This is a genomic window from Candidatus Neomarinimicrobiota bacterium (genome assembly GCA_017656425.1).
GTDB lineage: Bacteria > Fidelibacterota > UBA2242 > UBA2242 > B5-G15 > JACDNV01.
Genome location: JACDNV010000006.1, coordinates 115,344 through 173,014 on the forward strand (window position 1 = coordinate 115,344; position 57,671 = coordinate 173,014).

The 57,671-nt window shown below is 35.2% G+C and carries 33 protein-coding genes and 1 pseudogene (1 of these 34 only partly in view); 2 read left to right on the forward strand and 32 right to left on the reverse strand.

Going from position 1 to position 57,671, the window contains the following annotated elements:
* Positions 1-933: the 5' portion of a hypothetical protein gene (locus tag H0Z29_05800; GenBank protein MBO8131016.1), read on the reverse strand. The gene continues 654 nt to the left of window position 1, outside the view; the window shows 933 of its 1,587 coding nt (coding positions 1-933); it begins with the start codon at positions 931-933; its stop codon lies beyond the left edge, outside the window.
* Positions 934-1,092: 159 nt separating this feature from the next.
* Entirely contained in the window at positions 1,093-3,531 is a 2,439-nt protein-coding gene (locus H0Z29_05805) for a glycosyl transferase (protein ID MBO8131017.1), read from the reverse strand.
* A 245-nt stretch (positions 3,532-3,776) separates the two neighbouring features.
* Between H0Z29_05805 and H0Z29_05810 the strand changes: the two genes are divergently transcribed.
* Positions 3,777-6,107, forward strand: coding sequence for a substrate-binding domain-containing protein (locus H0Z29_05810; GenBank protein ID MBO8131018.1), 2,331 nt, complete (start codon positions 3,777-3,779; stop codon positions 6,105-6,107).
* A gap of 15 nt (positions 6,108-6,122) precedes the next feature.
* On the opposite strand, the gene H0Z29_05815 is transcribed toward H0Z29_05810, so the two are convergent.
* The 30 genes from H0Z29_05815 to H0Z29_05960 form a co-directional block, all read right to left on the reverse strand.
* Positions 6,123-7,913: a Na+:solute symporter gene (locus H0Z29_05815; protein ID MBO8131019.1), complete on the reverse strand. Its 1,791-nt coding sequence runs from the start codon at positions 7,911-7,913 to the stop codon at positions 6,123-6,125.
* A 660-nt stretch (positions 7,914-8,573) separates the two neighbouring features.
* Positions 8,574-8,792, reverse strand: a complete 219-nt coding sequence (locus H0Z29_05820; protein ID MBO8131020.1) for a hypothetical protein — start codon at positions 8,790-8,792, stop codon at positions 8,574-8,576.
* Between the two features lie 129 nt (positions 8,793-8,921).
* Entirely contained in the window at positions 8,922-10,949 is a 2,028-nt protein-coding gene (locus H0Z29_05825) for a hypothetical protein (GenBank protein ID MBO8131021.1), read from the reverse strand.
* Positions 10,950-10,975: 26 nt separating this feature from the next.
* A complete protein-coding gene (kduI, locus tag H0Z29_05830; protein ID MBO8131022.1) occupies positions 10,976-11,809 on the reverse strand; it encodes a 5-dehydro-4-deoxy-D-glucuronate isomerase in 834 nt (277 codons plus the stop codon).
* A 24-nt stretch (positions 11,810-11,833) separates the two neighbouring features.
* Positions 11,834-13,117, reverse strand: coding sequence for a DUF4861 family protein (locus H0Z29_05835; GenBank protein ID MBO8131023.1), 1,284 nt, complete (start codon positions 13,115-13,117; stop codon positions 11,834-11,836).
* Positions 13,118-13,155: 38 nt separating this feature from the next.
* Positions 13,156-14,076 (reverse strand): HAD family hydrolase, encoded by a 921-nt coding sequence (locus H0Z29_05840; GenBank protein MBO8131024.1) that lies wholly within the window; start codon positions 14,074-14,076, stop codon positions 13,156-13,158.
* Positions 14,077-14,174: 98 nt separating this feature from the next.
* Entirely contained in the window at positions 14,175-15,461 is a 1,287-nt protein-coding gene (locus H0Z29_05845; protein MBO8131025.1) for a diphosphate--fructose-6-phosphate 1-phosphotransferase, read from the reverse strand.
* Between the two features lie 23 nt (positions 15,462-15,484).
* On the reverse strand, positions 15,485-16,756 hold the full coding sequence (locus H0Z29_05850) for a DUF2088 domain-containing protein (protein MBO8131026.1): 1,272 nt from the start codon (positions 16,754-16,756) through the stop codon (positions 15,485-15,487).
* Positions 16,757-16,776: 20 nt separating this feature from the next.
* A complete protein-coding gene (locus H0Z29_05855; protein MBO8131027.1) occupies positions 16,777-17,553 on the reverse strand; it encodes an SDR family oxidoreductase in 777 nt (258 codons plus the stop codon).
* Between the two features lie 14 nt (positions 17,554-17,567).
* Positions 17,568-18,992: a decarboxylating NADP(+)-dependent phosphogluconate dehydrogenase gene (gene gnd / locus H0Z29_05860; GenBank protein ID MBO8131028.1), complete on the reverse strand. Its 1,425-nt coding sequence runs from the start codon at positions 18,990-18,992 to the stop codon at positions 17,568-17,570.
* Positions 18,993-19,007: 15 nt separating this feature from the next.
* A complete protein-coding gene (gene tkt / locus H0Z29_05865) occupies positions 19,008-21,023 on the reverse strand; it encodes a transketolase (protein MBO8131029.1) in 2,016 nt (671 codons plus the stop codon).
* Positions 21,024-21,046: 23 nt separating this feature from the next.
* Positions 21,047-21,880 (reverse strand): SDR family oxidoreductase, encoded by an 834-nt coding sequence (locus H0Z29_05870; protein MBO8131030.1) that lies wholly within the window; start codon positions 21,878-21,880, stop codon positions 21,047-21,049.
* A 1-nt stretch (position 21,881) separates the two neighbouring features.
* Positions 21,882-23,453: a hypothetical protein gene (locus H0Z29_05875; protein MBO8131031.1), complete on the reverse strand. Its 1,572-nt coding sequence runs from the start codon at positions 23,451-23,453 to the stop codon at positions 21,882-21,884.
* A 40-nt stretch (positions 23,454-23,493) separates the two neighbouring features.
* Complete coding sequence (locus H0Z29_05880; GenBank protein MBO8131032.1) at positions 23,494-24,792, reverse strand: TRAP transporter large permease; 1,299 nt, start codon at positions 24,790-24,792, stop codon at positions 23,494-23,496.
* Positions 24,779-25,303 carry a TRAP transporter small permease gene (locus tag H0Z29_05885; GenBank protein MBO8131033.1) on the reverse strand — a complete coding sequence of 175 codons (525 nt, stop codon included), beginning with the start codon at positions 25,301-25,303 and terminating at the stop codon, positions 24,779-24,781. Before H0Z29_05885 ends, H0Z29_05880 begins: the two co-directional genes overlap by 14 nt.
* Entirely contained in the window at positions 25,303-26,289 is a 987-nt protein-coding gene (locus H0Z29_05890) for a TRAP transporter substrate-binding protein (GenBank protein MBO8131034.1), read from the reverse strand. Before H0Z29_05890 ends, H0Z29_05885 begins: the two co-directional genes overlap by 1 nt.
* Positions 26,290-26,311: 22 nt before the next feature.
* On the reverse strand, positions 26,312-27,073 hold the full coding sequence (locus H0Z29_05895) for a 5-deoxy-glucuronate isomerase (protein ID MBO8131035.1): 762 nt from the start codon (positions 27,071-27,073) through the stop codon (positions 26,312-26,314).
* A 95-nt stretch (positions 27,074-27,168) separates the two neighbouring features.
* Positions 27,169-29,241 (reverse strand): glycoside hydrolase family 88 protein, encoded by a 2,073-nt coding sequence (locus H0Z29_05900; protein ID MBO8131036.1) that lies wholly within the window; start codon positions 29,239-29,241, stop codon positions 27,169-27,171.
* 1 nt (position 29,242) lies between these two features.
* The gene (locus H0Z29_05905) at positions 29,243-30,892 is read right to left on the reverse strand and encodes a glycoside hydrolase family 28 protein (protein MBO8131037.1); all 1,650 of its coding nucleotides are present in this window, start codon (positions 30,890-30,892) and stop codon (positions 29,243-29,245) included.
* An 8-nt stretch (positions 30,893-30,900) separates the two neighbouring features.
* Positions 30,901-32,112: a pectin esterase gene (locus H0Z29_05910; GenBank protein ID MBO8131038.1), complete on the reverse strand. Its 1,212-nt coding sequence runs from the start codon at positions 32,110-32,112 to the stop codon at positions 30,901-30,903.
* 32 nt (positions 32,113-32,144) lie between these two features.
* Positions 32,145-33,626, reverse strand: coding sequence for a glycoside hydrolase family 88 protein (locus H0Z29_05915; GenBank protein ID MBO8131039.1), 1,482 nt, complete (start codon positions 33,624-33,626; stop codon positions 32,145-32,147).
* Positions 33,623-35,233 carry a glycosyl hydrolase 43 family protein gene (locus H0Z29_05920; GenBank protein MBO8131040.1) on the reverse strand — a complete coding sequence of 537 codons (1,611 nt, stop codon included), beginning with the start codon at positions 35,231-35,233 and terminating at the stop codon, positions 33,623-33,625. Before H0Z29_05920 ends, H0Z29_05915 begins: the two co-directional genes overlap by 4 nt.
* A gap of 9 nt (positions 35,234-35,242) precedes the next feature.
* The gene (locus H0Z29_05925; protein ID MBO8131041.1) at positions 35,243-38,080 is read right to left on the reverse strand and encodes a T9SS type A sorting domain-containing protein; all 2,838 of its coding nucleotides are present in this window, start codon (positions 38,078-38,080) and stop codon (positions 35,243-35,245) included.
* 8 nt (positions 38,081-38,088) lie between these two features.
* Positions 38,089-40,998, reverse strand: coding sequence for a T9SS type A sorting domain-containing protein (locus tag H0Z29_05930; GenBank protein ID MBO8131042.1), 2,910 nt, complete (start codon positions 40,996-40,998; stop codon positions 38,089-38,091).
* A gap of 61 nt (positions 40,999-41,059) precedes the next feature.
* Positions 41,060-42,484 carry a glycoside hydrolase family 28 protein gene (locus H0Z29_05935; protein ID MBO8131043.1) on the reverse strand — a complete coding sequence of 475 codons (1,425 nt, stop codon included), beginning with the start codon at positions 42,482-42,484 and terminating at the stop codon, positions 41,060-41,062.
* 88 nt (positions 42,485-42,572) lie between these two features.
* The gene (locus tag H0Z29_05940; protein MBO8131044.1) at positions 42,573-43,556 is read right to left on the reverse strand and encodes a T9SS type A sorting domain-containing protein; all 984 of its coding nucleotides are present in this window, start codon (positions 43,554-43,556) and stop codon (positions 42,573-42,575) included.
* 20 nt (positions 43,557-43,576) lie between these two features.
* Positions 43,577-44,632, reverse strand: coding sequence for a PorV/PorQ family protein (locus H0Z29_05945; GenBank protein MBO8131045.1), 1,056 nt, complete (start codon positions 44,630-44,632; stop codon positions 43,577-43,579).
* A 16-nt stretch (positions 44,633-44,648) separates the two neighbouring features.
* A complete protein-coding gene (locus H0Z29_05950) occupies positions 44,649-46,829 on the reverse strand; it encodes a hypothetical protein (GenBank protein ID MBO8131046.1) in 2,181 nt (726 codons plus the stop codon).
* A gap of 14 nt (positions 46,830-46,843) precedes the next feature.
* Positions 46,844-50,158, reverse strand: coding sequence for a TonB-dependent receptor (locus H0Z29_05955; protein ID MBO8131047.1), 3,315 nt, complete (start codon positions 50,156-50,158; stop codon positions 46,844-46,846).
* 185 nt (positions 50,159-50,343) lie between these two features.
* Entirely contained in the window at positions 50,344-54,822 is a 4,479-nt protein-coding gene (locus tag H0Z29_05960) for a DUF5123 domain-containing protein (protein ID MBO8131048.1), read from the reverse strand.
* 177 nt (positions 54,823-54,999) lie between these two features.
* Here H0Z29_05960 and H0Z29_05965 point away from each other — a divergent pair.
* Positions 55,000-55,197, forward strand: a pseudogene (locus H0Z29_05965) (hypothetical protein).
* The last annotated feature ends 2,474 nt before the right edge of the window (positions 55,198-57,671 follow it).

Below are 57,671 nucleotides of genomic sequence, written 5' to 3' on the forward strand. Positions count from 1 at the left end.
TGGTTTTCCGCTTGAAGGCCAAACTAAAGCCCAATATAAATAAGCGGAAACACCTTTAATAGTCAGAGAGTTATGTATTAGCCATGCTGTATTAAACCATGATCCATAATCATATTCTGTCTGGAAAATTGGTTTATCATTATAACGTGAGGCAATTGATAACATATTACCATTAAAACTGTCAGGATTATCATTTCCATCACCACCATGATATAGATGGTGCGCATATCCATAAAAACGTTCTTTATTCATGTTGGAGACAAAATTTTGAAATAGATTGTAACCTATCCCCAGTACCTCTGGAGCCAGGATCTTCGGTGGATCATTCATTTCCTGAAGCTTTATATATATAGAATCAAGAGTTTTATTATAACCGGCTTTTAAATCAGTTTCATAGGGATCAAACAAACAGCAATCCCATGTAGCATTATAAGATGGTTCATTCTGAATACTTATGTATGTTGGGTTTATCCCATATTCACGAAACTTAACTACAGTTTCATACCACCAATTTGCAAACTTTCTATACATGTATTTACCATTTTCCTTCTTTAAAGTACCACCAACTGTACTACCACTGTTCTTTAAATAGGCAGGTGGTGTCCAGGAAGATATTAATATTTTTATAGGACTTCCTCTTCGCTCTTCTGCATTTTCAACAATATCGGCTAAATATGATATATCACTTGTATTTATATCATAAAGATTCCTAAATCTAATTATATCAATCTTTAAATCTTTAAAAATCTTATCATAAATCTCAATCTTTTTTGTATGATCAGATATTAAATGGTAATACCACGCAACAGCTGCCCCAAATCCTTCCATTTTCTGGAACTTAATATATGAATTAACCTTAACTTTTGCTGACAAGCATACTACAAATGTCAATGTTAATAGTAGAGACAGGATACTAGGTTTTTCAAAATTCATTAAATCTCCAGTTCTAGTAAATATCAAAATCTAAATTTACACAATCAATAAACAAGTTATATAATTTATAATCATTATATTTTTTATCAATGAAAAAGTATCCAGCACATAAAATTTTTAATTTCTATTTCAAGTATATTTTACCTTAGTATACTTTCACTATCCGAGTATGACATTTACTTTGTGAATATTGCCATCTGAGAACAATGGCAGCTTATTACACTTTATTTCTTTATCATCAATTATAATCCTGCCTATGCCTTTGTTAACACCAGCAGGATTTTCAATCGTTATGTCATAAGTGGCGTTTCTGAAAACTCTCTTTACTCTTACTAATTTCCAGCTTTTAGGTATACATGGATCAACTATAAGTCCATCAAAATCTGGCCTAATACCTAAAATATATTGAGATATAGCAACAAATGTCCATGCAGCTGTCCCTGTTAGCCATGAATTCTTTGCCTCGCCAAATGTTGGAGCATCTTTCCCAGCAATCATCTGGCTGTATACGTATGGCTCCGCACGATATATATCAATCTCCTTCGCTCTTTTCGGTGGACATACATTCATATAATATTCAAAAGCTCTATCCCCATTACCTAACATAGTCTCTGCTATCATTATCCACGGGTTTGTATGCACAAAAATACCAGCATTCTCTTTGTACCCAGGTGGATAAGAGCTTATTTCCCCAAGATTTATATGATAGGTTTTATATGCAGGTTGTTGTAACATAATACCCTTTGACGTCGCAAGATACTTTTTTACTGATTCAAGAGCTTTTTTAGCATACCCATTGTCAATTCCGACGCCTCCTAAAACGCACCATGCTTGACTTTCAATAAATATTTTGCCCTCATCACACTTAATTGAACCTATTTTTTCTCCATTTGCATCATATGCTCTTAGAAACCATTCATCGTCCCATCCATACTTCAGTATTGCTTCCCTCATTTCATCCGCTTCTTTATGTAAATAATCAACCTTTTCCATTTTGCCCAATACTTTGTATATTTCAGCAAGCCTATCACAGGCAACACAGAAAAGACCGGCTATCATCAGTGATTCAGCTGTTTTACCCTCGCTAATATCCCCAGCAAGTTGAAAACTTTCATCTGGATTTGTAGAAAAACAGTTTAAATTAAGACAATCATTCCAATCAGCGTGCCCTATGAAAGGCAACCCATGGGGACCTTTATTATTTAAAATGTAATTAATAGAAACATCCAAGTGATCAAGCAGTGTAGATTCCTTTGATATTTTATCAGCATATCCAACCTTCTCATTCAAAATTGAAAAATCACCAGTCTCCTTGATATATGCCGAAGTAGATAATATTAACCACAGTGGATCATCATTAAATCCTCCGCCAATTTCTTCATTCCCTTTTTTTGTTAGTGGTTGATACTGGTGAAAACAGGAACCATCTGACATCTGAGTGGATGCAAGGTCAAGTATTCTTTGCCTTGCACGTTCAGGTACCATATGTACAAACCCAAGTATATCCTGATTGCTATCTCTGAAACCAATACCACGTCCAATGCCTGATTCATACAATGAAGCAGATCTTGATAAATTAAAAGTTACCATACATTGATATTGGTTCCAGATATTCACCATTCTGTTTACAATCTCATCTTCAGTTTCAACGTAATATTTTGAAAGCAAAACGGACCAGTATTCTCTTAGTTTATCAAATTCCACATCAATATTTCCACTCTTAGAAAAATATTCTTTAACTTTATAGAAGTCTTCTTTATTTATTACATTTTGAGTTATATATTTTTTCTTCGGGTCATTTTCAGCATATCCAAGCAAGAAATAAAATCTTTTTTCTTCACCCGGTGAAAGCTCCAAGTCTATTTGATGCACGCCAATAGGAGCCCATCCATGAGCTACACTATTAGTACAATTTCCATCCCATATTGCCTGTGGACTTTCTAAACCATAATGCAATCCAACAAAAGAATCTCTGCTGGTATCAAAACCACTTATCGGAAGACTGGAATAAAAATATGCATAGTGATTCCTCCTTTCCCTGTACTCAGTGATATGAAATATAGTTGTATCTTCAATTTCTACTTCTCCTGTTGAAAAATTTCTCTGGAAATTTGTCATGTCATCATAAGCATCCCATAGGCACCACTCAATAAAACTCCACATTCTAATCCTTTTTATTACACCAGTATTATTTTTAATCGTCACATCCCATACTTCGTTTCTGAACCCAACCGGAATAAAAAATCTTATACCAACTGATAAACCTTTCTTCTCACCTTTAATTATGGTATAACCCAGCCCATGTCTGCACTCATAGTCATCAATAATAACTTTCATCGGTTTCCACATAGGATTCCACACATCATTGTTATCCTTTATATATATATATCTTCCATTTGAATCAAATGGAATATTATTGTATCTGTACCTTGTCAATCTTCTCAACCTGGCGTCCTTATAAAAACAATACCCACCTGCAGTATTAGAGATAATACCAAAAAATTCGTCACAACCAAGGTAATTAATCCATGGTAGTGGTGTATCAGGTTTTTTTATAACGAATTCTTTATTAAAGTCATCAAAATACCCATATTTCATTTTGCTCCTCCATATGTTATTTGTTTTTCTCTTACAAAAAACTCACTAAATCATTTTAGTAAGAATAATAATTTAACCTGAAATTTAAAAATAATAATCAGCAATTAAAGTAATTATTTTATGCCCCGATATATAATAGGGAGATTATTAAAACTTTATTGCAAAAATCCGATATTTGATTTATTTTAAAGATGCTCTTAAGAGTAAATTCATGTAATCAAATGAATATTATGGAGTAAAAAATAATGAATAATATTAAAAGGTTAGAAAACCCACTGCTTTATATCATAGTGGGTATATTAGTATCTTTAATCTTAATCAATTTAATATTGTTCTTTGTAACAAATTCAAATATAAATTTCTGGATTTCCTTTTCCTCATTGACAATAGTGTCTTTGAGCTTTGTTACTTTCATTGTTCTATATACAAAATATGCAAAAAAAAATAGGATTGAGGAATACATTAAAAACATATTAGAAGATAAAGAAGCATTGGATAATGATTTCCAGGCTATAAATACATCTATGACAGAATTAGCTAATGGAAATCTAACTTATAAAATGAGTTTACAATCAAAGCCAATACGATTAAATGGTAACGATTCAGAACAACTCTCTCAAATGACAGAGTTATTAAATTCAATCATCAACCATTTATATGAGTTTATGGATCAATTCAATGATGTTACATATGAACATTGCTTACGTTTATGTTATGTTGGTGCTGATTCCTTTAAAGAAGGCCAAAAATGTGCAGAAATAATGGCTGAATTGATAAATAAAACTGGTAAAGTAGCAATAATTACAGGTAGCTTTAATGCTACTGGACTTGAGTTAAGAAGAAGGGGCTTCCAGAGCTATATATATAATAACTTCAAAGATATAAAAATTATTGGTGCATTTGAGGAACATGAAAGCGATGAAATTGCTTATCAGGTTACCAGAGAAATTATACAGAAATATCCCGATATTAAAGGAATTTATGTTACCGAAGGTGCAACTCCTCCAGGCGTTGCTAAAGCAGTTGAAGAGTCAGGAAGAACTGATATAAAAATCGTTGGTCATGATTTAACGGATGAGACTATGCGATATTTGAAAAAAGGGATAATCAGTGTAACCATTGGACAGGGGCCTTTTGCCCAGGGTCACGACCCCGTGATACATCTTTTTAATCATTTAGTAGGAGGATGGAAACCAAATACCCCAAGACTACTAACAAACATGGATATCGTAACAAAGGAAAACTACAGAAATTATTGGAAAGAAGGTATCGGCATAATACAAACAAAAGAGTCATTGGAAAAACTTGCAAAACCATTTAATATAGTTCCCAAAAAAACTTTAAAAATAGCCGTTCTAGGTAGAGAGGATTCTGCATTCTGGATACCTGTTAAACAAGGTGTACATCATGCAGCAAAGGAACTCGAAAAATACAACACTATTGTTGATTGGATAATACCAAAAGAAGCAATTGAAAAAAGAGAAGTTTCTGCCAAAACCTATGGTCCAGAATTACAAAAGTTAATGAAAAGCTACGACGCAATAGCTATTACTAATGTTGACAAAGAACTAGTCCCATTGATAAATAAAGCTGTTAAGAGTGGTATCCCGGTAGCAACAGCCAACAGTGAACCCCTTAGCCTTAGAAGTCTTATAAGTACTATAAAGGATCAACTGGAAGACATTATAAATCAAAGCAATAGTTTAAGTGAGAGCGCTGATGCATCAAACCAGGCAATACACCAGATTAATGCAGCTGTCAGCCAGGTTGCTAAGGAAGCACAAAACCTGAATACGCTATTAACAAATACCCAACATTCACTTGAGTCATTGATCGACGATTTAAACAAAATAGATAGTCTTGCTCGAGAAAGTAACAATGTTGCAGAAGAGACAACAAAATCATTCAATATGGGAATTAAAGCGGTTGAAAACGCTATCAATAATATAAAGGATATTTCTACATCTGTTGAAAAAACAAAGGAAATTGTGAATATTCTTAATTCGCACTCAACTAAAATAAATGACATCATAATGCTTATCAATAGCATAACAAAACAAATTAATTTATTATCACTAAATGCATCAGTTGAGGCAGCCAGAGCCGGTGAAGCAGGAAGAGGTTTCATAGTAATAGCTGAAGAAATAAGAAATCTTGCACTGAACACAGATAAAGCAACAAAGGAAGTAGTCGGTGTTGTAGAATCAATCCTCGACGATATTAAAGAGGTTTATCAATTAACTGAAGAAGATGTAGCAAAGGTCACTGAATTAACAAAGCTTACAGACACGTTAAGAGAGACATTTAACGATATACAAAACTCTGTGGATAAGAATAAAATGCATGTAAATAATATAGCAGATTCCATAATCGAAATGAGCAAACTCTCTGGCGAAGTAAAAGACGCTATGAAAAAAGTTGCTGAGGTTAGTGAAAACAATGCGGCAGCTTCCGAAGAAGTATTTACTACTATTCAATCTTTAGCAACACAAATTTATAATACCACTGAGCTTGCCAATTCTTTTAAGACAATTGCCGAAGGACAGCAAACAATGCTCGCTAAATTTATAGTATAGAAAACAATAGCCTAATCAATCTTCGAGTTTATCTAACCAATTTTTCTTTAAGATCAAACTTGTTATAAATACTGATCCAGAAGCAATCAATACAGCATAAAATTGTTTTAAAACAAGGTACATTGATAACGCTATAATTGATATCTGCCAGACTAAACCTATACTAATATTAAAAATGTCTCTTTTAAAATTTGTATTCTTTTTAAAAGAAGGATTTTTTTCTTTGACTTTTCTATATATCGGTTCCCAGAATCCCCATGGTCTTGTAATAGAATAAAAGTTTTTCAAAATATTATCAGATTCGGGTTTAGACAGAAAAGTTCCCGATATACATCCGATGATAGATATTAGCAAAATAATAGGAAAACTATTAAGAGCAGAAAGAGAGGGAAAAATAGCTGGTATCACCATAGAGGCAAGTATTCCACTTATCATACCCCAAAAGTAACCATATCCATTAAATCGCCACCAGTACCATTTTAAGAAGTTCGGTGCCGCATACCCTCCCCATAATGCAGAAACTATCCAGAGAGTCACCTGATTGATAGATTCAGTCATAAAACCAAATAAAAACCCCAGCAACACCACAAGAATTGATGCCAAATAACTTAAAAACACCAATTTTTTATCACTGGCTTCTGGATTAACATATTTTCTATAGATATCATTGACTAAATATGCAGGTGCAGCATTTACAGTAGCGGCAAATGTAGACATAAAAGCAGAAATAAATCCGGCCAAAACAAACCCTTTAATTCCAATTGGAATAAAATTCCTCAGAGCATAGGGTAAAACCATCTCAAAATCAATATTATCACCCATAGCCCTCAATTCTGGCATAAAATAGACAAGAGCAAGAACTGTCAATCCAGTAACCATTAAATATCTCGGGAAATTCAATACAACATTAACAAAGCTACTCATCAAACTTGCCTCTTTTGGACTCCTAGTCGCAAGTATCCTCTGCATATCATAATTCGGAGCCGGTCCTGCCATGCTTATTATAATCCCCTTAAATAACATCATTATGAAAATAAAGCCAAAAATTTCATAACCATCTGCAGATATTTTATTATTAACTGCATCAAGTATACCCGACCAGTCAAGGTTAAGGTGCCAGCCAAAAAATATACTCTTCCATCCCTCAGGAACAATCTTATCAAGCATCCCCGGAGATACCTTAGCCATAGCAATTATACCAACAGCAATTGATGCGATTGTCATAATTAAAAACTGCAAAACCTCAGTAAATACAACAGAAAACATACCCCCAGCAACTACATAAATTGTTGTTATACTCATAATTATAACCGCATATGCCTTTGGTGATAAATCCCAAGGGAGAAAAGTGGCTGCAAACTTTCCGATTCCCTGAAATGCATATGCAAGAAAACCAATAACACTCACAAGTGCGTAAAAAACAACGCTGATATGAGCAAGCTTCGATCCTGTACCGTTACCAAAACGAAATGTTATCCACTCCGCTCCTGTCATAACGTTTGATCTTCTTAACCAAGATGAAAGATATATCATAAGGAAAATTTGATTAAATATAGGCCATAACCATGGTAGCCAGGCACTTTTCATTCCATAAACAAAACAGAGATACACAAGCCACATTGTACCTGTAATATCGAACATACCTGATGCATTGGAAATGCCAAGGATATACCAGGGCAAACTCTTTTCGCCTAAAAAATACGATTCAAGGTTCTTCGACGCCCTTTTAGAAATATAAATTCCAATAAAAATTGTTGCCAGAATGTAGGCAAATATTATCCCCACATCGATAAAATGTAGTTGCATATTTCCTCCAGAAGATTAACAACACAAATATGGCAATTTAAATTTTCTACAAAATATTTTTCGATTCGTCATATCAATGATTTATTAATTATAAAATATTCCTGTCAATTTTACAAACTAGTATTTCCATTGACACTGTATCTACACTTAATAATTTCAATGAAATACATGCTTGCATTCAATATTATTATATTATTATAAAATTTGAAAAGAAAAATACAATTAAGAACAGTCTATATATAAAGATTGAAATACTGACATTAAATATTTTATTACCCGTACAACTACGAATGACAAGTAAAATGATTAAATTATTCTACACATACATAAATCTATTTTTACACATCAATCTCAATCCACATATAATAGCAAACATTTAAGATATAATGATTCCTCAATACCAGGAATTACTGGACGATCTGAAGATTGATAACCTATTTTCATTATTTTTACTCTTTTTTTCGTTAGTTGAGAGCTTTTATCTATTATTTCAATAAACATATCTAAAGAAAGAATCTGACTGCAACAACAGGTAATCAAATAGCCACCTGGTCTAATAAGTCTAAGAGCCTTAGAATTTATTTATTCATATCCCTTAATACCATTTTCAATCTTCCTTCTATTCTGAATAAATGCTGGTGGATCAAGAATTATTATTTCTTATAATTCATTCTCGAATAATTTATCATTCAAGAAATTAAATACATTTCCTTTTACAATTTCATACATGCCTTCCGCAATAGAATTGAATTTTAAGTTCTTATTCAGAACTTCCAGAACACTTGCTGAACTTTCAACGAATGTAACATGATTCGCTCCAAACTGAATTCCACGTAATCTCAAACCCAGGGAATTATTCCTCGAATCATAAATTTTCACAACCTCACCAAGATCGTATAAATTTATTTCTGATAAAATGTGCTTTTTTTCAAGAAATGGTCGGAAATATGAAATATTTTAATAAAAATTGCTTTCTTCACTTTTAAAATAAATAGCTTTTAATAGTTATTAAAATGGCGTTGAAACAAAAGCCTGATAATTGGAATAATTATATAGCGGATTTCTTTTTGGACAATAAAGCTCCCCGCTTTTGGGATTGTCATCCTGAGTATATATCCATATTCTTTTTTCATCCCATACAACAATCTCATCTCTGCAGTCACCAACAATATCAAGAGCTGCCACACACATATCCGGATGTCCATCATCAGGAAATAGCAATACTTTCTGACTATATCCATTCCATGCTCCACCTTCATCAACATTCCCATTCAGAAGGATAAACTCTTCGCTAATTCCCGTCCAGTTCAATGGAAGACATAAAGCGCCATAATTAAACGGTTCAAATTGGTGGAAAATTCTTCCCTCAGAATCATAATAGGTAACAATCCCTTGATTACCCCAGTAATTTATCGTTACGACTTCCAGTCCAGGCAAATCATCTCGTAAGTTAAGTACTGCAGGACTCTGCACATGCCCTATATAATGATGTTGAAACATGTTTCCCACAATATCCATGAATATCATTCCTTCATCACTCGCTGCGCATATAACCTGCCATTTGCCATTATTTTCAAAAATTGCTACACCATCAGCATGATCCTTAAGACTATTTTCTAAGTTCCATAGAATTTTCCCATTATCATCAAAAAGTGTATAACCCATGAGTATTTCATCTTTTCCATCGCCATCCATATCTTCTGGATAGGGATAATGTCCGGTGTTGCAATTTGCTTCCCACAACAAATTTAAATTTGAATCATAAACCCAGAAACTCTTATATCTATCTTTTAGTATCATGTTTGAATCATATCCTTTGCCCTCAATATCACAAAAACAAATACAATCCCCAAGTATTCTTTCAAATCTATTGTATCCACCTACACTTCTTACAGCAGGGTTTACGTATGGGGTAAGTTCGCTTCTAATGAGCATCCCAGAATTTCCATCTGTAATATTAATAGTACCGTTCATGCAATAAATTACTTCAGTTTTTCCATCATTATTTATATCATATATTTGAAAAGCCACATCACTCGTTAGGATATGCTTCCATGGATCAGGAAATCCTTTCTGCCATAATATCTCACCATCTACAGTTATCGCAGTAAGGCAACTTAGTTCGCTATTTCTATCCTTTGGTCCATGATTCACAACTTGCCCTATTAGAATTTCAATAGTACCATCATTATTCAAATCACCGAATCTCAAATTTCTTCCCGTCCCAAATCCCGGGGTTTTTATTTTCCGATATAACACCATATTCGGAATGTTTTTTCTTAACTCATTTAATTTTTTCTTTTCTGCAATTCCCTTTCCTTTATATTTAAGCCAATTAAAATATGAGGTGGAAACTTTTATTTCCCCGAACCAGGCAGGTACATCAGAAAGAAAACCAATTTTACCATTTGAAAAAGCATTATCTATACCCTTTAATTTAACATTATTATTAAAGGAAACATGCAGTTTGTCCTTATTAACAATAATTTCAACCGAAATAGGTTTTTTTATTTTATCAATTGTACAACTATCAATAATTTTTTCTAACGGTTTTCTCAATCCGATACCATGATTTGCCTTTATTAATACAAATCTTCGCCTATAAATGCCTGCAAAATAATACTGTCTATCGTTTTGATATCTAAAAATAATTCCGCACCTACCTTTGATATCATATGGGTAAAATGATGTTATTAATCGATAGTCCTGCCATCCTTTATCCCCTGCCACAATGATCGGATGCCAGTGACTATCAGGATTAGAAGCTTCCTGAAAAAAGACCCTTTTATTATCTATCTCCCTAACTGACCACGATGGATGCAGGTTATACCTAAAAGTAGATACTGCCCATCCACCCTTTGGCCTCAGTACAGGTAGGTAATGATATTCAGCAAGTGCCCCAACATCTGTTAATAAAGGACCTCTATTAAGTGTAGTGTAATCATCGTATAGTAGTATTTTTGGGAAATTATAACAATTATGTAACAGAATAAACAATGAAAAGAATAATACAATTTTAAGTGTTCTAATGTTCAAGATACCAAACATACATGGAAAATAAATTAAAGAATATCATCAATAGTTATCCCATCCATATCATCAAATTCCTGATTCTCTCCTCCCATAGCCCATACAAATTTATATGCCTTTGTCCCACATCCTGAATGGATTGACCATATAGGAGAAATAACAGCCTGAAGGTTTCTTACTACTATATGTCTGGTTTCAGAAGGCTCACCCATATAATGAAATACTACAGAATCATCTTCGACGTCAAAATACATATATACTTCTGAACGTCTCTGATGTGTGTGTGGTGGCATTGTATTCCACACATTCCCCTTTTCCAAAATAGTAATCCCCATTACCAGTTGACAGCTTGTGATGCCATTTGGATGAATGTATTTATAAATTGTTCTCTTATTAGCCATTTCCTGACTTCCTAGTTCCGTTACCTCCGCATCATTGATTCCAATCTTTTTATCTGGATACTCGATATGAGCTGGATAACTCACAAAATAGAACTTTGCAAAATCATCCCTACTCAGACTTTTAAAAGATATTGTTTTATCCCCTTTACCTATATACAGGCATTCAAGTTTCTCCAATTCATATTCTTTATTATCGACAATAACTGAACCATTCCCTCCTACATTTATTATACCCAGTTCTCTCCTTGAATTAAAATAATCGGATCCTGTCTCTCTTTTACTCCCCCTCAATTGTAATTCAGCTGATTTTGGAAATGCTCCTCCAACAATTGCTCGATCAATCTCAGAATAATACAACCTGACTTCATCTGGAACAAACAACTCATCTAAAAGAAACTTTTCCCTTATCTTATGGGTAGTCATAGTTCTAAAATCAACTGGATCTACACTATATTTCAATATCATTTAAACCCCTCCTAATGAATTATTTTAATAATTGGCTTTTATCTCTTTATTTCCAATTCTTATTTTAATTGGGCTATTTAATTTCTCTAAAATATCTTCCAAATAAGATTCAAATTGCTTTATATTCTTAATACCATCGGGCTCCTGCTCCCAAGCTGCTAGAAAATAGAATCTCAATGACTTGTCTATAGTTTTTAATCTTACTATATGATTAAGATCATCTTCAGTAATATTAACCATATTTTTTTTGTTGTAGATAAGAGCAGTTCCGAGATTATCTCCAGCAAGACTCTGTTTGCCATATAGCGCTATATAATTCCAGCCGCCGTCACTGCTTGAAAGGAATACACAATTACTACATTTAGCCAATCCGGTACACAAGTTATCCACATCTCGATCTAATCTAATATCGTAGCGCGTCAATCTAGTTCCACCTGTTATACTCAGATCAGTTTCAACATCGTACTTATTATTCCCCACTTTCCATCCATAATACTTAATCTTTACCTGCGCCATGATTGGGCCATCACTTACAATCCAGCATAATACACTATCCGTATTAGAGACTTTGTGGACTTTATTCTGGTAATACATACCAAGAGTTCCAATACCCAGCGACTCGCCAACCTTAAATATATCCATCCCCCAATCGGACATATTATGATACGATTCGAAATCTTTTAAGCCAACATTCATTAGTATCATATCGCGAGTCTTCTTTCCAAATATATCTATGGAATTCCTCCAGTCAAGATATAACCTATACCCAACACGATCTGATTCCCAACCAGGCCCTTCATACCTAAAATAGGTAGAATGATCTGTATGCTGTGGAGGTACTCTGACAAACTTTACATTTTTAAACTCACCACCTTTATATAGGCGTCCTTCCCATTTTCCACCGAATTTATGTGAAATCTCAGCATAAGCTCTTCTTGGATAGTTATGTTCCACTTTACCAGAGTCTTTAAAATAAATTTTTATCTTCTTCTTTTCTTTGGGTTTAAAATTGACTAAAAGCACCATATAATCTGTAACCCCATCAACATTAACATCCACAATCTGATGAGGTATTTCGACACCATCGGATATTACAACACATGCATTTGGATTAAATCTTTTATCGACATCCTTTAGGCTGTTTATCGGAAGATATATAGCCTCATTCTTTCTGGACTTTCCTATTTCATTTATTCCTGTAACACCTATTGAATAAGGATAATCTTTTAAAATAGATGACTGTTGACATTGAATAGCAAACAAACATATCAAACTAACAAGTAGATATGACTTGCTAAAAATTCTCATGATAAACCTCCATTCATTTATATCAAACAATAACCTATTTAACCAGAATAAATTTCATGAAAAGAAAATTTACCTTTCTGCCACGGAGCAAGTTCAGGCAATAATTTTTCAAATTCATTTATCAATTCTTTTTCATAATCTTTTGTGTAGGTACCGTTTAAAAACTTATCTATACCTTCTCTGAAGAATCTTTCCCATGAATCTTCTTCACCGCCTGGATTAATTGGATAAAACAAGGCATTATTCGCCCTTGCTGCTTTCATATCGCCGGGTGCATCACCAATCATCAATATTTTACCTTGTTCATACTTCCCCTGACTTGCAAGTTGAATATGTTCCTTTTTACTACCCATTTCCTGACCTGCAATAACACGTACATATTTTTCTATTTTATGTTCAGCCCATTCACGTCTTAAAGCCTCAACAGGAGTAGCAGAACATACTATTATGTCGGCCTTTTGCGACAATTTCTCCAAAGACTCCTTCACAAATGGAAAAGGCGGCACTCCATGAACAATCTCTGCTACCGTCCTATTCACTGCCTCACTCCATTCAAGAGCATTTTCCAAAATTGGTTCACCAGTCCTCTCTACCTCTGCCTTTAAGGCTGGATTACCAAGCTTCGTTTCCCTTTCTATCCATTCCCTTAACGGTTTCGCCTCAGGTACTTCAATGTGTCTTTTTCTTACATCATCCCACTCTCTTAATAAATCAAAAGTTTTAATCAGAGCAGGAAATCTATTTACCCCTCTCCATTTTGAATACAGATTAACGAATTCAGCTGCAGCTCTTGCATATTTCGAAACAGGTTGTAATTTCCAGTACTTAATAATATTGGGAATAAAACACTCCTTATGCTTTATTTCCATTGTATCAAAAGCACATCCGTCTGAATCGATCGCAACAAGATAATCATGTTTGGGTTCCATTTCTCTTAATTCTTTCTGCGGATCCTGCATGGCTCAACCTCCCAAAAGCTTATTATAAATAAATCATTGGAAATCTGATTTTATATACTTTACACATTCTTCCCAACTCCAAACCCCCAATTCTCAATTCACCTATACGCTTGTGGAATAAATTCTGGCAACTTCTTCTCAGCAAAAACTATCTTCAGTCTCGCAAACCTTTGTCTACCACTAACTATTGGTACACTCACCCAGTCTTCACCAATCAAAGGTCTTGCATATTTAATAAAATCATCTGTGACATCAATTTTATTTGGTGCTATCCAATTCTCAGGAAATTTTCTCTCCGAATTAGCAACAACCTCAAGTGGCACTCTGTCATACTCAACATTATAAATAATTCCCGGTTTACGGATTATAGTGGACATATACCCTGATCCATATTCAATAGCTATTACCACAGCATTCTGACCTACTTTATAAGCCTCATCAAGATCAACAGTTGATGCATAAATGATCGAGTCCCTCTGATCTGTCCCGGGTGTCTGACCCCTTGCAGCACCCCTTGCCTTTATTCCAACCCTATTAAGATGATTCACTATGACCTGCTTGACCGTAATCATACCGGAACTAAACATCGTATGCCCAAAAGAATCTTTAATTTCATCTATCTCCCCTACATCAAAACCTTCACTCACTACAACAATCACTCTACCACTTCTTTTTAACTCATCATTTACCAAGTCAGTCATCTGCTCTAATGTAAGCCCTGATTCGCGCATATATATCTGAAGTGGGAACTGTCTCTTCGGATCAGCCAATCTTGCAGCAGCAGGGATAAATCCAATTTTTCTTCCCATAGCTTGAATAACTATCACTGGATCGGAAGGAGACGAACCTCTATTTTCTTCCTCAATATTCTGTATTACATTTGCCCAGTATCTGGCCACCGATCCATAACCTGGAGTATGATCTACAAGTTTAAATTCTGAATCACCAACATCATTATCTATCGTCTTTGCTACACCAACTGCAACTAAGTCAAGTCCTTGCTCATGTGCAAGCTTGTCGATTTTATGTGCGGTATCCATAGAATCATTTCCACCTATATAGAAAAAATATCCAATATCATGAGCTTTAAAAACATCTACTATCCTTTGAAAGTCCTCAGTCTGATGTGATTTCAGTTTATACCTGCAGGTACCTATTGAACCTGCCGCAGGTGTTGTCCTTAATAAAGAAATCTCTTCTTCAGGCTGGATAGATAAATTAAGTAACTCCTCTTTAAGGATTCCCTCTATTCCATGCCATCCGCCATAGATGGTACCGAATTTATCAGGGTACATCTTTATCGTTTCAATTATACCTCTTAGAGTGTTGTTTATTACTGGCGTTGGTCCACCTGATTGAGCCACAATCACATTTTTATTAGGCATTACTCCTTATCTCCTACAAACTTTTACGACCACCCTTTCTTAAAGGGATCATTTTGCAACCTGTAAAGATACTCACCGGCCTTTGGTACATACAAAATACCCTCCGATTCCTTATCCACCCAGTCTTCTATTTTAATATCATTATAGTTAATATATCCAAGATTTATTTGATGGCATATTTCTTTAGAGATCCCAGTAGCGAGTATAACATTTATTCTTGGTACTTCTAACCCATTTCCGTATTTTCCAACTCCTTTTACATGGGTGGAATGTGCCAATACAGCCCAAGGTATATCTTTGTATTTATCCCACTGTTCTAAATAAAAATCACGAACATGATAACCTATTTGCCGTATCAATTTACCATGCGTATAAGATATTTCTGTAATATGGGGAGCATAAATAATGAGTTCCCCTCCATCAGCTACAACCGGTTCAAGTTTATACATGCACTTTGCACCAACCCATAAATCATCATACATCTCAGGAGCTCGAGACAGAACTTTTTTAAATGGTCTATCTTTTATTACTATGTGAACTTTCTTTGATAAATCACTTGCTTTATCCCAAGCTACCTCAGGAGTACCAAAATATACACCGCATAGTTCATCACCCTTAACTACCAGACTAAAACAATACTTTTCCATTCTAATAAAAGAAGCAGCAAGATCAACAACATTTCTTACAGGTGTATACTTTTCCCCAATTATTACAGGACTCGTGATTAACGCGCCAAGCCAGTGAAACATATCAATTATTTCCTGTCCAGCTACACCAGGGAAAAAATATTTATTACCTCCAGAAAATCCGATTACTTCATGGGGAAATACAGGACCTACTATTATCACCATGTCATAGTCAAAAATTATTTTATTAACATGAATATCTACCTCTTTATCCATCAAACCATTGGAAACTTCTAGTATCGTATCTCTCTTTATTGTTCCTATATATTTTAACTGATCTGGTTTATTCCAGTAATGATTGAAAAACCGCGATTTTGAAAACTTAGCATCATATTCAAATCTCTCTATTTCCAACATTTTCATTATTCGTTCATTACTCATAGGAGGATGAGTACCAAGGGCTATTAGAAAATCAAGTAGTCTAGCTCTATCTGCCAGAAGGGAATATATAATTCTAAAAAGTAGACCAATAGGTACAGTCCTTGTATGATCAGGGATTACAAATAAAATTCTTTTCCCATCAGGTTTTATTTCCCTGAATGCCTCATAAAATACTTCATATATTTCCTCATTTTCCAAAATCCTATCTTCGAAACCAATTCCTATCATACCACTGCTCAAACTGTATGTTATAGATTAGCTAACCATCCGCCATCAACATAAATAACCTGACCCGTTATAAAATCAGAGGATTCAGATGCAAGAAATACCGCAGTTCCAACCAATTCTTCTGGTTTTCCCCATCTACCTAAGGGAGTACGAAGTTTTACCCATTCAGTAAATTTCTCATCCTCAACGAGAGGTTTTGTAAGTTCTGTCTCAAAGTAGCCAGGGCCAATAGCGTTAACATTAATTCCATCTTTAGCCCATTCTACCGCTAAAGCCTTTGTCAACTGTCTTATACCCCCTTTACTTGCAGCATATGCAGGTATAGAAGCACGAGCTGCCTCGCTTAGTAAGGATGCTATGTTAATTATCTTTCCTTTTCTTCCATCCTGTATACAATGGCGAGCAAATTGCTGGCTGAGGACAAAAGTAGTTGTTAAATTTAGCTTCAGAACTCTGTCCCACTGTTCAAGTGGAAAATCCATTGCCTTTTCACGATAAATTGTCCCTGCTATATTTGCAAGAATGTCTATTCTTTCAACTTCCTTAATTACATCCTCAAACCACTTCGGTATAACCTCAATCTCAAAAAGATCGAATGGGAAAACCCAAGCTTTTTTCCCCACAGAATTTACCATCTTTGCCGTCTCCTCGAGAGCTTCTTTACCTCTTGATACAAGGACAAGGTCTGCTCCAGCTTCAGCAAATCCCAATGCAATTGCTCTACCAAGCCCCCTGCTTGCACCTGTCACCATTGCAATTTTACCATCTAGACGAAATTTATCTAATATTCCAGCCATTTTTTCTCCCCCTTCTATTCAATTTTTTTCCATTCAGTATGGAAAAATTGACCGCGAGGTTTATCAACTCTTTCATATGTATGAGCGCCAAAATAATCTCTCTGTGCTTGAAGTAAATTTGCAGGTAACCTTTCTGCTCTATAACTATCATAATATGCTAAGGCACTACTAAAAGCTGGCACCGGTATACCATTTTGCAAAGCCACGGTTACCACTTCACGCCATGCTGATTGACATTCATCAATAGCTGACTTAAAATATGGATCAAGTATCAGGTTTAGCAGATTAGCATCCCTGTCATAGGCTTCTTTAATCCTATTAAGAAATTGTGCTCTAATAATGCAACCAGCTCTCCATATTGATGCAATCGAACCAAAATTCAAATCCCACCCTTCCTCCTTCTTGGCATCACTCATTAACTGAAAACCTTGTGCATAGCTACATATTTTTGATGCATAAAGTGCTTTTCTAATTTTTTCTATAAACTCCTTCTTATCCCCTTTAAATTGAATACTAGGGCCACCCAGCACATTAGAAGCAGCTACTCTTTCTTCTTTTCTTGCGCTTACTATCCTTGCAAACACCGCCTCCGCTATTGTTGGAGCAGGTGTACCATAATCAAGCGCCACCTGGCTCGTCCATTTCCCAGTACCCTTCTGTCCAGCCGTATCCAATATAACATCGACCATCGGCCTCCCTGTTTCATCATCCTTTTTCGCCAATATATCAGCCGTTATCTCAATTAAGTAACTGTTCAAATCGCCTTTATTCCATTCAGCAAATACCTTACCCATTTCATCAGGAGTCAAACCAAGAAGTTTATTCATAAGGAAATATGCTTCACATATCATTTGCATATCACCATATTCTATACCATTATGTACCATTTTCACAAAATGACCTGCACCATCAGATCCAATCCATGCACAGCAAGGTTTATTATCGTCAGCCTTTGCAGCAATATCCAGAAATATGTCTTCAATATGCTTCCACGCTTCTGGTGAGCCTCCCGGCATAATGGACGGACCCTTCAATGCTCCTTCCTCTCCACCAGATACACCAGTACCAATGTACAATAGTCCCTTACTTTCAACATATTTCGATCTTCTCTGTGTATCCCGATAAAAACTATTCCCGCCATCAATTATTATATCGCCCTTTTCAAGTAATGGAACCAATTTTTCAATAAAATCATCGACTGGCTGACCAGCTTTTACAAGTAGCATTATCTTCCGTGGCCTTTTCAAACTTTCCACAAACTCTTCTAAACTATGCGTTCCTTTTATCTTTTTACCTTGTGCTCTTGTATTAATAAATTCATCTACCTTACTTACTGTTCGATTATAAACTGCAACCGAATATCCATGCCTCTCCATGTTCAGAACCAGATTCTGTCCCATTACTGCAAGCCCAATTAAACCAATATCATATTTTTCCATTTTGCCTTCCCTCCATTATTTACTTAACCAGTTTAAAATTTTTTGTGCAACAGACTCTCTAGTAAAGCCAAACTTCTCTGCAAGGACTTTGTAAGGTGCTGATGCGCCAAAGCGATCTATACCAATTACCATTGTTGAAGAGTCCGTAATATCTTTCCATAACGACGTAACACCCGCCTCAACAACTACCACCTTCGAATCTGATGGTATTAGGCACTTTTTATAATTGTCATCCTGCTGTTTAAATAACTTTACTGAAGGCATAGAAATAACTCTGACATCCAATCCTTTTTCGTCTAATATTCTTTTTGCCTCTACCGCTACATTTACCTCAGAACCAGTTCCGATAATTACAACATCAGGCACCTCTTTTTTTGAATTTGATAAGATATATCCACCTTTTAAAACATCATCTGGACTAAAGTTACTATCTCTTTCCAATGCTGGCACTTTCTGCCTAGTTAGAAATAGAGCCGTAGGTCCATCTTTTCTTCTAATTGCATACGCCCATGCCATAGCAACCTCCACCCAATCAGCCGGACGGAAATCAATTAAATTCGGTATTAACCTTAAAGAAGCTATTTGCTCTATTGGCTGATGAGTGGGTCCATCTTCACCTATAAAAATGCTGTCATGAGTAAAAACATAAATTACCTGGGTTTCCATCATTGCTGCGAGTCTGATAGGTGGACGCATATAATCGGAAAATACAAGAAAAGTGGCACCGAAAGGAATAAATCCACCATATAGTGATACACCATTCAATATAGACCCCATGGCATGTTCTCTAATTCCAAAGTGGAAATTTCTTCCCCTAAAATTTCCTTGTGAAATTGACTCGTATGCTCTCATATAAGTATTTGTTGAAGGTGCCAGATCTGCCGAACCACCCACAAGATTTGGAACCAGATCAGCTGCTTTCTGGATCACTTTTCCTGATAATTTTCTCGTAGCATCACTGGCGTCTTTTACCACTTCAAGTAATTCTTTTTCAAGATTATCTGGCACTTCTTTATTAACAAATTTCAACCATTCTCTGTATAATTCAGGATATTTTGACTTCCATTCATTAAATTTTATCTCCCACTTTTTATATTCCTCAGTAAGCTCCTTCACCCTTTCATTAAACAATTCTTTTATATCTTCCGGTACAAAAAATTCTTTATCTTCGTACCATCCCATATTACGCTTTGAAAGTTTGAGCTCTTCTTCACCAAGGGGTGCACCATGAACCTCTGCATTATCCTGCTTATTTGGACTACCATATCCTATGTGAGATTTGGTGATTATTATTGATGGTTTATCATTTTCATTTATCGCGGCTTCAACAGCATTAATAAAACCTTGATAATCATAAGCATCAGCATTTAATACCTGCCACCCATAAGCTTCAAATCTTTTATGCACATTCTCAGAAAATGTTAAATCGGTCTTACCTTCTATTGTTATTCTATTATCATCATAAATATATATTATATTACCCAATCCTAAATGACCAGCTAGTGAGGCAGCCTCGCATGCCACTCCCTCCATTATGTCACCATCACTAACGATGGCATAAACCTTATGATCACCAAATACATTATATTCAGGTGTATTAAATCTCTCAGCAACTATTTTTGAAGCTATAGCCATCCCTATTCCATTAGCAAAACCCTGTCCAAGAGGACCTGTTGTGGTTTCAACTCCTGGCAAGCACCAGTACTCAGGATGCCCAGGCGTCTTACTGCCCCATTGCCTAAAAGACTTCAAGTCTTCTATTGTAACATCATAGCCACATAGATACAACATTGAATAAAGTAGCATCGAACCATGACCAGCAGATAGAACAAATCTATCCCGATTTACCCAATCAGGTACCATTGGATTAAACTTTAAGAAGTGTGTCCACAATATAAATGCAACATCTGCCATACCCATTGGCATTCCGGGATGCCCCGAATTTGCTTTTTGAACTCCATCAGCAGAGAGAAACCTTATTGTATTTGCTCCTCTCTTTATGATATCCTCTGTACACTTCAATACTGCCATTTTTCCCCCCTTTTATATTAAAATTATACGCCACTAAATACTGAAAAACCACCGTCGACAGGTACCACTACTCCGGTAACAAAATTAGAAGCTGGTGATATCAACCAGATCATAGTTCCTATTAAATCCTTAGGATCACCAAATCTACCCATCGGAGTATGATCTATAATCTTTTTTCCCCTCTCAGTTAAATTGCCAGTTTTCTCATCAATTAATAGGAATCTATTTTGATTTGTTAAGAAAAATCCAGGTGCTACAGCATTTACTCTTATTTTAGGAGAATATTCCTGTGCCATATATACAGCAAGCCATTGAGTAAAATTACTAACACCTGCTTTTGCTGCAGAATATATAGGAACTTTTGTAAGAACTCTCACTGCAGCCATAGATGATATATTTATGATTACACCACTACCTGAATCTACCATAGCCTTCCCAAATATCTGGCTCGAATATATTGTACCAACCAGGTTCAAATCAAAAACAAATTTCATCCCATCCTCAGGAATATCAAAAAACGATAGCTCCTTTGATGTAGTTGCTCTTGGATTGTTTCCACCTGCACAATTTACAAGAACATCTACACTCCCCAATTTACCCAGAATAACATCTAATGCTTTCTTCAAACTCTCCTTATTAAGAACATCACAACCAAGCGGCAAAACATTCCCTTCGTTATCTCCTATTTCTTTCGCTACTCTCTCAGCACTCTCCTTGTGCAAATCCAATATGGCAACTTTTGCTCCCAGATGAGCAAATGCTTTTGCCATCTCACTTCCTAATATACCCGCACCTCCAGTCATCGCTATTGACATACCGGATATATCAAATAAATTTTTTAACTCATATCTTTCCATTTTATCCTCCCGATCCGTCTCCAAATGGTTTTAAATGCCTTTCGAAATGAGCCTCTAAACATTGATTATATAAATCTTCATTATTCTGTAGAATGGACATTAGTTTTTCCTTGAAAAGATATTTACCAACACTGTCTTTCTGAGTTAAAACCCTTCCAAAACACACATGCAGTACTTGCCTTACATTATCATCATTTAGTAAAACTGAATATTTATCATTCCCTATACTGCTCACAATCCTTTTCACATTAACTAAATCCACTGAAACATGATATGTCTTTTTCTCGGTATCATAAAGATCAATTGAAAATTCAAGTATTGCTTTGAACAATTCTTTATCAACATCAGCAATCACTCGCAAAGCTTCAAGATAACTTGTTCCTGCTGTTTTAATATGAACAAACCCATCTTTAATCTTTCCAACCTCTCTATAAATAGTGAATTTATCACTACCCGAATGAAAACTTATTTTATATGGTCCAAATGTCCGGGCAATCGTCTGATGCATTCTATACTGTTTTATAAAATCATCAATACTGCCTTTATAGTCTATCCCTTTTTCAAAATCGCCCACGAACCTTGGAGCAAGACTCGTTAGCTTTATCCCCCTTCTTTTAAGTTCATTCACTACTATATAGTGGTCTATAATATCTGTTGGTGATTCAGTTTCATCTATCGACAGTTCTATCTCAAATTTATCTAATCCATATCTTTTTTCAAGATAACTTACCATTTTAATTGTATGAGCTATTACATTTCCATATTTAACAATTGTTCTTAACACCTTTCCCTTATCTATTTGAAAGTTAACAATATTTTTTATACGAACTGATTTATCTGAATATCTACTTATAAAATTTTCGTTATCATCACCGAGTATCTCCCAATTTACCTCATTAATTCTTGCCTTTAATGTCTCTAAATCTAAATTATCTGCCTCGTTTACTACATAATCTCCAGGATCAATGGTAATCATTAAAAACCCTGACTTAACCATGTAATCAATATCATCAGTGGTTTTTAAATGATCAGCATCTGCTCCCCATAACCCCTTATACCCTTCCTGAAATACAGCCCATGTTGCTGCATCCATAACCTCATCAGGAGTTCTCTCAGTTCGAGTCAACTCCCTTATCGATTGCTGGGCAAAAATAGGGATGAAACTACTTTTTTTTGCAGCTCTCACATGCCCGGGGCCAGCTATCCCAAGCCTATCACCGAACCCGAATGAATTTTTAACTCCTACAATGCCAGGATTAGTAAATTCAAACAATTCTCGCATTATTATTGCGTTTTGGTGATTCAATGGACATTCCTTTAAAACAATATCTGAATAAACTTTTTCTTCCCCTCTGAACGCATCAAAAGCGGAATTCCTCTTTCCAAACTCACTTAAAATATACAATCCTTTAAACGAATCACTTTTACCAATAAAAAATAAATTATCGCCGATTGCATTAATTGAATTTCTATAAATTTTTAAATCAAAGCCTATTATTTCGCTAATTGGAATACTATCAGTTTTCCCATCTCTGAAATCTATAAACTCATCAATAATTTTATTTATACTCATAGCTTTCCTTCCCTTATAATCAAATATCATCCATACTTATTTAAAAGCCAAACAGCCTCGGTAAAAACAAACTTAATTCAGGAATATATGTAACAAGCATAAGGGCAACTATCATAGCTAAAAACATCGGCAATAAAGGTTTAATTACCTTTACCACACTTGTATTCGCAACACTACATCCAATAAATAAGATACTACCAACAGGTGGTGTACACAATCCTATACACAGATTTAAAACCATAATAATACCAAAGTGAACAGGATGAAGTCCCAGCTCCATCACAACAGGTAAAAATATAGGTGTAAATATTAATACTGCAGGTGTCATATCCATAAAGGTACCTACAAATAACAATATTACATTTATTATTAGAAGTATTATGAATTTACTATCTGTAAGACCTATTAACGCAGCTGTAATTGTTTGAGGTATATTTTCGTAAGACATAATCCATGACATACTCATAGATGTGGCAATAAGTAACATAACAATAGCTGTTGTTTTAGATGATTCCAACAAAATTTGTGGCAGTTCTCTGAATTTGACTTCTCTGTATACCAAAACTGAAAGGATAAATGAATAAATCACCGCAATAGCCGAAGCTTCAGTGGCAGTAAAATAACCTGCAATTATTCCACCTATAACTATGACTATCAGAAGTAAACTTGGTATAGCATCCAGGAATTTTACAATTGCCTCCTTCAATGATACCAATTGTGCTCTTGGGTACTTCCTAATTGCCGCATAAACTCCTGCAACAACCATTAAGGACAAACCAACTATTATTCCTGGAATATATCCAGCGAGGAATAATGCGGCGATAGATGCACCTCCACTAGCAAGGGAATAAACTATCAATATATTGCTTGGTGGTATTAAGAGACCTGTTGTAGATGAGGTAATATTAACAGCAGCAGAAAAATCTCCATCATAACCCTCTTTCTTCATTACCGGAATCATAAAACCACCAATCCCTGCAGCCGCCGCAGCCGCTGAACCAGAAATAGCACCAAAAATCATAGCCGCAACTATATTAACATAAGCAAGTCCACCAGGAAATACTCCTACAATAACCTTTGCAAAATCAATCAGTCTCCTTGCTATACCACCACGACTCATCAACTGCCCGGATAGGATAAAAAAAGGAATAGCAAGTAAAGCAAAGCTATCAACACCTGTTGCCATCCTTTGAGCCACCGTCGTCAGAGCTGGAGCTGGTGAAATACTTAATAACATTGTCAAAATGGTCGATATACCAATGCAAAAAGAAATAGGTAACCCTAGTAATAATAAGGTTACAAAGCTGGATACTAGTACTAATATATCAATCCATTCCATTATGATTCCCCTTAGCTGTATTTTTCCCCATTAATCTTAATTCACTAAAATTTTCAACAAAAAATACAAGACTATAAAACATTATCATTGCACCACTTATAGGAATAGCTAAATATACATATCCCATTTTTATCCGAAGAGCAGCGGAAATCTGTTTTAATTCAAAACTTAAACTAACAAGATAAATACCACCAATTACCATTACAAAAAGGGCAAAAAAGAAAGTACATAAAGCCAGAAAGATCTCTAAGTAACATTTAGATTTCCCTTTAAACCTTGAAGAGAACACATCAATTGCCAGATGAATCTTTTTCCCGACACCGTAGCTTGCACCAAATAATCCAAGCCATATTAGTAAATATCGTGCAAGTTCTTCAGTAAAAGAGCTGGGATTTTTTAAAACAAACCTCGTTACAACCTGCCAGGTTACATTCAAAACCATTACTGCCATAATAACTATCACTATCCATTCTAAGACTTTATCAATATATTTTCTCACTTTTTCTAACATCATTTTACCGCCCTGATTCTTAAAATTAAATCATATATTAATGGATCAGACTTTTTATATTCTTCATATATAGGTTCCACCTTTTTCATAAAAGGTTCTTTATCAGGATGATAAACTTTAACTCCAGCCTTCTGAACTTCCTCAATGCATTTTTTTGTCGTTTCAGCCCACAGCTTTTTTTGATACTCGAATGATTCATCAGCAGCCTGCTGAATGATTTCCTTAACACTATCTGGTAAACTTTCCCACACTACAAGACTTATCAGCAAAACATCAGGGGTCGACGTATGCTCATCCAATGAATAATATTTACAGACCTCATAATGTCTTGAAAAATAAAAACTTGGTGGATTATTCTCCGCGCCATCAACGACACCCTGCTGTAATGCAGTATATAACTCGCCCCATGCAATTGGAGTTGGAGAACCACCAAGAGCTTTTACCATCTTAATGGCAGTGGCGCTTTCCATAGTCCTAACCTTTAAACCTTTGAGATCATCGGGACTAAGTATCGGCTTCTCTTTTGTGTAAAAACTTCTACTACCAGCATCATAATACGTTAGGCCCATCAGTCTATATTTAGAACACGCACGTAACAGCTCCTTACCTATCTCACCCTGCACAACTTTAAAAAAGTGTTCCCTATTTCGGAAAACATAAGGGACACCAAAAACACGAAACTCTGGCACAAAGCCTTCCAGTACACTGGCTGATATTTTCGTCATAGCAAGGCTACCGATCTGTAATAGTTCTACACACTCCCTTTCCGAACCAAGCTGTTCACTAGGATATATTACCATTCTAACATTCCCATTGGATAGTTCTTCGAGCCTCTTTGCCATGTAAACCATTCCCTTATGTACAGGATGTGAAGGATCAAGGCTGTGAGCAAGTCGTAGAACTATACCTTCCTTTTTCACTCCACATCCAGAAAAGATAATTATAACAATAATAAGAATAGTAATATTTATTTTTACTTGCTTCATCACTCTCCTTCATTAATTTCTATTACAAACCTTCTTGAAATTTCATATACCTCCAATCTCTATCGTCTATGGCTCTTTTTGCGGCCATAAGCCACACAAATTTAATTCCACATCCTGGAATACCAACATTTGGATGAAATCCTCTATGTATTGCTACAGCATCATCTTGCTGGACTCTATATGCTAAATCAACCTCATCATCATAAACCAACTGCACACCATAAGCAGGAGCTGGCATATCAATATATAGATATACTTCCTCTTTAGACTCAGTGTGTTCATGGGGAGTCCAGCTCGTCCAGTTGCCGGGCTCACCTATTGTAACACCAGCGAGTAATCTCTCTGCATTAACATTTACATCTATCATTTTGTACACTTTTCTCTTATAAGTAGCATCTCCAGCATCAACAGCAAAATTTGGATCATTTTTTATCTCATCAAAAGGAATAAACTTTACACTGTCACCTTTTTCTGCAGGTGATTGACATTCCGCAACATCAAGGTTAGTTTCTGTTTCTAGCACATATTTTGTTCCTGGTGGAAGATATAATGCATCAAATTTCTTTAAATTAAAGGTCTTTCCTTCAATATTTGCAACACCTTCTCCATTAATGACAATCAGACCAAACTCATTTTTCTTAGTTTCTACTTCAACTTTCGGCACTTCATTGTCCAGGATAATTCTAGCGCAGCTTAAATATTTCAAATAGGAATTCTCAGGTGTCTGGAACACATTTCTTCCTTTTTTCTCTGCTGTGTTTTTAAATAATATTTTTTTCCCCATTATCTCCTCCTTTTTAAAGCCTGAAAATTACTCAAATCCGCATATTTTTCAAAATATTAAACATACTGATTATACAACCTCTCTATCTACGACTTCTAATCTATCCGATGTTGACAGTTATGGGATAGTTCGTTTGATATTTGAAATAGCTTAATACCACCCTTGAAAGGAAACCTACTATCAGCACTATTACCCAATACAAAATTCCCAACCATCGGGATTTTTCCTATATTATCTATGATTTCTAATACCAATTTGTCATTTACAAGTACTATAAGCTTTCTCGTGTCTTTATTTCTTATTACCGTTATCTTTACCCATTCACCATTTTTTACTTTAAAAATCTCATTATTTATCAGATCCCTTTCTCCTCTAATTTTCAACCATAATTTACTATCTTTAATGTATAATCTTAAAGATGAAGAATAGCCAGTTACACATTTTTTTGACCGTTCAAAAACTACTCCATCACCTTCAGGCTTAACAAGGACTTCTATCTTAAAACTTGAATCTTCAAAATTATATTTTCGATAGCCTGGAATGATAACATAGTCATCTTTACCATCAAAATATAGATATTTACCTTTCGTATCACTGACCCAGGAATCATCTTTTATATTAAAGGCAACAGCGTTATTCTTATAATAACCTTTGTCTTCAATTACTACTCCACTGTCGTAATCAAAAATCCATAACCCATCTTTAGATTTAAATCTTTTAAAATCTTTTAATCTATCTGGAATATAAATTTCTACCCAATCAGAATTATAAGAATAAGTACCGTCTCTGTAAATAGCTTTAACTCGGTATGTATATGTGCTACCTTCCTGAACATCTTTATCAAAAATATACGTTACATTTTTACCAACATCTCCTATCTTTTTAAAATCTTTATATCTTTCACCCCTTTCAACTACAAAACCTAATTCTCTTTTAATATCTTCCTTCCATGAAATTTTCACAGCACTAACCGTAGAATCATACTCCGCTCTTACTCTATATGGTGCTTTACCCAATATTTCCCTTTCAATCGAGGCAAGTATAAAAGGACCAATTGCTTTACCATCGTTTCTTCTTACTTTTGTTTGATATATATAATAATTATATGTCCCATCGCGCCCATACCCAAGGCCTGCTCCAGCACATGTCTTCTCAATAGTAATGGTACCATCTGGATTTTCGGTGATGAATTCATTTATTATCCCTTCATAACCCCTTAAAGCAACTTTTAAATACTTTTTATCAAGCCATCCTTTTCTAACCCCTTTTAGCATAGAATAAACAAACATTGATGAAGCTGATGACTCAAGATAATTATCCTTCCAGCCACCTTTATCTAAAACCTGCCACCACAGTCCAGTTTTTGGATCCTGTACTTTTGTTATGGCCTCAGCAAGTCTATTAAGAATTGCTACAACTCTATTATAACCTGGATGATTTTCCGGCAACCAATCCAGCACATCAACAAGAGCCATTGCATACCATCCCATAGCTCTTCCCCAGAATTCAGGTGAAACCCCCGAATACGGATCAGCCCAGCTCTGCTCTCTCGACTCATCCCATCCATGATATAACAATCCTGTTTCCGGATCTCTTGCCTGCTGCTCCATTATAACAAACTGTTTTACCACATCATCAGCACTTTCTGGTTCATTAAATGTCATTATATACTCTATGTAATAAGGTTCTCCCATATACAATCCATCAAGCCACATTTGATATGGATAAATCTTTTTATGCCAGAATCCACCACTGGCTGTTCTCGGATGAGTAGCCAATTGAAATCTCAAAAGCTGTGCGGCTTTTTTGAATTTCTCCTTTCCTGTCATCTTATATAGAAAAAGTAACATTCCACCTTCTTTTATCTGATCGATATTATATTCCAGGGGATCATAATATTTTACAAGACCATTGGACAAAACGCATACATCAACAGTATCTATTATGAATTGTAAAAACCTTTTATCCTCAGTCCGCTTGTATAACTCTTTATAGGCATTCAACACCGTACCAATTTCATAATTCCATCCGCGGCTACCTCCTACCCAATAATTTTTCATCGTAGATTCAGCCATCCGTATTGACCATGGCTTTGTCTCGGAAAGTATAAAGTTATGGTTTACGATTACACATAAAAATATGACTAGCGAGGTTAATCTTTTTACCATCTTACTCCTCCATTTTAATTATTTCACTCAATTTTGCACCATCTCCAACCCGGTATTTATTTTTAAATATATTATGTTCAAATTCCCCAACTTCAATGGATTTGGTTAATTCACCTTCTAAATACAAAAATGTATCGAGACTATTCCCTGAAGATATACTGTCAATTTCTATATTTTTACAATTTCTTAGATAAAAAAGTGGTGACTCCTCTATATAAAAACGACATGATTGAAATTTAATATCCTTTGTATTATGGGCAATTAACCCTTCCCTTGCCTTAATTTCAAGATTATTAAACTGTATATTATGAATAAAATTTTCTTCTTGATCTTTTATATAAACCGCCCGTTCAGCGCCATCGCATATTATATCTTTAAAAATAATATTCTTGAATTCTGGATATAATCTTTTTTTAATTTTTTCCCGCAAACCTGTTGAAGTATCATCCTCATAGTACATATTAAAAATTACTGCCTCTCTCTGAATCTCTCTCATCCTAATATTTTCTATTATAATATTTTCAACTTTACCACCTCTATCTCTACCACTTTTAAACCTCAAACCAGTATCTGTCCAGGTCATCAAATTATTTGCAACATAGACATTTCTAATCCCACCACTTGTATTACTCCCTATAACAAAGCCACCATGTCCATGGTAAATTACATTATCAACCACCAGCACGTTTTTAGTTGGGAGAGCATTCTTAGGGAAATGTTTCGTTTTTCCTGACTTCAAACATATAGCGTCGTCACCTGTATTAACAAAATTCTTGTAAACTATAACATTCCTGCAAGATGAAAAATCGAGACCATCGGCATTCTGAAACCACCATTCATTTGTAACTTTAACATTTCTCACTATAATATTTTTACTTCTCATCACATGTAATGCAAAAGAAGGTGAATTCTGCAATATTACACCATCTATCATAACCCGGTCACAGTTTACAATATAAACCATATACGGCCGTAAGAACTCTTTCATTTTTAGGTAATCTTCTTTTTTCAAATCTTTTTCACCTACCGAGGCAAAATACCTCATGCTCTCAAGTGCATCTTTGTTTGGCCACCATATGTCACCTGTTCTATCTACCACTCCACCCCGAGACACAAGCTTATTCCATTGAGAACTGGTAAGTTTATATCTTTTAACCGGTCTCCATGAATCACCATTTCCATCAATTATACCCTCTCCAGTAATAGCAATATTCTCAGCATTAATTGCATATATAGGACTTGCATTGGCATATACATGGCTTTCAGGCAATTTAATTAATGAATACTCTGTATGATCCTCTGTAAAAGCAAGTATAGCACCTCGTTCAAGGTGAAGATTTACATCGCTCTTTATTTCAATTGGACCTGTCAACCAATAGCCAGGTGGTATTATAACTCTACCACCACCATTATTTGAACATTCATCTATAGCCTTCTGAATTGCATCTGTATTCAACATGTCCAAAGATTGGCTTGCCCCAAAATCTCTGATATCATATTCTTTATCATGAAATTCAGGCATTTCTATTTTAAATTTTATTGGCGACTTGTCCATGTAGTCATTAATCTCAGTTTTTACTCCACACAAATCAAGTGGGAACAGTACTTTGAAACATAAAAACAATATAATAAAAGATATCTTAGCCCTCATAATTGCAATCACCTTATTATTTTAAATTTGTCTGGAAGCTTTCTCTCTTTCAAATATGCTTCCGTAGCTATAATTTTTCCTTCTATAATTTTCATATTTCCCATTAACTGACTTTCCTCTATTTTATTATTTACCATGAAACTAAGTTTATTTATATCATTCAATCGCATATTTTTCAACTGAAAGACTGTACCTTTTGTATTTTTAAACTTCACGTTACCAAGAGGAGTCACAATATCACTAAAATAGAGGACTATTTCCCTTTCATTTAGAATATTATATCCCACTACTGAAATATTTAATGTATCCTCTGGATTCCACCTATCATCAAAAACCCATCTCGCGTCAATAACTTCAGGATTTCCCGCCCCGATTTTATCAACATTGTTCCGATACCAACTGTAATCTTTCCCTTCGTTCTTACAATTATAATAAAATACCTGTTTTGATGAATATATCGGATTATTTCTCTCAGGATTTTTATTTTTTACATAGTATATTGGTTTATCTGCAAGATTTTTTGAGAATTTACAGTTGATTAAATAAAACTTCGCATCATAATGATATCTGCCGAGTTTAAATCCTGATACACCATCGAAATAGCAATTCTTTACCACAAGCTTCTGAGTACTATCATAAAATCCACAATGCCAGAGAGTAGCTGTTTTTCTAACTTGATAGAAATTTGTATTTTTTACATAACACCAACCCCTTGGACAAAAAAAATCAACTGCTCCTCTTATGTAACAGTTTCTGATATAATACATCCCATTTTTATAATCCCATAGAGCGAACGTGTCCCCACCATTGCTCAAGATATTACAATTATCAACAATTATTCTTTTACCAAAACCATAAATAGCAAAGGCATGTATATCTTTTCTCGGTTGAGTATTTTCAATTGTCAAATTTTTTAAAATTATATCATCGGCATAAATATTAATGACTCCAGGTCCAATCCAATCTCTGTTGTTCTCCCACCTATCCCGGGGAATATCAAAACTTATAATACAGCTATCTCTATCCTGACCTTCTATTGTTATATAGTTTCTATCAATTCTTACTCTTTCATTGTAATATCCCTTTTTTAATTTTATAGTAACCCTTTCGTAAACATACATAGGTAGAGATTGTATCGCTTCAGACAAGCTTCTAAAATTTCCGTTTCCACTTTTATCAACTACTATAAAATTTTCCAATGGGAATATTTTTACTAACAAAATCAGAACTAAGATTATGTGTTTCGCTAAACTCATTTTAATAATGTTATCTTTTTTACAATTCTACTATTTCCAGATTTCAACAAACAAAAATATACTCCTGTACTAAGTCCCTGGTCTATGAAATTAAATTCATATTCTCCCATTCTTTTTTTACCTGAAAAAAGATTTTGAACTTTTCTGCCCAGGATATCATACAGATCAAGACTAACATACCCATCTTCGGGGATTGAAAATGAAATTTCTAAAACATTATTAAAAGGATTTGGATAAACGTTTAATTCAAATTCATAGGGGATATTACCATTTTTATCAACTGGTTCGAAACTAAAAAGTCTTGCAAGCTCTATGCAGCCAGTTATAAACGGACCAATTCCTTTCCCATCATTATCTACAATATCCGTCTTGGATACATAATACTCATAACTCCCATCTCTGCCATAGCCACCAAGACCTGCAGTTTTACAGATTTTTGTCAAAGTGATTGATCCATCCTGATTCTCAACGACAAATTCCTTTAAAATACCTTCAAATCCTTTTTTAACAACAGGAAGGAATTTTTTCTTATCAATATATCCCAATCTTATACCCTTTGCCAGGGAATACACAAACATGCAGGATGCAGAAGCCTCGGGATAATTCCCTTCCCATCCTGCTTTATCAACAACCTGCCACCAGACACCTATTGAATCATCCTGAAAATTTTTCAAAGCAATACTTAATCTTTGAAATATATGGATGACGCTATCCCGCAATGTATAATCAACCGGCAGATAATCCAGTACATCCACAAGTGCCATCGAATACCAGCCAATTGCTCTTCCCCAGAACTCAGAAGAACAACCAGTAACGTCATTTGCCCAGTCCTGCTCCTTCGTCTCATTCCAACCGTGATATAACAAACCCGTCTCCGTATCCCTTGCATGTTTTTCCATCAAAGAGAGTTGAAGCACAACATCATCAAAATTTTCTGGTTCGTTAAATAATTTCCCGTAATATGCGTAAAACGGTGAAGCCATATAAAGTCCATCAAGCCACATTTGATAAGGATATCTTTCTTTATGCCAAAATCCGCCATCACTAGTTCTTGGCTGGTCCTTTAATTGCTTTCGTAACAAATCTGCAGCTTTCTTGTATCTGGAATCACCTGTTTCTTCATAAAGAAACAACACAATTCTTCCTTCATTTATCTCATCGAGATTATATTCTGTAATATTGTATCCCTTAATTGAACCATCATTTCTTACAGAAAAATCAACAGTACTTTTTATATAATTAAAGTATTTTTCTTTACCTGTTTCATACCATAACTCCTGAAAACCCCTTAAAACTGTACCAGTAACATAGTCCCAGTTACCGTTATTGTAAACATCCGGATTTCGCATCATTACAGATTCAGCAACTTTCTCCGCCCAATCGAGATAATCCTGGCTATGTATAAACGAGTGCGTTATTATTAAAAAAATTAATATTTCTAATTTCTTCAATTGATTTAGCTTCCTAGGAAATATCATTTTTTCAATATTCTAAAATAGTCAATATCCACATATCCCGTCTCAATAGAATCTGTTACTGCAAAAAGACCAATTTTTGCTCCTATCCAATGACCGGGCTTTGCAATAAAATCCTCACCTACTTTCTTGTATTTTTTTCCGTTAAAACTATAATAAAACTCACACACAGCCCCATTTTTAACTCTTACTTTGAAATATATCTTCTCTTTATTTATTTTCCTCTGATATTCAACAATCTCACTACCCTGTTCATTGGCGTTTATACAAACGACCTTAACTAGATAAATTCCATCGTTTCTTTTCTCCACTCCAATAAACGAGTAATCACATCCAAAAACTATCAAACCTGCTCTATCACTTACATTGCTCAGATTAAGCTTTATCAAAGAATAAGCTGAGAATTCGGGAGCAGGTAATTTTTGTAACAAAAGATTTGGCACCATCCAGAGATTATTTTTACTTACTTCAGGTTTCTTTTGACAATAAAGTCTTAAAAATCCTTCTTTTTCAACTAATGAATACCAATCATCATAATAATTCGCATGCCATTGCCATTGTAAACCTAACTTATCTGAATTAAACTCATCCACTGTTTGTGGGACTTTAATGGGATAAGTTCTTCCAACTTCTGGTTTTCTATACTTGTATACAGGCTCACCAATTCCATCTCCATCTATATCCACACCAATCAACGGCCAATCATTAATCCATTTTACTGGTTGCAGATGAACAATCCTTCCATATACATCCCTATCCTGAAAATGTACAAACCATCCCTCGCCATTATCTAGTTCGATATATCCTCCTTGATGAGGACCATTTATATCAGTATTACCTTGATGCATGACAATTTTTTCTTCATAAGGTCCATACACATTCTTCGATCTTAACACAGTCTGCCACCCATTTTTAACTCCTCCAGCAGGGGCAAATATATAATAGTAGCCTCTCATCTTGTAAAATTTTGGACCTTCTATTGTCGGTTGTGTTTTTCTACCATCAAAAATGAGCACTCCATCGTCCAGTATCTTTTTACCATCAGGACTCATTTTGCAAACATGAAGAATACTTTTTATACCCGCCCTCGATCTTGCAAAGGCATGAACTATATACGCATTCCCATCATCATCCCAGAGAGGACATGGATCAATCCAACCTTTAGCTTCCTTTATTAAAACAGGTGGTTCCCATTCCCCATATATATCATTAGTTCTTACCATATAAATTCCCCTGTCAGGATCACCATAAAAAATGTAGAAATAACCATCGTGATATCTAATTGAAGGTGCCCAGACGCCACAACCATGCTGAGGAAGGTCAAAAGCTTTATCGGGTAATCTCTTTATGGCATAATTAATAATCTCCCAATTCACAAGGTCTTTTGAATGTAGAATAGGGAGAGCAGGAACGCAATTGAAACTCGATGCTGTCATAAAAAAGTCATCACCGACTTTTATGACATCAGGGTCCGAGTAATCTGCATATATTATGGGGTTTTTATAATAACCATTACCTATATCGGGAACCCAGGGTAAATCACCACCAATTAAGACCTCGATAAAGAAAATTAAAACAAATGTTAAAGTAAACCTTATATAGCTTTTCATATACCAGCCCTATTTTAACAATAGCATTTTTCCGTGTTTTACTTCCTCACCTGCATAAACTTTATAAAAATATACTCCACTTGGTAAAGAACTTCCATCGAAACTATAATAATGTCTTCCTGATTTGATTTTACCAAATGATACTTCTTTAACAACCTTTCCCTGCAAATCAAACACAATCAATTTCAACTCACTCTCGGCAGGAATATTTATTTCAAACAACGTTTTCGAATTGAAGGGATTTGGATAATTGGATATCTTCAGTTGATAATCGCCTGCCACTCTATTCTCATCAATTTCAAGTTCATTATACATTTCCATAATCTCATCATCCGTTAGAACCATATTATTAAATATTTTCACCTCATCTAAATAACCAGTATAATAGTCATTACCAAGAATATCTCTACCAATATATAAGTAGCTTTTATTAAAAATATTACCAGCAGCATCCTGCTTGCTGTCGACCAGCTCTCCGTTTATATACAGTTTTACCTGTCCGCCCTCTCCTTCTCTTTGAGCCACAACAAATACCCAATTAGTGCCATCTGTAGGTATATTCCCTGATAAGCTCACTGTACCTTTTGAACCAAAAATGGAAAATTTTAATTGATTTTCATTTCTAAGAGAAATATCGTAACCCAATGTTAATTCTCCATTTAGCAGTTCACGTTTTGAGAAAATAATTTGCTTACTTTCCGTAATTTCAGGTTTCATCCAGAAGGTTATAGTAAAAGGTAGTATACTGAAATCTATCTCTTTACTATGTTCCACATACACATAACCACCGGAACCAGCAAAATAAATAGCATTCCCCTCAAGCCCTTCCTGCCAGCTAACATCTCCTTTTAGATATGCATAGTTTCTATTACCAGTTTCATCAATGCAAATAGTACCACTTGACCGGTTGAACTTCCAATATGCCACCATCTCTGATGCAATGTCCTCTGTACTAAAAGTCCAGATGTTACCCTCAGTCGTTCCCGCTTCGTTAACCTCATCTACCCGCCAGTAATATCGCGTTGATGGATATAAACCATCTGGGAAATATTTATTCTCAGTCAGATTAGCTATATATACCATGTTATCCAGTGATGTACCAAAATACAAATTATGAGATAAAGCCCCTGCACCTGGTTTCCATTTTAACTCTGTCAATATTTCAACATTCTCTGCACTGTCAGGAGGAAAAGGATTTGATGACGGTATTGGTCTTCCATCTTCAAAAAGGGTCCATCCCTCAGCAATATTTGTAGGTAATGAGTTTATTTTGGAGTTGTACGCTTTTACTCTGTAATAATACCTTGTTGCCGGTTGCAATCCTGTATCTATGAAAGTTGTACTATCTTTTTCTACTCGACCTATTTCTATAAATGAAGAAGTGTCACCCGCTGATCTTTCAACTATAAATCCCTCTTCGTTTTCAGAGAGCTCATCCCAGATAAGTTTTACCTCATAAGGCGATAAGGTTATTGTTCTCAGATTGCCTGGTGCCAATATAAAATCGTCTCTTATACATAACTCATTTAGATATTCCTCAACATTGGTATATCCGTCACCATCCATATCTTCAGGACCATCAGACGGATCATTGGGGTCTAAATCCATCTCTATCTCCCAATCATCAGGCATGCCATCATGGTCAGAATCTATGGGTGGTTCCTCTGAGCGAAGCTCCGGCCAGCCACCAACATCATCCTGAGAATCAATTATACCCTTACCTTCTCCATAAACACCTCCATAGGTAGCTGTCCCATTACGTACTTCATCTACAATTCTCATATCAACAGAATCTCTCCTTGGCAGAACTGCTCCAGCATCCGCTAATACCAGTTCAAAAGCTACTTCTGGTGTATGGGTTAGCACGGGCATATATTCCACAGGCTCATCAAGTCTAAGATCCTCTAACTCCAGTGAACCGTCTGGCTGAACTCCTCCAGACCAGTTATCAGCAGTTACATCCGGGAAACCATAAACATAGTTATCTTCTACATACCACCAGGAAATGTCAGATGGATTTACTATTCTGTATAAAACCTCTCCTCCATTGGTAGCAGGTCCATGTTTATAATAGTTTGCAACAATATTATGATTCCCTTTTTCTCCACCATAAGCACTATTAAATCCCCAGTTGTATATAACATTATTCCTAAAATCCACTTTTTCTAATTCAGGATGATTATGGTATCTTGATCCACAAAACCTTGGATTTCTGCTAGAATTATGAGCAATGAGATTATGATGGAAGCTTGCTCCCATTCCTCCCCAAATACCACCATATCCATGATTTCCTTTATGATGTATTGAATGATATAGACTCTCGCTAATTATACACCATTGCAGTGTAAAATTTTTATTATCATAAAAGGAACCTACTTCATCTACACTCCAACTTAAAGAACAATGATCAATAATAATATTTCTTTGGCCTCTTGCATTCAATGCGTCATCTACAATACCCTTTTTGTCACCAAGCCTGAACCTCAAATATCTAATTATTACATTATTAGCCTCAATATGAGCAGGGTAATATCTAATACATATTCCATCACCAGGCGCAGTCTGACCAGCTATTGTTACATTATCATTCTTAATGTCGAGTGGAGATTTTAAATCAATATTACCTGATACCCTAAAGACTACAATCCTCGGACCAGTGCAATTCTCCACGGCATATCTAAGACTACCAGAGCCATAATCATTAAGATTCGTTACCTCAATTACTCTGCCCCCACGGCCACCTGTAGTATACATTCCCCAGCCTTGGGCGCCAGGAAACGCTGGAACTTGACCCATTAAAATGACCGTGCTGACTAAAATAATAAGGATTGCCGTAAGTTTTCCCATAAAACCTCCTACTTCAACAGAATCATTTTTTTTACTTTTGTAAAATTATTTGTGGTAATTTGATAAAAATAAACTCCTGACGATAGATCTGAAAAGTCAGCTACAACTTGGTATACTCCAGGATTATATTTGTTATCAACAATAGTTTTAACTTTCTTCCCTGTCAGATCGTAAATAACAATTTTTACATTACTTGCTTCATTAATTGAAAATTTAATTGTCGTGCTCGGATTAAAGGGATTGGGATAATTCTGGTATAATCTGTTTGGTATTGTTGGTATTTCGCCTTTTGATATTGGATTTCCTGCAAACTGATAATACAGATCTGAAATTTCTTCATCGCTTAGACTGTAATTGAAAATTTTCAACTCATCGAGAATACCTGATAATGGTGCATCAATATTGGAACAATTACCTATAAACAGGTCTTCACCCTGGGAAATGTCACCTGTTTGATCATCAACTTCAGCTACAAGATTACCATTAAGATAAAGTTTAACCTTATTTGCGCTTGTATCCCTGACACCAACTATATGATACCATTTACCCTCATTAATGACATTATTAATACCAGTAAGTTTAGCAGTAGTTTTAGTTACATCATCATCTATTGCAAACCTTAGCTCCCAATTTTTTAATTCGATACCATACCATTTACCTGAAGTACAGGCAACATCATTTCGCTCAAAAGTTCCCTTATGTAATATATATATTGAGCTTTCTGTTATATTAATTGGTGAATACCATACAGAAACGGAGAAAGAACCTTTATCAAAATCTATCACATCACTGTTAGCGACATTGATATAATCATCTATTCCATCAAATTTTAATGCATTACTTCCACCTAATCCCGTAACTATTGAAGAAGCATCCATATTATACATTCTACCGTCATTATTATGATCTGATTTATCAATAACCGAATCACTTCTTATTTCATCAAAATCCCAATAAGCCACTACCTGAGGAGGCAATATTTCCTTCGTTGTAAAAGTCCATACATCCCCCTTTGTAATACCGTTTGAATTCTTTTCATCTATACGCCAGTAGTATGTAGTGTTTGGTTCAAGCTTGTCTGGAACAAAAAATGTATCACAAGTAGATTTAATAAAAGTCATATTATCCTTTTCAGTGCCAAAGTATACAATATGGGAATCAGCACCAACACCAGCAGTCCATCTTAAAATAACATCAAGCTTTACATTTACAGCTCCATCCTCAGGAAAAGGATTTTCAGCCTTAAGTGGGGGTGAATCTGGACTTAATGTCATAATCGAAACAACATTTGAATAACCTGAGTTGGGTAGTTCTACAGTATTGTTATATGCGTAGACTCTATATTGAAAAGTTTTAAAATTATCAAGGTTGCTATCTAAAAACGAGGTTGTATCTGCTCCAACAGTATCTATCGCCACAAAATCTCCGCCTTCCTCCTTTCTCTCAATTACAAAACCTTTTTCATTGGTAGAGTTATCATCCCATGTTAGCTTAACTGAATTTAATGTATATAGCTTAGCCTCTAACTCAGTTGGATTTGCAACAAATTCAGGATATTCTGTGATACTATTTAAATATATTTCAACCATTGTATATCCACTTTCGTGTCTTATATTTCTATCATCAGGGTTTTCAGGGTCAAGTCCGTTTTCTATCTCCCATTCATCGGGCATTCCATCGTGATCGGTATCAACGACAGCAGGCCCCGTTCTCAATATAGACCAACCTCCGACATCTTCAGGAGAATCGATTATTCCTGTCCCCGCTCCGTACGATGCACCATAGGTAGCGGTTCCGCTATAGACTTCTTCAACTATTCTTATATCAATTGAGTCCCTTCGTGGTAGAGTTGCACCAGCATTTTGTAACACAAGGTTAAAAGCCTCCTCAGCCGTATGCTGAGTAATGGGCATATATTCAAAAGGAGTATCGGACCTTATATATTCTTTAACATCTTTGCTCACACCTTGTACACCATATCTCCAGTTATCTTCAGTCACATTCGGATATCCCCAGACATAGTTATCAGCTACATACCATTTTCCATAATCCTCGAGTCCACTTCTAGAGGAAGGATTTACTATTCTATACCTTCTTTCATCTTTTGACGTTGCAGGACCATATTTGTAATAATTCGCAACGATGTTTACCGTTGTATAGGGACTTTCAGGCCAGTCATCATCATGAGCTTCACCGCCATATACATTATTATATCTCCAATTGTAAATAACATTGTTTCGGAAATCTGTATTACCACTACCTGATGCAAATCGGGGTGTTCTACTTGAATGATGTGCAAATAGATTATGGTGATAAGATGAATTTGGTCCACCCCATATAGCACCGAATCCATGATGTCCTTTGCTATGCACTGAATTATATAAACTCTCGCTTATTATACACCATTGGATAGTCAGGCTATCACAATGGTATAGTGAGATTGTCTCATCAACGCTCCAAGATAACGAGCAGTGATCAATAATTATATGTTTATGGTACCTTGAACCCATAGCATCGTATTCTCCACCTGAAGCATCTCCTAATCTGATTCTTAAATATCTTATTATTACCTGATCTGTATTAATCATTATCGGATAATTTTTAACACATATACCATCACCGGGAGCTGTCTGACCTGCAATCGTTATGTAGGGATTTTCTATTCTCAGTGGTGATCGTAATTCTATCGTCCCCGAAACTCTAAATATAACTATCCTTGGTCCTTCTGATTCAACAGCCCATCTAAGACTACCTTCTCCACTATCGTTTAGATTCGTGACCTCTATTAACCTGCCACCTCTCCCACCAATGGTATATTTTCCCCATCCTTCAGCTCCTGGGAAAGCAGGGATCATCTCTTCGGCAACTAACAAAGTCACCAAGTATAAAACTACCACTATTAAGCTTATTTTCTTCACATTACCATCCTATAAAATTTTCTAAAAAAGTATTTATTTTTTGTGGATATTGTTATCCATTTTATTCCAAAAATGATAACAAATACGGTAACATCATATACCCAAGAAAGACCCTACCATTTATGTATACTTCGTCAAGATTCATATTTGTAACATTGACAATTACGTTTTCTCTTTCAACACCATCAAACCTACAATTTTTTAAATTTATGTTATCTACGGGTGACCTTTTATAAGCTTTTATATATAAAGCATATTTGCTTTTTTTACTTGTCAAATTTTCGATAAAAATATTTCTAACTATGGGAGTAAATTCCCCTACATCACCTTCACCATAGAAAAAATTAATTTTAATAACAGCATCAGACACTTCACCTACTGTCAGATCTTTTGCAAATATGTTCTCAACTATTCCCCCTCTTCTTGAATTAGTCTTTATTCTTAAAGCCCTATTAAGATTTGGACTATCCATAATGCAATTTTCGACAAATACGTTCCTTACACCCCCTGTCATCTCACTGCCCACGACAACTCCACCATGTCCATCCCTCATGGTGCAATTCCTGACTATAATATTTTCACTTGGAGTATTAATACGCCTACCATCGGCATTTCGCCCCGATTTTATCGCTATACAATCATCTCCTGTATTAAAGAAGCATTTTTCAATTAATACATTTTTAGATGATTCGGGATTACAGCCATCATTATTCGGACCATGACTTACAACTTTTACATTTCTAATAATAACATTTCTAGATAGTACAGGATGAATATTCCACATCGGAGAATTGATCACCTTGATTCCCTCAATTAAAACGTTTTCACACTTATAAAATTGGATAAAGTTTGTTCTTATATAATGACCAGCACCAAAAACTCTTTCTTCAACGGGAATTCCATCTTCAGCCATTTGGAAAAGATTATCTCTATCTCTTATTTGTATCGGCATTCCTTCTTCCCATCCGTATTTTTTATTACCAGTCCACTTCCACCAATCGGCATTATTTGCCTGACCATCAAGGACACCCTTGCCTGTTATAGCTACATTCTTTTGTTCATATGCATATATAAACGGCGAGTAATTCATACATTCTACACCTTCAAATCTTGTATAGACAACAGGTAAATATTTATTCGGATCGGTACTAAAAATTATCTTTGCTGTACTGTCAATATATAGATTAACTTTACTCTTTAAATGTATAGCGCCAGTCAGATAAACACCATCTTTTACAACAACTTTTCCGCCACCTTCTCTGTTACATCTATCTATTGCTTTTTTAAAAGCGTCAGAGCAATCTGCCTTGCCATCTCCAATTGCTCCAAAATCCCTGATATCAAAAACTCTATCTGAGAATACTGGTTCTTTTATTTGCCTTAAAATTTTATCTTTATAGGACCAATCTACTCTACTATTGCATGCTGTCAAGAAAATAATTATATAAGTTATCAGCAACCAACTCTTCTTTACTACCTTCTTCATTCCACTCTCCAAATTTTTTATCAATTATCTTAGAAAAAACAAGGAGGGGAGGGGGGAGATCCCCTCCTTCCGTGCGATGCGTACCTTTTTACTTCACCAATATCATCTTTTTAACACCGGTAAATTGATCAGTCTGCAATTTGTAAAAGTATATACCCGATGGTAAATTCTGACCGTTAAATTCTACTTTATATACTCCTTGTTTAAGACGCTCATTGACCAGTATTGTAACCTCATGACCAAACATATCATAAATTGTTAATTTCACAAATCCTGGTTTCAAAATTTCAAATGGAATTGTTGTAACAGGGTTGAATGGATTTGGATAATTCTGTTCTAGAGAGTATTTCGTAGCAAATTTCCCTTTTTCTTCTTTTACTACTCCAGTAACACCGGTTAATCCAGATGGGAGAGCCTTTTCTGATGGAGAGTAAGCACCTGTTGTGTCCCAAACGATCCAATCATACAGAGCACCATATGTGTCACCACCTGCATCACCAAATTGATAGTAATTACCTTCGTGTGATTCACCATTAGATTCAGCCCATGCAAGATTTTCTTCATCAATATATAGAGTAAATACATTTCCAATTAACGTAATCCTGTAAATGTGCCATTCATTGGCTCCCTCAAAACCTTCCACATACACACCACCTTTATCGAATTTAAACCTCCCATCCGCTTTTGTGATTATTCTCTCTCGATATGCACCATTAGCTATATACATACAGATCCCCCTATCAAAAGAATTGGGATCTAGATTTTTTATTCTGAAAGCTATTGTGATACCTTTATCAGCATTAGCTCTCCAGGGATAACTCCAGACTTCTTTAAATGCACCTCCACCTACATTCGCTCCACTCTCAACTTTAATTAGTTTATTACCTTGTATTTCCTGGTCATCAATAACAGACACTATTTCAGGAACATCATCCGGATTTGTACCACTTACTTCATGCCAAGCAGTATCAGCTTCTCTTGGTAATACACTACAGTCATAAATTTGCCAATCCCCTTTCGCTAAAATAATCCCCCCTGTAATAATCACTAAAAATACCAACAATCTTTTCATGGCTCCCCCCTTTTCTTTATTTAAAACACATACATAAATGAGAACCTGCTAACTTCATTAAAAGCCTTCTCGGATATCAGAGAGTAACTAAAATCAACTTTCAAAACACCCATTTTTAAAGATTTTTTAAGCCCTACTCCAAATGCAGGTCCAAGAATGTCATGATTCGTCATATAACCAGTTCTAAAAAATAGAAAGTTATTGTAATTTAGCTCCGCTCCAAAATGCATACGAGGGGTATAATTATTTGGATGTGTCATCTCAATTGCTACATTTAGATCAAAATCCTTATTAAGACCAGTCAAAACAAAGTCGAAAAGATTAGCAGCACCAGAAAGGGCAAACGTTAGAGGTAGATGTGTCGTAATAGCTTCATATTTTACATTTGTAGCAAAATTCTTTATAGACATCCCGAATCTAAAACTTTTAATTGGAGTATAATATTTTACACCTAAATCTATAGCTAATTTATCCATATTGTTTTCTTTATAAGTTGTATCTGTATCATAGATAAATTCATTTTCACCCAGACTCTGATGAGCAAGTTTAACAGTTCCCCCTATCATAAAGAAATTCGTTATTTTCTTAGAATAAGTAAGACCAATAGCATATGCACCAACATTATCAACTCTACCAGTTTCTCTGTAGCCGAGTTTATCAATACCCATTAAATCACTTGGAATAAGCTTGGCTCCTTTTATCTCACCATAATCAACGGAAACAAAGCTTAATCCAATAGTACCCAGATTATCACTAACGTTATAGACAATACCAAATGCATGGTACTTTATATCAGCAATCCAGTTTGTTATACCAGCAAAAACTTCACCTTTTGTATTCAACTCTGAAACAGATGCAGGATTGTAAAAAAGTCCGACAACTCCTGTACTTAATGCATTATATGCATCTCCCATTGCTACAGCCTCCGGAACCACACCCACTTGTAGATAATTCATTGTAGTTGTTCCAACTTTCTTTAGATTAACCCCGGGCCCAATATACAAGCCACCTAACAATTGACTTAAAAATAATAACATTGCTATTATTATTAATAAATTTTTAGAAACTTTATTCATGAGAACCTCCTGGAATTTATCTAACCACTACTAACTTTTGATAGGAAACTTCACCATTTGGCTTCTCAAACACTACAATATAAACACCAGAAGATATAGCCTGCTGATTATCATTTAACATATCCCAGGTTTCCATTCCTGTTCTCGAGGGAGAATCATGAATTATTGTCTTGACTAAATCTCCACTCTCCGAATATATGCGAATTTTACACACGGGAGGTAGATTAAAAAACATAATTAACCTATAACCTTCATCTGATACTCCATATCCTCCCAGTAATGGGTCTTTTATATTATATGGATTTGGTGCTATTACAATCTTATTCAGGTCATCCTGTGGAGGCCTTGGTGGTTTTACCGGTATTAAGTTTGGCACCCATAATCTATTACTCCATAATATCTTACCCTTTGTTTCCGGATATGCATAACTGTAATTGGGATGGCTCTCGTTGACTACATAACCTGTTTGTACATAATAGTAATAGGATGCTCCAAATAATATATTTGTATCTTTCCAAGCATGAACTTCTCCAAGTTCTAAAGAATCCTTAGGTAGAAATTTAGCTAATTCATAAAATACTGTATCCATTCTACCTATCTTCTTTAGAATTCTATACCCATAAAAATATTCTTTTGCCTCAGCCTCAAAACATGACCATTTAATTTCTACACCATCACCATACCCTGTTATAATTACAGAATCAGGTGGAGGTGGAGAACCAGGTATCTGCCAGTTATGTTCGTAATTCCATTTAATTCTAGAACAAGACTTATGTATTGAATCTATGACAGTACTTATCCACCTATCTTTTATTTTGTCCATCTCACTAGCTCCCTCAGGAAATGCAAAGTTTTCTGGAAAATAGCCAGTTTCATCATTTGGTAGTTCAGGTGGATTCTCAAGCGTTTCATTTAACCATCTTTCACCTACCCATTTCTCTTTTTTTAGTCTCAAACCCTGTATTCCTGTGGCATATACGATATGTATCTTCTGCCCAGGAGCAAAACTTTTATAAGGACCGAAACCAGACCATGCCTTATGCCAAGGACTTTGAATGCTAAATCCTTCAATGCATCTGAAATCAGGACTCCCCTGTTCATCATTATTTATTCTGTGAAGCGTTCCAGGTATTCTATCTTCAATCAATTGCCCAGTATTAGCCCAATATTCTCCAGTTAAAATTTTATACATTGGTTCTCTTGCCGTAATATCTCCCCAATTGAATTTCATCACAAAATCTGAAAATGCGCTCGTTGCTCTCGGTTGCATTGGATCATCTTCGTCTTCTGCATCATTCACATAAGGTTCTTTTGAAGCATGTAGAATTGTATAATATAGCATATTACTTGTTAACAACCTTCCATCCTGTGTGTAAACTGGCAATCCCATCTGATCACCACTTTGTGTAGGATGATCAGCTTGATAAAGATACCAAACTCTTAGACTGTCTCCAGGTCTTGAGCCGTAATAGTGACACCACGGAAATACCATATAATCCCCGACATCACCATATATATCAACATCGGGATTTCCTCCTTTTGCAAAATCCCAATATGCCCAGCTATTATATAGGGCAACCCAAAAATCTTTTAAAGTATCATCACTGACATTAGTCAAAACAAGATCAACTACAATATAATCATCATGATACTGCTGTCCCCATGCGAATATTGTTCTTTTTATCTCTACTCCCATATCATTTCTATGGGTTACTGTCACAGTCTGATCACTTGTACCCACAAGCTTTGTAGGGTCCACAACACCGAAATCATCTAAAGTATAATCAGTCCAATCAACTTTAAGTTGAGGATAACTATATCTAATATTATTATCTATCGGCTCAGTTACCTCTCCAAGGTTTAAATTATCAGGTGATTTTATCACAGCGTATGGTATAATATCTCCAGTCTTTGGATTTTTCCAGTTCTTAGCCATAGTGATTATCCCGCCACCTGTTACGGCAACTCCCATTTCTTCTCTCATCGCATTTCCAATACAATCATAATCAGCAGGAAACCAACCTCCCGAATATCTAAAGTTTCCCTGTCCACCATTATCTACTACTCCAGCAAATATTCTATTAACCCTTATAACAGCTGAACCTTGCGCATATAACAAGCAAAAAATTGGCAATACTATTAACAATAGCCCAGCTATGAATGTAATACTCTTTCCATTTAAAAGCTTATTTATCATAGTACCTCCAAAATTTATAATTCAATCTTTATCCCAATCCAAATGTCTCTTGGATTTGTATACATAAATTCATTGACTCGAGCTGGGTCATTTATATATGGCTTTTCCTCAGACCTTAAATCGCCTATTTTATCATTTCCGGGTATAAATCCTGCATCAAGAAAACTCTTTCTGTTATACTCAGGTAAGTGCAAAGACTTCATATAATTTTCCCAGTCAATATCATCATAAAACGCCAATCTATCCCGAATTGTCGTCACTTTTATATTAAAAACATTGTTAACATCTACATAAAACTGCGCCTTTGCTCCAAATAACTTAAATGTCTTTGAAAACTTCATATCAACCATATAATAATCTGGCCATTTGAGGTTATTAACAAGCCATTGTTCACTGACAGGGTTATATGTAAATCTTGCTCCTTTTCTCCAATCAAATCTCGTACTCCATACCCATCCACCAAACGGATGTAGTGATAATATATTTGGACCCCATTCAATAGGTGTATGAAAAGATATATTAGTCGTAAATCTGGGTAATGTCTGTGGCTGATTAACATCATCAGCATAAAGAGATTGAGGGTCAAGATTTCTAGATTCCTCTTCATATACAGTATGCCTACCAACTATCCCGTGTTTATCAATTATAAACCATAGATTCAACCAACCTGTGAAGTACTTACCATAATTTTTACTAATCCTTAATTCCAATCCCTGATCAGTTTCCCATCTATTATTTACATAAGTTCTATAATCTATTACACCAGATTCATCTAAATAAGTAATAGTATTAGCCTCTCCAGTTACATCCTTGTAATAGGTACTAATTTCTATAAGATACATATCCTTCAAATTATATGCAACTCCCAGCTCATAGGAGATTGTTCTAGCCGGCTCAAGATTAGGATTACCTAAACTATATAAACCATGCTTTTCAAATCTCTGTTTATACATATATTGTTGAGAAAAAGGTAACATCGATCTAAAGTGTCCATAATTAAAATAAAATTTTGACCTCTCTGTTACTGGAAATGATATACCTATCCTTGGACTTATAGCATAATAATTCTTTGTTTTTTGAAGTAGATTCCCACCATGCTCTTTATCAAATTCTTTCCAGAATGACCATATAACTGGTACTCCCTGAGATAAAAGTGTAAATAATGTATCTCTATTGTACCAATCTGCCTGGTTTTTGAGTTGATCAAATGCAAGCGAATATGGGTCTCCAGTTGGCCATAAGCCACCACCTGAGTTATAATAATCAAACCTAATACCAATATTTGCCTCTATGCCCTTATATGAAATTCTATCCTGAATATATGCTCCTAACTGCCATGGATATCTTCTATCTCTTAACTCATATAGAGTATCGTGATTTCTCCACCACTTCCAGTTGTCATTTTTAATATCATAATAATTAATCTCCCAGCCGGTTTCTATTTGATTATACATATTGATTTGATTTCCATAATCAAATCTTACACTAACCTGCTGCGTAACCGAATTTTCATAAAATTCGCCAACTTTGGAGTTAAATCTTCTTGGGACACCAAATGGCGCCTCAAATTCATCATGTACATAATAGTCAGAGGAATCAGGAGTCCATACTTTATCAGGTAAATGAAATAATATTCCGTAGGGCATTTCATTCAAATGTATAGGTCCAAAACTCACTTTCCATGAACGATCCCTGTTCTCTTTGGGTGTATAATGATCCCATACATGAGTATAAGAAGCAGTCAGCATCCAGTATGCTCTTGATGATATGATTCTATTCAAACTAAATCCAATAACATACATATCTTGATACTTTGGCTGCCAAAAGGTTGGATGCCAATAATATGTATCATCAGCACCACTGTATGGCTCTTCAATAAAAATTTGAAGGTTATCTACAGGCATAAAATCACCCCCGGAATATAAATCAGGGACATCACCACCTGTCGGCATACTCTGCTGTGTACCAATAACTTTTCTGTACGCACCATTTAGCTTCAAAATTAAATTTTTCGATAGTTGTGATTTTATATTCAATAGAGTAACAGATCTACGCTCAGCATCCAGATATACAGGTTGAACGTAATTGAAATTGGTTGTCTTATTTGCCAAATAAAATGTCGCATTACCAAGATATTTTCCGATCAGAGGTATCGGTCCACCAATACCAAAATCCAGATCCCAATCGGCATGACTCCCTTCCGGTTCGTGAGCATGCTCCTTTATTTTCTTCTTTATATTTTCCCACTCATCTTCACTAAATTCATTATATATCTCGTCACCATGTAGCTCTTCTAATTTCTCAAAATCAGGTACAGTCATATGCATCCACGCAGACCACAAATACAAATCCAACGGAGTTACCTGGTCCTCAGGGTCTTTTATTCTTCGATTATATCTATTAGCCATTGTATTCCACCCTGCGAACTGTGTTGATGAATATAGGTCCCTTAGATATTCTGCCTCCGCTGTATCACCTTTTGTGTATAAAAGCCAATTTTCCAATTTATTACTTCCTATAAACGATATCAATGGATCTGTATATGTAAATAACCCAAAATTAGTTGGATCGTATAAGGATTTACCAAATCTTTTCATATGAGGTAAATTTCTTGAAAAATTAAAGGATATATTATATCTGTCTTCACTTCCTGTCTTGGTTGTAATTTGAACGATACCAGATCTAAAATTCCCATATTTAGCACTATATCCTCCACTCTGCAACGATATCTGTTCAATAGCACTAAGGGGTATATCAGACTCCGCCTTATTTATTCGTGGGTTAACAAGTGAAATACCATTAACTAAAAGGCCTGTTTGATCTGGACTCCCTCCTCTTATAGACAAGTATCTGGCGTTTGTTACACCAGCCTGATTCCCTAAAAAATCATTTACGGTGCGTACGTTTGAAGTTAAATCTACCTGCTCTGAAGTTACTACTATTTGACTTCCAGATACTTCCTTGTGTAGAATGTCCCTCTTAGCAACTACAATAACTTCTTCTCCCTTAATTACCTCTTTCTCCAATTCGAAATTAACTCTTGTTACCTGATCAATATTGACTTGTACGCCTATCTTTGTAACTTTCTTATAACCAATCATAGAAGCAGTAATATCATAAACCCCAGGCGGTACATTTAATATAGCATAGTATCCGTTTTCATCAGACGCAGCACCCATATAAGTACCTTCCAGAATAACATTTACATATGGAATGGGATTCCCATTATTATCTTTAGTAAAACCTTCAATTTTTCCTGATTGAGCATTTAATATTTGTCCTACAACAAAAAAAATAAAAATAATTAGAAATAACCTCCGTACTCTCATGGGCTCACCCTCTTGTTTATTTTCTTATACAAGTTTACAATCATATATCAAGTTAATTAAAACCTATGTTCATATAATTTCAACATCAAATGTATAAACGGCAGATAATTTGAGTGAGTGGAAAAGAAAGGGAGCTTTTTTATAGCTCCCTCTTTCAATGAATTATATTCTAAATTCATGAGCATTTACTTCAGTAACATCATCTTCTTAATCATAACTTTTTTTCCTGATGTCAATTTGCAGAAATATACACCTGAAGCTAACCTCGATGCATCAAATATTACACTGTATTCACCCGGTTTCATATCTCTGTTTACAAGTGTAGCAACTCTTTGTCCAAGAACATTATAAACCTCTAATCTTACCCTATCAGGTTTATCAATTGAGAAATTGATCCTTGTGGTTGGATTGAATGGATTCGGATAGTTCTGCTCAAGCCTGAATTCGTAGGCAACATTACCATTCCCATTAATTGCCTCAAGATCATATGACTGGTAAAGTTGTTCTATTTCGTCGGGTGATAAAGCATAACTGTACATTCTTATATCATCGATTGCACCAATCAGTTTATTATGCTTTCCATAATTGTTACCTATATACAATGGCAAATCAGGGGAAGCTATATCATATTCAGTTTCATCCAGTATCGAACCGATAAGTTTTCCATTTAAATACAGCTTTAATGAATCTTCATTACGATTTCTCACTGCCACTATGTGATGCCACCAATCAGGTTGGAAAAGCCCTGAGAGAGGCACTCCTAATTGAGTCTTCTTTCTGTCATCGTCAATTGCAAATCTCAGTTCACCATTCTTAAATGCAACAGCATACCATCTGCCTTCCCAACCCTGAGATGGGTCAAACTTTGTTGCACCTTTGAATACCATAAACATTTCATCGGTATTTGTAAGTGGATCAGCTTTTACTAGAAGCGAAATTGTAAAACTCATATTATCACCGAAATCTATATTTGGATTACTCTGTACCAAAACATGAGCACTATCGCCCTCTGCCATGCTAAAATCTATAGCTCTACCTACTACACCATCTATTCTCTCCTGCCCTGTCATATTTACCAGGGCACCGTTTGACTCACCGACTTCATCTTTTGCTGATTTACTTCCCTTAATCTCATCAAACTTCCAGTGGGCTACCATAACATTTGCTGATGGTCTCTCAGGTATTATCCATCTAGGATCTCCTATAGGTTTATCATCGGTACCAGCTGTGAGCAAAGGTGACGATATTGGAAGAGTAAAATCCAGTAAATCAGGCTTATAAAAAGCTGGATCCATCCTTATTGTATCCTGCGCAGTTATGTTTGTCCATACTTCGTTTCCAAGATTCCATATACAGGTATTCTTCATCTGTGCAGAAACATTATCTTCAAATCTGAATACCTGAGCACCGGTTGTATCCATATTATTTGCAAATATACAGTTGGTTATTGTCCACTGACTACCACCGGTATCGGTTTCTGTATCCTGAAACAGGTACTTTCCTTGTCCAATATTGAACTTATTTATAGTCAGATGATCAAGTAACACTTCCCTTCTACCATCAGTCTCAAATCGTACAACATAAGCATCGATATTTGCAAAAGTTGAATTGGTAACTTTCAGATATTTTAAATCACAGTATTTAAAATTAAATACAGCATACTTCTTTGTCTGGAACCAGTTATCATGGAAAATTAAGTTATCGACAATTACAGAATCACCCTTTATTACTCTACCACTTCTATCCGCTCTTATCATACATCTTGCATAATCATGCACATAACAGTCGAACATTTTAATATTATGAAATATAAGATCTTCATCGTCCATACCAAGCGTATATGAGACCGTTGAATCTCCATTAAACTCTAATCCAATAAGAGTAAGATCCATACCTGTCTTCATTTTTAATTCAAATTTTATCACCGGTCTCTCGCTCGAACCAGATTGAGGCATTATGACGAGTTTATTTCTTACACCTGCAGAGCTACCGGTATATTCTCCACCACCAACAAGTAATATTGTATCTCCATCAACGGCATTTTCCAGTGCTTCCTGAAGTGTCCCTTCCCCAGGTGGGACAACATAGGTCATAGCCGTTACTACAGGTGCCCATCTTGGATCTCCAATTGGCATACCATCAGTCCCGAATGTCGCAAGTGGGCTCAATCTACCAAGCGTAAAGTCAAAATTGTCAGGATCTTTGAATCCCGGATCAATTGTAATAGTATCAGAAATTACATCAAAATCCAAGAAATCTTCTTCACCCATATTCCAGAAAGCACAATTGGTTAATGTAACATTCACATTATCGGAAAAACTGGCTAAATTGGAGTCAAGATAATTAATTGCATTTGCAAAGATAGAATTAGTTATAGTCCATGTACTTGTAGTGGAATTTATATCCTCAGCCAGCATTCTTGGACCACCAACATTAAATCTATTGAGTGTTATATGATCAATTACCACATCTCTATCTCCCGATGCTTCACATAAAACTAAACCGGCATCAAGATCCGCGAAGGTGGAATTTGTAATTTGTAAATATTTAAAATCGGTTTTTGTTAAGTTAATTACTGCAATTTTCTTTCCTCCATGCCAATTTGATTTATGAAATACCCTGTCAATTATAATAGAGTCACCTGTCATGGTCTCTCGACCATCTATAAAAGACCTCATATGGTCATGTACATAACAGTCTAATATTTTCAGGTTCTTAAATGTAACATTTTTGGAACAATTAAAAATCCATGGGGCAGTACCCTTTCCATCAATCTCAACACCTTTTATAGTAAAATCCATACCTTCACCGATCACAAAGGAACTTCCTAAAAGCTCAATAACCGGCATTTCTTCGGATCCAGGAGCAGCCGTTATCACTAATTCTTTATTCAATGTAATGGTTTGATTTTCTGGATATTTAGCACCTCCAACTAACATCAACACGTCGCCAGAAACTGCAGCTTTTACTGCGGTATCTATAGCTGCTGTATCTGGAGGTACGATAAAAGCAACTGGCTCATCACCTGGTACCCATCTCGAATCACCGATAGCTCCACCATCATCAGCAAATACAAGCAGGCTACTTATCCTTGGAAGAGTAAAATTTAAATTAGCAGGATCAGAATAATATGGATTTATTAATGTAGTTGTATCTGATATGACATCAAAGTCAGTGAAATCTTCATTGTCTATATTCCATAGTGCCACATTAGTCATAGTTACGCTTACATCACTCTTAAAATGCATAAGATCATCATATGCATTTATAGTATTACTGAATATTGAATTAGTTATAGTCCATTGAGCTGTAGCGCTCGTGTCATATAAGAAAACCCTCGGACCACCATCATTGAATCTATCTACTGTAACATGATCGATTACAACCTTCCTATCAGTATTCGTACCAAGATAAATCAATCCAGCATCCAATCTATAAAAAGTAGAATTGGTGATTTGTAGATATTTTATATCTGTCTTACCAAAATTTATTGCAGGATATTTCTTTCGATTGTATATATTGCTGGCAACTATACACCCATCAACTATAACAGAATCTCCAACCATAGTCTCTCTACCATCAATAAACGATCTACCAAAATCATGCACATAGCAGTCATATAATTTCAGATTCTTAAATGTAGCATTCTTTGTACAATTAAATACCCAGTAGCTGTTGGCTTTATCAATTTCAATTCCTTCCATTAATAAATCCATATCTTGACCGATTACGAAGTCAAACTTGACAATTGGTCTCTCCGTCGCACCAGCTTCAGGCTTAATGGTTAGCTTTTTATCTATTACTACACTACCGGAACCGGTGTATTCTGCTCCACCAGTTAATAACAAGACGTCACCACTTATCGCAGCTTTAATTGCATTTTGCAAAGTCCCATCACCGGGAACTACGCTATACTCTCCATTCTGATAGGTACCATAGTTTTCGAGACATAATAGTACCGGTGCTTCATCAGGACCATATGCACCAGTTAGATCGAAAATGAACCAATCAACGAAAGCTCCATATGAATCTCCGCTACTACCATCCCCGAACCTAATATAATTGTCTGAAGTGGTAGATTGCGTAAGTGCTGTCATAACAGGAGTAGGATCCTCATCCAGATAAACTTTCACCAGCGCACTATCCTTATTCAATTTCTCCATAGTAACTCTATAAACATGCCATTCTGCAACATCAAAACCATCCGGCGTCGCAACAGAGTCTGTCATATCCAATTTCAACCTGTTCGCCTCTCCCTCAATCATTAATTTTTCCCTCAAAGGATTAATACGGAAATCAATATCTAAAACATCTTTGTATGTGGAAACATCGGCAGCTTTAACTCTTGCGATAATAGTTATTCCATCTGTAATAGAATCAGAAATACTCACTTTAAACATTCCTGAATTAGCTGACTCCCCTTCAATATTGGGAGATAATATCCTCAAATACTTATTCCCTGATATTTCTGGATCATCTACCACGTCGTAGGAAAAACCTGAACCTTTCACATTACTTTCGCTAAATTTAGAAGAATCTGGTAAAATGCTATAGTCATCGGTAGGCAGGATACTTGCATCATAAACCAGCCAACCGCCTAAAGAAACGTTTGTAACAAAAAACATTGCTAACAATAAGATTGGCAATGAAGCAACTTTTCTCATCTTATTCCTCCTTAGATTAATTCTTGCAACATCGTTTTTAATATAATTATTATTATAAAAGAAAACAATACTTTTTAGCAAACGGTTGCAACTTTTGTAAACTACTAAACTATAAAATTAACTTTCCATAATTCTTATCCTATATTAAATTTGCTTTGAAAGTTCAAATTGTAAGTTATGAAACCAAGTTTTCCCAAAATATGCTTTATTATACTAATTTTCCAACTTATTTTTACTGTAAATATTTATTCAGATATATTTGACAATAACCCACTCAAATTTAGAAATATATCAATTGAAGATGGATTGACACACAGTAAAATAAATGATATTTATCAGGATAGATTTGGATTTATCTGGATTGCAACCAACAATGGACTAAATAAATATGATGGATATGAAATCAAATCATACCTTCCGAACCTCCAGGAACCAAATAGCATCAATGCATACCTTTTAAGAAGAATAATCGAAGACGAAAAGGGCAACCTTTGGATTGGTACCGAGGGAGGAGGACTAAATCAGTTTGATCCTATCTCTGAAAAATTTATCCATTATACGAACAACTCTGATATTATCCTACCTGCAGAAGATGTAAATGATATAATTAAAATTGGAAATATACTGTGGCTGGCTACAAATAGAGGTCTGGTGAAATTTGATATATTAAATAGGACTTCCAGGGTCTACAGATTCTCTAAGAGTAAAAATGGCAATAATTGTATATGGTCTATTTATAATGAAAACAATTATATATGGGTAGGCACATACACCAATGGTATATTTATTTTTGACATTGATAAAGAATCTTTTATCATTAATTATTCTAAACAAAACAGCTCCAGATACATCCCGGATAACGATATAAGAACTTTTTACCTTGATAAAGACAATAATTTTTGGATAGGGACATATAACTCAGGATTATTGAAATTCAATAGATATGATAGCTCCTTTATATGCTTCATCCCAGATACAAATTATATTGAATCCAGGACAGTTCGAGCTATATGGGACGATGGGAAAGGAAATATATGGATAGGAACTCGCCTTGGTATTTATATTTTTAATAAAACAAAGAAAAGGTTCGTTAAACACATAAAGAAAATTCAGAATGATCCTTACTCACTAAGCCATAATTCTATTCAGGTTTTTCTAGAGGACATGGATGGAAACCTCTGGATTGGTACACGGGTTGGAATTAGCTATCTCAACTGGGAAACGCAGAAGTTTATAAATATTACGAGTAACCCATATAGCAGCAAATCGCTTAATAACAAAGTCGTATACTCCATTCTAGAGTCAAGTGATGGTAATCTATATATTGGGACAGAAGAAGGTGGTTTAAATCATTTTTCAATTAAAAATAATCGCTTCCACTACTACATTCCTGATCCAAATGTACAAAACAGCATAAAAAGTTTGAATATTAAAAGTTTAGTTGAAGATGCAAATGGTAATATTTGGATAGGATTTTTTAAAGATGGAATAAATATATTTAACCCTAAGACGAAAACATTTACAGATGTTATTTTTGATTCCACAAGAATCACATCACCTGAAATCGGTGATCTTATATATTTGCTAAGGGATAGTGAAAACAATATTTGGATAGCTTCTTCTGAATATGGTTTAACAATCTACGACTGGAAAAGGAGAACCTTTTGCAGACCAGGATTCGAAAAATTGGATAATGATTATCTAAATATTAAAACATTATATAATGATAGAAATGGTAACATTTTGATAGGATTAAATACAAATAAGTTCGGTGTTTTTAATCCCAAAAAAAACTCATTAAAAACTTATAAGTTACCAACAAAAAATATAAATATTGGGATAAGTCCTGAATGTTTTCATAGGACCGAAGATGGATACCTATGGATTGGAACTTCCCATGGGGGATTGTATAAACTGGATACAAGCTTTTCAACTGTTAAAATATATACACTAAGAGACGGACTACCGAGCAACACTATTTATGGAATTCTTGAAGATGACAGCTCCAATCTATGGATTTCCACTGATCATGGACTTGTAAAATTTAATCCAAAAAAGGAATCTATAAAAACCTACTTCAAGGAGGATGGATTAGCAAGCAATCAATTCTGTTATAATGCATATTATAAAACCAGGAATGGTTACTTTCTATTCGGTACAATAAATGGTTTAGTAGCTTTTGACCCTAACAAATTCCATGAAAGCCAACATCTACAAAATGTAATCATAAAAAGCTATCGCTTAGGAAACAAAAAGATAATGATTGATTATCGGCAAAATTCAGAATTATCATCTAAAAATCAACCTATAGTACTCCCATATAATTTTTCAGCAATCACTTTCAACTTTGTCTCTTTAAACTATCAAAACAGTTACAAAAATCAGTATGCCTACATGCTTGAGGGTTTCGACAAAGGATGGAATTATGTTGGTAATCAGAAAAATGCCACCTACACAAACCTTTCTCCAGGTAAATATACCTTCAAAGTAAAGTCATCAATTGACGGAGTTTCATGGAAAGAATCAAATATAAAACTAAACATGGTTATAAAACCGCCATTCTGGGACACTATTTGGTTTAAACTTCTTATAGTATCTATTATTGGATTTTTTATTTACCACTTTTATAGAGACCAAAAGCAAAAGCAAAAAATATTGAAAACCCAATCACTTGCAAATCTGAATCAGTTGAAGCTATTAAGAAACCAGATGAATCCACACTTCCTATTTAACGCTCTTGGTTCAATACGCTCAATGATATTAATTGACAGGAAAAAAGCATGGGAAATGATAACTTCCCTATCAGATTTCCTTAGATACACACTTAATGTATTTAACAAATTTGAAAC

Coding starts and splice junctions, on each gene's coding strand:
- H0Z29_05805 (MBO8131017.1), bottom strand. CDS start 3,531: ATGAAATATGGGTATTTTGATGACTTTAATAAAGAATTCGTTATAAAA.
- H0Z29_05810 (MBO8131018.1), top strand. CDS start 3,777: ATGAATAATATTAAAAGGTTAGAAAACCCACTGCTTTATATCATAGTG.
- H0Z29_05815 (MBO8131019.1), bottom strand. CDS start 7,913: ATGCAACTACATTTTATCGATGTGGGGATAATATTTGCCTACATTCTG.
- kduI (MBO8131022.1), bottom strand. CDS start 11,809: ATGATATTGAAATATAGTGTAGATCCAGTTGATTTTAGAACTATGACT.
- H0Z29_05835 (MBO8131023.1), bottom strand. CDS start 13,117: ATGAGAATTTTTAGCAAGTCATATCTACTTGTTAGTTTGATATGTTTG.
- H0Z29_05840 (MBO8131024.1), bottom strand. CDS start 14,076: ATGCAGGATCCGCAGAAAGAATTAAGAGAAATGGAACCCAAACATGAT.
- H0Z29_05845 (MBO8131025.1), bottom strand. CDS start 15,461: ATGCCTAATAAAAATGTGATTGTGGCTCAATCAGGTGGACCAACGCCA.
- H0Z29_05850 (MBO8131026.1), bottom strand. CDS start 16,756: ATGATAGGAATTGGTTTCGAAGATAGGATTTTGGAAAATGAGGAAATA.
- H0Z29_05855 (MBO8131027.1), bottom strand. CDS start 17,553: ATGGCTGGAATATTAGATAAATTTCGTCTAGATGGTAAAATTGCAATG.
- gnd (MBO8131028.1), bottom strand. CDS start 18,992: ATGGAAAAATATGATATTGGTTTAATTGGGCTTGCAGTAATGGGACAG.
- tkt (MBO8131029.1), bottom strand. CDS start 21,023: ATGGCAGTATTGAAGTGTACAGAGGATATCATAAAGAGAGGAGCAAAT.
- H0Z29_05870 (MBO8131030.1), bottom strand. CDS start 21,880: ATGGAAAGATATGAGTTAAAAAATTTATTTGATATATCCGGTATGTCA.
- H0Z29_05875 (MBO8131031.1), bottom strand. CDS start 23,453: ATGAGTATAAATAAAATTATTGATGAGTTTATAGATTTCAGAGATGGG.
- H0Z29_05880 (MBO8131032.1), bottom strand. CDS start 24,792: ATGGAATGGATTGATATATTAGTACTAGTATCCAGCTTTGTAACCTTA.
- H0Z29_05885 (MBO8131033.1), bottom strand. CDS start 25,303: ATGTTAGAAAAAGTGAGAAAATATATTGATAAAGTCTTAGAATGGATA.
- H0Z29_05890 (MBO8131034.1), bottom strand. CDS start 26,289: ATGAAGCAAGTAAAAATAAATATTACTATTCTTATTATTGTTATAATT.
- H0Z29_05895 (MBO8131035.1), bottom strand. CDS start 27,073: ATGGGGAAAAAAATATTATTTAAAAACACAGCAGAGAAAAAAGGAAGA.
- H0Z29_05900 (MBO8131036.1), bottom strand. CDS start 29,241: ATGGTAAAAAGATTAACCTCGCTAGTCATATTTTTATGTGTAATCGTA.
- H0Z29_05905 (MBO8131037.1), bottom strand. CDS start 30,892: ATGAGGGCTAAGATATCTTTTATTATATTGTTTTTATGTTTCAAAGTA.
- H0Z29_05915 (MBO8131039.1), bottom strand. CDS start 33,626: ATGATATTTCCTAGGAAGCTAAATCAATTGAAGAAATTAGAAATATTA.
- H0Z29_05920 (MBO8131040.1), bottom strand. CDS start 35,233: ATGAAAAGCTATATAAGGTTTACTTTAACATTTGTTTTAATTTTCTTT.
- H0Z29_05925 (MBO8131041.1), bottom strand. CDS start 38,080: ATGGGAAAACTTACGGCAATCCTTATTATTTTAGTCAGCACGGTCATT.
- H0Z29_05935 (MBO8131043.1), bottom strand. CDS start 42,484: ATGAAGAAGGTAGTAAAGAAGAGTTGGTTGCTGATAACTTATATAATT.
- H0Z29_05940 (MBO8131044.1), bottom strand. CDS start 43,556: ATGAAAAGATTGTTGGTATTTTTAGTGATTATTACAGGGGGGATTATT.
- H0Z29_05945 (MBO8131045.1), bottom strand. CDS start 44,632: ATGAATAAAGTTTCTAAAAATTTATTAATAATAATAGCAATGTTATTA.
- H0Z29_05950 (MBO8131046.1), bottom strand. CDS start 46,829: ATGATAAATAAGCTTTTAAATGGAAAGAGTATTACATTCATAGCTGGG.
- H0Z29_05955 (MBO8131047.1), bottom strand. CDS start 50,158: ATGAGAGTACGGAGGTTATTTCTAATTATTTTTATTTTTTTTGTTGTA.
- H0Z29_05960 (MBO8131048.1), bottom strand. CDS start 54,822: ATGAGAAAAGTTGCTTCATTGCCAATCTTATTGTTAGCAATGTTTTTT.